54 protein-coding genes and 4 pseudogenes (1 of these 58 running past the window's edge) are annotated in these 54,023 nt (G+C 73.5%); 27 read left to right on the top strand and 31 right to left on the bottom strand.

Annotated elements, in window-relative coordinates; translation table 11 throughout:
- Window positions 1–641 carry the start of an FAD-binding dehydrogenase gene (locus ACFVYK_RS14655; RefSeq protein ID WP_389773276.1) on the bottom strand. Its footprint begins 1,033 nt before the window's first position, so 641 of the gene's 1,674 nt are visible here — the first part of the coding sequence; the start codon lies at window positions 639–641; its stop codon lies beyond the left edge, outside the window.
- 17 nt (window positions 642–658) lie between these two features.
- Window positions 659–1,300, bottom strand: a complete 642-nt coding sequence (locus ACFVYK_RS14650; protein WP_389773171.1) for a TetR/AcrR family transcriptional regulator — start codon at window positions 1,298–1,300, stop codon at window positions 659–661.
- 119 nt (window positions 1,301–1,419) lie between these two features.
- Between ACFVYK_RS14650 and ACFVYK_RS14645 the strand changes: the two genes are divergently transcribed.
- The 3 genes from ACFVYK_RS14645 to ACFVYK_RS14635 all read left to right on the top strand — a co-directional run bounded on the left by ACFVYK_RS14645 (window position 1,420) and on the right by ACFVYK_RS14635 (window position 4,159).
- Window positions 1,420–2,049, top strand: a complete 630-nt coding sequence (locus ACFVYK_RS14645) for an alpha-ketoglutarate-dependent dioxygenase AlkB (RefSeq protein WP_389773168.1) — start codon at window positions 1,420–1,422, stop codon at window positions 2,047–2,049.
- Between the two features lie 115 nt (window positions 2,050–2,164).
- Window positions 2,165–2,914: an MBL fold metallo-hydrolase gene (locus tag ACFVYK_RS14640; RefSeq protein WP_389773165.1), complete on the top strand. Its 750-nt coding sequence runs from the start codon at window positions 2,165–2,167 to the stop codon at window positions 2,912–2,914.
- 9 nt (window positions 2,915–2,923) lie between these two features.
- Window positions 2,924–4,159, top strand: coding sequence for a DUF4032 domain-containing protein (locus ACFVYK_RS14635; RefSeq protein WP_389773163.1), 1,236 nt, complete (start codon window positions 2,924–2,926; stop codon window positions 4,157–4,159).
- A gap of 46 nt (window positions 4,160–4,205) precedes the next feature.
- On the opposite strand, the gene ACFVYK_RS14630 is transcribed toward ACFVYK_RS14635, so the two are convergent.
- Window positions 4,206–5,078 (bottom strand): universal stress protein, encoded by an 873-nt coding sequence (locus ACFVYK_RS14630; RefSeq protein ID WP_389773160.1) that lies wholly within the window; start codon window positions 5,076–5,078, stop codon window positions 4,206–4,208.
- Between the two features lie 63 nt (window positions 5,079–5,141).
- Here ACFVYK_RS14630 and ACFVYK_RS14625 point away from each other — a divergent pair, with 63 nt between their 5' ends.
- From ACFVYK_RS14625 to ACFVYK_RS14600, 6 genes are all read left to right on the top strand, one after another.
- On the top strand, window positions 5,142–5,498 hold the full coding sequence (locus tag ACFVYK_RS14625; RefSeq protein ID WP_389773157.1) for a VOC family protein: 357 nt from the start codon (window positions 5,142–5,144) through the stop codon (window positions 5,496–5,498).
- A gap of 144 nt (window positions 5,499–5,642) precedes the next feature.
- Window positions 5,643–7,319 (top strand): FAD-dependent oxidoreductase, encoded by a 1,677-nt coding sequence (locus tag ACFVYK_RS14620; protein ID WP_389773155.1) that lies wholly within the window; start codon window positions 5,643–5,645, stop codon window positions 7,317–7,319.
- Window positions 7,316–8,794, top strand: coding sequence for an ATP-binding protein (locus ACFVYK_RS14615; RefSeq protein WP_389773153.1), 1,479 nt, complete (start codon window positions 7,316–7,318; stop codon window positions 8,792–8,794). The genes ACFVYK_RS14620 and ACFVYK_RS14615 overlap by 4 nt, the downstream gene beginning before the upstream one ends.
- Window positions 8,791–9,144, top strand: coding sequence for a UBP-type zinc finger domain-containing protein (locus ACFVYK_RS14610; protein ID WP_389773150.1), 354 nt, complete (start codon window positions 8,791–8,793; stop codon window positions 9,142–9,144). Before ACFVYK_RS14615 ends, ACFVYK_RS14610 begins: the two co-directional genes overlap by 4 nt.
- A 75-nt stretch (window positions 9,145–9,219) precedes the next feature.
- Window positions 9,220–12,213 carry an AAA family ATPase gene (locus ACFVYK_RS14605; protein WP_389773147.1) on the top strand — a complete coding sequence of 998 codons (2,994 nt, stop codon included), beginning with the start codon at window positions 9,220–9,222 and terminating at the stop codon, window positions 12,211–12,213.
- 374 nt (window positions 12,214–12,587) lie between these two features.
- Complete coding sequence (locus tag ACFVYK_RS14600; protein ID WP_389773145.1) at window positions 12,588–14,252, top strand: serine/threonine protein kinase; 1,665 nt, start codon at window positions 12,588–12,590, stop codon at window positions 14,250–14,252.
- Between the two features lie 36 nt (window positions 14,253–14,288).
- Here ACFVYK_RS14600 and ACFVYK_RS14595 read toward each other — a convergent pair whose 3' ends face one another.
- The gene (locus tag ACFVYK_RS14595; protein ID WP_389773142.1) at window positions 14,289–15,776 is read right to left on the bottom strand and encodes a serine hydrolase domain-containing protein; all 1,488 of its coding nucleotides are present in this window, start codon (window positions 15,774–15,776) and stop codon (window positions 14,289–14,291) included.
- Window positions 15,777–15,873: 97 nt separating this feature from the next.
- Here ACFVYK_RS14595 and ACFVYK_RS14590 point away from each other — a divergent pair, with 97 nt between their 5' ends.
- Window positions 15,874–16,845 (top strand): LLM class F420-dependent oxidoreductase, encoded by a 972-nt coding sequence (locus ACFVYK_RS14590; protein ID WP_389773141.1) that lies wholly within the window; start codon window positions 15,874–15,876, stop codon window positions 16,843–16,845.
- Between the two features lie 185 nt (window positions 16,846–17,030).
- Window positions 17,031–18,119, top strand: coding sequence for a hypothetical protein (locus ACFVYK_RS14585; protein WP_389773139.1), 1,089 nt, complete (start codon window positions 17,031–17,033; stop codon window positions 18,117–18,119).
- Window positions 18,120–18,176: 57 nt separating this feature from the next.
- On the opposite strand, the gene ACFVYK_RS14580 is transcribed toward ACFVYK_RS14585, so the two are convergent.
- The 4 genes and pseudogenes from ACFVYK_RS14580 to ACFVYK_RS14565 form a co-directional block, all read right to left on the bottom strand.
- A complete protein-coding gene (locus tag ACFVYK_RS14580) occupies window positions 18,177–18,602 on the bottom strand; it encodes a DUF6328 family protein (protein ID WP_389773273.1) in 426 nt (141 codons plus the stop codon).
- Window positions 18,603–18,768: 166 nt separating this feature from the next.
- On the bottom strand, window positions 18,769–19,752 hold the full coding sequence (locus ACFVYK_RS14575) for an aldo/keto reductase (RefSeq protein WP_389773136.1): 984 nt from the start codon (window positions 19,750–19,752) through the stop codon (window positions 18,769–18,771).
- Between the two features lie 71 nt (window positions 19,753–19,823).
- A pseudogene (locus tag ACFVYK_RS14570) lies at window positions 19,824–20,219 on the bottom strand (TetR/AcrR family transcriptional regulator); the annotation flags it as partial.
- 41 nt (window positions 20,220–20,260) lie between these two features.
- Complete coding sequence (locus tag ACFVYK_RS14565; protein ID WP_389773134.1) at window positions 20,261–21,478, bottom strand: FAD-dependent monooxygenase; 1,218 nt, start codon at window positions 21,476–21,478, stop codon at window positions 20,261–20,263.
- Between the two features lie 348 nt (window positions 21,479–21,826).
- Here ACFVYK_RS14565 and ACFVYK_RS14560 point away from each other — a divergent pair, with 348 nt between their 5' ends.
- From ACFVYK_RS14560 to ACFVYK_RS14550, 3 genes are all read left to right on the top strand, one after another.
- Window positions 21,827–22,207 carry a tyrosinase cofactor gene (locus ACFVYK_RS14560; protein WP_389773132.1) on the top strand — a complete coding sequence of 127 codons (381 nt, stop codon included), beginning with the start codon at window positions 21,827–21,829 and terminating at the stop codon, window positions 22,205–22,207.
- A 52-nt stretch (window positions 22,208–22,259) separates the two neighbouring features.
- Window positions 22,260–23,084 (top strand): tyrosinase family protein, encoded by an 825-nt coding sequence (locus ACFVYK_RS14555; RefSeq protein WP_389773130.1) that lies wholly within the window; start codon window positions 22,260–22,262, stop codon window positions 23,082–23,084.
- 113 nt (window positions 23,085–23,197) lie between these two features.
- Entirely contained in the window at window positions 23,198–23,650 is a 453-nt protein-coding gene (locus ACFVYK_RS14550; RefSeq protein ID WP_389773127.1) for an SRPBCC family protein, read from the top strand.
- Window positions 23,651–23,665: 15 nt separating this feature from the next.
- On the opposite strand, the gene ACFVYK_RS14545 is transcribed toward ACFVYK_RS14550, so the two are convergent.
- Window positions 23,666–24,376: a ribonuclease H gene (locus ACFVYK_RS14545; RefSeq protein ID WP_389773125.1), complete on the bottom strand. Its 711-nt coding sequence runs from the start codon at window positions 24,374–24,376 to the stop codon at window positions 23,666–23,668.
- A gap of 31 nt (window positions 24,377–24,407) precedes the next feature.
- On the bottom strand, window positions 24,408–25,208 hold the full coding sequence (locus ACFVYK_RS14540; RefSeq protein WP_389773122.1) for a VOC family protein: 801 nt from the start codon (window positions 25,206–25,208) through the stop codon (window positions 24,408–24,410).
- A gap of 169 nt (window positions 25,209–25,377) precedes the next feature.
- On the opposite strand from ACFVYK_RS14540, the gene ACFVYK_RS14535 reads away from it, so the two are divergent.
- Complete coding sequence (locus ACFVYK_RS14535) at window positions 25,378–26,301, top strand: aminoglycoside phosphotransferase family protein (RefSeq protein WP_389773119.1); 924 nt, start codon at window positions 25,378–25,380, stop codon at window positions 26,299–26,301.
- Here ACFVYK_RS14535 and ACFVYK_RS14530 read toward each other — a convergent pair.
- Complete coding sequence (locus tag ACFVYK_RS14530) at window positions 26,298–26,780, bottom strand: VOC family protein (protein ID WP_389773116.1); 483 nt, start codon at window positions 26,778–26,780, stop codon at window positions 26,298–26,300. The genes ACFVYK_RS14535 and ACFVYK_RS14530 overlap by 4 nt on opposite strands.
- 287 nt (window positions 26,781–27,067) lie before the next feature.
- On the opposite strand from ACFVYK_RS14530, the gene ACFVYK_RS14525 reads away from it, so the two are divergent.
- Together ACFVYK_RS14525 and ACFVYK_RS14520 are read left to right on the top strand one after the other, a co-directional pair.
- On the top strand, window positions 27,068–27,706 hold the full coding sequence (locus ACFVYK_RS14525; protein ID WP_329406602.1) for an ATP-dependent Clp protease proteolytic subunit: 639 nt from the start codon (window positions 27,068–27,070) through the stop codon (window positions 27,704–27,706).
- A gap of 1 nt (window position 27,707) precedes the next feature.
- Complete coding sequence (locus ACFVYK_RS14520) at window positions 27,708–28,310, top strand: ClpP family protease (RefSeq protein ID WP_389773113.1); 603 nt, start codon at window positions 27,708–27,710, stop codon at window positions 28,308–28,310.
- A 21-nt stretch (window positions 28,311–28,331) separates the two neighbouring features.
- On the opposite strand, the gene ACFVYK_RS14515 is transcribed toward ACFVYK_RS14520, so the two are convergent.
- Window positions 28,332–28,754, bottom strand: coding sequence for a helix-turn-helix domain-containing protein (locus ACFVYK_RS14515; protein ID WP_389773110.1), 423 nt, complete (start codon window positions 28,752–28,754; stop codon window positions 28,332–28,334).
- Between the two features lie 238 nt (window positions 28,755–28,992).
- Between ACFVYK_RS14515 and ACFVYK_RS14510 the strand changes: the two genes are divergently transcribed.
- Window positions 28,993–29,880 carry an RNA polymerase sigma factor SigF gene (locus ACFVYK_RS14510; protein WP_389773107.1) on the top strand — a complete coding sequence of 296 codons (888 nt, stop codon included), beginning with the start codon at window positions 28,993–28,995 and terminating at the stop codon, window positions 29,878–29,880.
- Between the two features lie 276 nt (window positions 29,881–30,156).
- Here ACFVYK_RS14510 and ACFVYK_RS14505 read toward each other — a convergent pair whose 3' ends face one another.
- Together ACFVYK_RS14505 and ACFVYK_RS14500 are read right to left on the bottom strand one after the other, a co-directional pair.
- The gene (locus ACFVYK_RS14505) at window positions 30,157–30,618 is read right to left on the bottom strand and encodes an ATP-binding protein (protein WP_389773105.1); all 462 of its coding nucleotides are present in this window, start codon (window positions 30,616–30,618) and stop codon (window positions 30,157–30,159) included.
- A gap of 373 nt (window positions 30,619–30,991) precedes the next feature.
- Window positions 30,992–31,402 (bottom strand): hypothetical protein, encoded by a 411-nt coding sequence (locus ACFVYK_RS14500; RefSeq protein ID WP_389773103.1) that lies wholly within the window; start codon window positions 31,400–31,402, stop codon window positions 30,992–30,994.
- 309 nt (window positions 31,403–31,711) lie between these two features.
- Here ACFVYK_RS14500 and ACFVYK_RS14495 point away from each other — a divergent pair, with 309 nt between their 5' ends.
- Window positions 31,712–32,095 (top strand): nuclear transport factor 2 family protein, encoded by a 384-nt coding sequence (locus tag ACFVYK_RS14495; RefSeq protein WP_389773100.1) that lies wholly within the window; start codon window positions 31,712–31,714, stop codon window positions 32,093–32,095.
- Between the two features lie 73 nt (window positions 32,096–32,168).
- Window positions 32,169–32,468 carry a DUF1905 domain-containing protein gene (locus ACFVYK_RS14490; protein WP_389773098.1) on the top strand — a complete coding sequence of 100 codons (300 nt, stop codon included), beginning with the start codon at window positions 32,169–32,171 and terminating at the stop codon, window positions 32,466–32,468.
- Here ACFVYK_RS14490 and mgrA read toward each other — a convergent pair.
- Entirely contained in the window at window positions 32,458–33,450 is a 993-nt protein-coding gene (mgrA, locus tag ACFVYK_RS14485) for an L-glyceraldehyde 3-phosphate reductase (protein ID WP_389773095.1), read from the bottom strand. The genes ACFVYK_RS14490 and mgrA overlap by 11 nt on opposite strands.
- Before the next feature lie 137 nt (window positions 33,451–33,587).
- Between mgrA and ACFVYK_RS14480 the strand changes: the two genes are divergently transcribed.
- The gene (locus tag ACFVYK_RS14480; RefSeq protein ID WP_389773092.1) at window positions 33,588–34,472 is read left to right on the top strand and encodes a LysR family transcriptional regulator; all 885 of its coding nucleotides are present in this window, start codon (window positions 33,588–33,590) and stop codon (window positions 34,470–34,472) included.
- A gap of 25 nt (window positions 34,473–34,497) precedes the next feature.
- A complete protein-coding gene (locus ACFVYK_RS14475; RefSeq protein WP_389773089.1) occupies window positions 34,498–35,013 on the top strand; it encodes a DinB family protein in 516 nt (171 codons plus the stop codon).
- Here ACFVYK_RS14475 and ACFVYK_RS14470 read toward each other — a convergent pair.
- From ACFVYK_RS14470 to ACFVYK_RS14445, 6 genes are all read right to left on the bottom strand, one after another.
- Window positions 34,995–36,065, bottom strand: coding sequence for an adenosine deaminase (locus ACFVYK_RS14470; RefSeq protein ID WP_389773087.1), 1,071 nt, complete (start codon window positions 36,063–36,065; stop codon window positions 34,995–34,997). The two genes, ACFVYK_RS14475 and ACFVYK_RS14470, sit on opposite strands and share 19 nt — an antisense overlap.
- Before the next feature lie 37 nt (window positions 36,066–36,102).
- Complete coding sequence (locus ACFVYK_RS14465; RefSeq protein ID WP_389773084.1) at window positions 36,103–36,498, bottom strand: VOC family protein; 396 nt, start codon at window positions 36,496–36,498, stop codon at window positions 36,103–36,105.
- Window positions 36,499–36,774: 276 nt separating this feature from the next.
- Complete coding sequence (locus tag ACFVYK_RS14460; protein WP_389773082.1) at window positions 36,775–37,695, bottom strand: aldo/keto reductase; 921 nt, start codon at window positions 37,693–37,695, stop codon at window positions 36,775–36,777.
- Window positions 37,696–37,869: 174 nt separating this feature from the next.
- The gene (locus ACFVYK_RS14455) at window positions 37,870–39,243 is read right to left on the bottom strand and encodes an aldehyde dehydrogenase family protein (protein ID WP_389773271.1); all 1,374 of its coding nucleotides are present in this window, start codon (window positions 39,241–39,243) and stop codon (window positions 37,870–37,872) included.
- Between the two features lie 112 nt (window positions 39,244–39,355).
- On the bottom strand, window positions 39,356–40,561 hold the full coding sequence (locus tag ACFVYK_RS14450; RefSeq protein WP_389773080.1) for an RNA polymerase sigma factor: 1,206 nt from the start codon (window positions 40,559–40,561) through the stop codon (window positions 39,356–39,358).
- A gap of 3 nt (window positions 40,562–40,564) precedes the next feature.
- Window positions 40,565–40,915 carry a YciI family protein gene (locus ACFVYK_RS14445; protein ID WP_389773077.1) on the bottom strand — a complete coding sequence of 117 codons (351 nt, stop codon included), beginning with the start codon at window positions 40,913–40,915 and terminating at the stop codon, window positions 40,565–40,567.
- A gap of 108 nt (window positions 40,916–41,023) precedes the next feature.
- On the opposite strand from ACFVYK_RS14445, the gene ACFVYK_RS14440 reads away from it, so the two are divergent.
- Window positions 41,024–42,052 (top strand): acyl-CoA dehydrogenase family protein, encoded by a 1,029-nt coding sequence (locus tag ACFVYK_RS14440; RefSeq protein ID WP_389773074.1) that lies wholly within the window; start codon window positions 41,024–41,026, stop codon window positions 42,050–42,052.
- A gap of 101 nt (window positions 42,053–42,153) precedes the next feature.
- Here the strand turns inward: ACFVYK_RS14440 and ACFVYK_RS14435 are convergent, their stop codons facing one another.
- The 7 genes and pseudogenes from ACFVYK_RS14435 to ACFVYK_RS14405 all read right to left on the bottom strand — a co-directional run.
- Window positions 42,154–43,302 (bottom strand): LLM class flavin-dependent oxidoreductase, encoded by a 1,149-nt coding sequence (locus tag ACFVYK_RS14435; RefSeq protein WP_389773071.1) that lies wholly within the window; start codon window positions 43,300–43,302, stop codon window positions 42,154–42,156.
- Window positions 43,303–43,484: 182 nt separating this feature from the next.
- Window positions 43,485–43,717, bottom strand: a pseudogene (locus ACFVYK_RS14430) (acyl-CoA dehydrogenase family protein); the annotation flags it as partial.
- Between the two features lie 7 nt (window positions 43,718–43,724).
- The gene (gene ssuE, locus ACFVYK_RS14425) at window positions 43,725–44,279 is read right to left on the bottom strand and encodes an NADPH-dependent FMN reductase (RefSeq protein ID WP_389773069.1); all 555 of its coding nucleotides are present in this window, start codon (window positions 44,277–44,279) and stop codon (window positions 43,725–43,727) included.
- Window positions 44,280–44,393: 114 nt separating this feature from the next.
- Window positions 44,394–44,666 (bottom strand): annotated as a pseudogene (locus tag ACFVYK_RS14420) (acyl-CoA dehydrogenase family protein); the annotation flags it as partial.
- 234 nt (window positions 44,667–44,900) lie between these two features.
- Window positions 44,901–44,978: a putative leader peptide gene (locus ACFVYK_RS14415; RefSeq protein WP_350786652.1), complete on the bottom strand. Its 78-nt coding sequence runs from the start codon at window positions 44,976–44,978 to the stop codon at window positions 44,901–44,903.
- Between the two features lie 289 nt (window positions 44,979–45,267).
- The gene (locus ACFVYK_RS14410; RefSeq protein WP_389773066.1) at window positions 45,268–45,435 is read right to left on the bottom strand and encodes a hypothetical protein; all 168 of its coding nucleotides are present in this window, start codon (window positions 45,433–45,435) and stop codon (window positions 45,268–45,270) included.
- Between the two features lie 221 nt (window positions 45,436–45,656).
- Window positions 45,657–46,127 (bottom strand): annotated as a pseudogene (locus ACFVYK_RS14405) (MarR family winged helix-turn-helix transcriptional regulator); the annotation flags it as partial.
- Window positions 46,128–46,380: 253 nt separating this feature from the next.
- Here ACFVYK_RS14405 and ACFVYK_RS14400 point away from each other — a divergent pair.
- Both ACFVYK_RS14400 and ACFVYK_RS14395 read left to right on the top strand, forming a co-directional pair.
- Window positions 46,381–47,904 carry an SDR family oxidoreductase gene (locus tag ACFVYK_RS14400; RefSeq protein WP_389773063.1) on the top strand — a complete coding sequence of 508 codons (1,524 nt, stop codon included), beginning with the start codon at window positions 46,381–46,383 and terminating at the stop codon, window positions 47,902–47,904.
- 138 nt (window positions 47,905–48,042) lie between these two features.
- On the top strand, window positions 48,043–49,416 hold the full coding sequence (locus tag ACFVYK_RS14395; RefSeq protein ID WP_389773061.1) for a cryptochrome/photolyase family protein: 1,374 nt from the start codon (window positions 48,043–48,045) through the stop codon (window positions 49,414–49,416).
- Window positions 49,417–49,423: 7 nt separating this feature from the next.
- On the opposite strand, the gene ACFVYK_RS14390 is transcribed toward ACFVYK_RS14395, so the two are convergent.
- Window positions 49,424–50,350: a LysR family transcriptional regulator gene (locus ACFVYK_RS14390; RefSeq protein WP_389773058.1), complete on the bottom strand. Its 927-nt coding sequence runs from the start codon at window positions 50,348–50,350 to the stop codon at window positions 49,424–49,426.
- A gap of 158 nt (window positions 50,351–50,508) precedes the next feature.
- Here ACFVYK_RS14390 and ACFVYK_RS14385 point away from each other — a divergent pair, with 158 nt between their 5' ends.
- Window positions 50,509–51,204, top strand: coding sequence for a type 1 glutamine amidotransferase domain-containing protein (locus ACFVYK_RS14385; protein WP_389773055.1), 696 nt, complete (start codon window positions 50,509–50,511; stop codon window positions 51,202–51,204).
- A 220-nt stretch (window positions 51,205–51,424) separates the two neighbouring features.
- Here ACFVYK_RS14385 and ACFVYK_RS14380 read toward each other — a convergent pair whose 3' ends face one another.
- Window positions 51,425–52,420 (bottom strand): MerR family transcriptional regulator, encoded by a 996-nt coding sequence (locus tag ACFVYK_RS14380; RefSeq protein ID WP_389773053.1) that lies wholly within the window; start codon window positions 52,418–52,420, stop codon window positions 51,425–51,427.
- Window positions 52,421–52,591: 171 nt separating this feature from the next.
- Here ACFVYK_RS14380 and ACFVYK_RS14375 point away from each other — a divergent pair, with 171 nt between their 5' ends.
- A complete protein-coding gene (locus ACFVYK_RS14375) occupies window positions 52,592–53,038 on the top strand; it encodes an SPW repeat protein (RefSeq protein ID WP_389773050.1) in 447 nt (148 codons plus the stop codon).
- A gap of 90 nt (window positions 53,039–53,128) precedes the next feature.
- On the opposite strand, the gene ACFVYK_RS14370 is transcribed toward ACFVYK_RS14375, so the two are convergent.
- Window positions 53,129–53,935 carry a GNAT family N-acetyltransferase gene (locus ACFVYK_RS14370; RefSeq protein WP_389773048.1) on the bottom strand — a complete coding sequence of 269 codons (807 nt, stop codon included), beginning with the start codon at window positions 53,933–53,935 and terminating at the stop codon, window positions 53,129–53,131.
- Window positions 53,936–54,023 lie beyond the last annotated feature (88 nt).

Here is a 54,023-nt window from a genome sequence, read left to right as displayed (position 1 = left end):
AGCTCGAACTCGCCGATCGGATCGCGGTTGGAGGCGACGCCGCGTGCCGAGTCGTCGGGTGCGAGGACGGTGCCGCGCACCCCGCGCGCGGCGCCGTCCGTCAGCACCAGCGCGTCGACGCGGTGCCGGTGGTAGAAGGTCAGCAGGCCGTCCTTCGCCGCCTGCCGGGCGTAGCGGACGAACGGTTCGACGACGCCCGTGCCCGTCCCCCAGGCGACGTGGAAGCGGGGCACCGAGTTCCCGTGGCCGTCGGCGCGCAGGTCGCCGCGCTCGGCCCAGCCGACCGTCGGCACGAAGGAGATCCCGTGCCCGGCGAGCCAGGTGCGCTTCTCCCCCGCCGCCCACTCCACGTAGGCGCGCGCCCAGCGCACCGCCCAGGAGTCCTCGTCCTCGGTCCGGTCGAAGCCGGCGCTGCCCTGCCAGTCGCTCCAGGCGAGGTCGAAGGAGTCCTTGACGCCGAGCCGGCGCTGCTCCGGGCTGTCGACGAGGAACAGTCCGCCGAAGGACCAGAACGCCTGGCCGCCGAGGTTGGCGGCGTTCTCCTGGTCGACGAGGGCGACCCGTCTGCCCCTGCTGGTGAGTTCGTGCGCCGCTACGAGGCCCGCGAGGCCCGCTCCGACGACGATGACATCCGCGTCCATGGCGAGGGTTGCCTTTCTCATTCGGCACATCCGGGAGGGGTGCTGCCGTCGGTCAGCAGCGCGGTGAGGAGTTGCTTCAGCCAGCTGCGGGCGCGGTCCACGTCCTTGTCCAGCAGCAGTTGGGTGGTGACCCCGTCGTAGGCGGCGACCACCGCGTGGGCGGCGGAGTCGGCGTCGCCGAGGACGGCGGGCAGCGGGGTGTGGCCGCGCGCCCGGGCCAGCCGGTCGGCGATCGCGCCGCGCAGCCTGGTCCGGTGCTCCAGCAGGGTCTGGGCGACGGCGGGGTCACGGGCGGCGTGCACCAGGAAGTCCGTCTTCACCAGAAGCCAGTCGAGATCGAGGAGGAGCACCTCGGTGACCCGGTCCACGGAGGCCGGCACCGCGAGGTCGGGCCCGTCGCCGGCGAGGGCGTCGGCGACCTGGTGGGCGATGACGTCGGCGCGCTCCTGGTAGAGCGCGAAGAACAGTTCGTCCAGGCTGGCGAAGTTGGAGTAGAAGGCGCCTCTGCTGTAGCCGGCGGCGTCGCAGACCTCCTCGATGGAGACCCGGCCGAAGCCCTTGGCGGCGAACACGGCGAAGGCGGCGTCGAGCAGGTTGGCGCGGGTGCGGGCCCGCCGCCGGGTGACGCGCACCGTCGGCTCCGTCTGCCTGACGACCATGGTCGGACCTCCGTTCGATACGCGAATGTATCCGATACATCGATGTATCGAAAGGGTCGGACCGCGGGTGCGCGTCAGGGGTCACGAACACATTTTCGAATAGGGCGTAGGCTGGACCCATGACCGCGCACCACCTCCAGGGCTCCCTCTTCGACCAGGCCGACGATCTGCGCCTCGGCCCGCTGGACGGACTCCGCCGCACCGCGCTCGGCGCGGACGCCTGGATCGACGTGCTGCCGGGCTGGCTCACCGGCTCGGACGCGCTGTTCGAACACCTGGCGGCGGAGGTTCCCTGGCACGCCGAGCGCCGCACGATGTACGACAGCGTCGTCGACGTGCCGCGCCTGCTGGCGTTCTACGGAGCGGACGAGCGTCTGCCCCACCCCGTGCTGGACGAGGCCCGCGGGACGCTGTCCGCGCACTACGCCGACGAGCTGGGCGAGCCGTTCGTCACCGCCGGCCTGTGCCACTACCGCGACGGCCGGGACAGCGTCGCCTGGCACGGCGACCGGATCGGCCGCGGCGCCCGGGTCGACACCATGGTCGCGATCCTCTCCGTGGGCTCCCCCCGCGACTTGCTGCTGCGCCCGATGGGCGGCGGCGGGACGGTGCGCCGCCCACTCGGGCACGGCGACCTGATCGTGATGGGCGGCTCCTGCCAGCGCACCTGGGAACACTGCGTCCCCAAGTCCACCCGCGCCGCCGGACCGCGCATCAGCGTGCAGTTCCGTCCGCGCGGAGTGCGCTGAGCCGCGCGCGGCGACCCGGTCCGCGGCCCCGCGCGCGGAGCCCCGCCCTCCGCCCCTCCGCGGCGGTCTGCTTTGCTGTCCCCGTCGAGCACCTCGCGAGGGACACGGGACGGTCATGCGGGCAGACGTACGGCAAGTGGCGGACGGCGCCTACCTGGTGCACGGCAGCGACACCAACTGGGTGATCCTCACGGACGGCGACGCGGTCACGCTCATCGACACCGGCTATCCGGGAGACCGTGACCTGGTCCTCGACTCCCTCGCCGCCGTGGGCGCTTCACCGGAGGCGGTCACCGCCGTACTCCTCACGCACGCCCACAACGACCACCTGGGCTCCGCCGAGCACCTGCGCTCGGCCTACGGCGTCCCGGTGTACCTGCACGAGGCCGAAGTGCCGCACGCCCGCCGCGAGTTCCTCCAGCAGGTGACCGTCGGCGAGGTGCTGCGCAACGCCTGGCGGCCCGGTGTGCTGCCGTGGATGGTGCACGCGCTGCGCTCGGGCGGCACCGAACAGCACCCGGTCACCGCACCCGAGGCGTTCCCGGCCACCGAGGGCCCGCTCGACCTGCCCGGCCGGCCGGTCCCCGTGCACACCCCGGGTCACACCGACGGACACACCGTCTACCACCTCCCGGACCGCGGGATCGTCGTCTCCGGCGACGCGCTGGTCAGCGGCCACCCGACGTCGCGCGTCCGCGGCCCGCAGCTGCTGCCGGACATGTTCCACCACGAGCGCGCCCGCGCGGTCGCGTCCCTGGACGTGATCGCGGGGCTGACGGGCGAACTGCTGCTGCCCGGGCACGGCCCGCTCCACCAGGGGCCCGTGCGGGCGGCGGCCCAGCAGGCCCGCGAACGCGCCGTCTAAGGTCAGGCCATGGCTTTGCAGATCAGCGCCACCAATCCGGAGCACCCGGCACTTCTGCTGGAACTGCCCTGGCACCTGCCCCTGGAGGAGTGGCCCGAGGAGGTCCTGGTCCCGCTGCCGCGCGGCATCTCCCGTCACGTGGTGCGCTACGCCCAGGCCGGCGACGAGGTGATCGCCGTCAAGGAGCTCGCCGAGCGGCCCGCGCTGCGCGAGTACGAGCTGCTGCGCGATCTCGACCGGATCGGCATCCCCGCCGTCGACCCGCTGGCCGTGGTCACCGGCCGCACCGACGGCGACGGCGCACCGCTGGAATCAGTGCTGGTCACCCGACACCTGGGCGGTTCGATGCCGTACCGCTCGATGTTCGAGACGACGATGCGGCCGGCGACCATGCACCGGCTGATGGACGCCCTCGCCGTGCTGCTGGTGCGACTGCACCTGGCCGGGTTCGCCTGGGGCGACTGCTCGCTGTCCAACACGCTGTTCCGCCGGGACGCGGGGGCCTACGCCGCCTATCTCGTGGACGCCGAGACCGGCGACCTGCACCCGCAGCTGAGCACCGGCCAGCGCGAGTACGATCTCGACCTGGCCCGCGTCAACATCAGCGGCGAACTGCTCGACCTGGAGGCCTCCGGGGCGCTGCACCCCTCCGTGGACCCGATCGACTTCGGCATGGAGATCTGCGCCCGTTACGGGGCGCTGTGGCAGGAGCTGACCCGCACCTCGGTCTACCCGGCGGGCAAGTACCACTACATCGAGCGCCGGATCCGCCGGCTCAACGAGCTCGGCTTCGACGTCGCCGAGATGCAGATCGAGCACTCCGCCAACGGCGACACGGTCACCTTCGTGCCGAAGGTCGTCGACGCGGGCCACCACCAGCGGCAGCTACTGCGCCTGACGGGCCTGGACACCGAGGAGAACCAGGCCCGACGGCTGCTGAGCGACCTGGAGAGCTGGATGGCCACCCAGGACGACTATGCCCCGGGCGACCCGCTCGCGGCCCGCCCGGAAGTGCTGGCGCACCGCTGGGTGCGGGACGTCTTCCGGCCCACCGTGCGGGCGGTGCCGCTCGAACTGCGCGGCTCCATGGACTCCGCGGAGATCTACCACGAGCTCCTGGAGCACCGCTGGTACCTGTCGGAGCGGGCGCAGCACGACATCGCGCTCGCCACCGTGGTCGAGGACTACATCGAGAACATCCTGCCCAGGGCGCGCGAGACCCTGGAGCCGACCCTTCCGCAGTGACCCCGCCGCGGGCCGAAAGCGCGCGGGGGGCCGGCCGCGGGACAGGTCAGTCGTGGGGCACGACGGCGACCGGGCAGTCCGCGTGATGCAGGACGCCGTGCGCCACGGAGCCGATCCGGGCGCCCACCGCCGTGCGGTGGGCGCGGCGGCCGACCACCAGCAGCTGCGCCCGTCCGGCGACCGACAGCAGCACCTCGCCCGCGCTGCCCATCTCCACGTGTTCCACCACCGGCACGTCCGGGAACCGCTCCCGCCACGGCTGCAGCGCCTCGGCCAGCGCCTTCTGCTCGTACGGCTCCAGACCGCCCGCCTCGTCGAGGAGCTTGAGCGAGCCGGGGCTGTAGGCGAACACCGGGGGCAGCGTCCAGGCCCGCACCGCCCGCACGCCCGCGCCCCGCGCGGCCGCGGTCTCGAACGCGAAGCGCAGGGCCGGCGCGCTGTCCTCGGGTTCGCCCTGCTGACCGACGACGATCTCGTGCCCGGCCACCTCGGACGACGGGCGGTCGCTCGCCCGCACCAGCACGACCGGGCGCGCGGCCTCGGCGATCACCTGCCGGCCGACCGAGCCCAGCAGGAACCCGACGATCGCTCCGTGCCCGCGCGAGCCGAGCACCAGCAGTTCCGCCCCGGCCGCGGCCGCGACCAGCGACTCCACCGGGCCGCCCTCCTCGACGTCGGCGGTGACGCTCAGCGCGGGGTGCCGCTCGGCCACCGTCGCCACGGCCCGCTCGACCGCGTCGCGCACCCATCGCTCCTGCGCGTCGCGGTCCGCCACGTCGGCCACCGCGTTCGGCTGGAACCGCCAGGCGTGCACCACCCGCAGCGCCAGGTCGCGCCGGACGGCCTCGCGGGCCGCCCAGGCGAGCGCCGCGAGGCTCTCGTCCGTCCCGTCGACCCCTGCCGTGATCGGGCCCGTCATCCCCGCCGCCTCCTCGTGTCGCCGTCACATCCGTCGGGGGCCAGTCTTCACTACGCTGCCGACATGACTCTGGAGTGGGAGCAGACGGTCGTCGACGCGGCCGACCCGGTGGCGCTGGGACGCTGGTGGGCCGCGGCCCTCGGCTGGACGGTGGTGGGCGACTCGGCCGACGAGTACGAGATCCGACCACGACCGGACCGGCTGCCCGGCCTGCTCTTCGTGCGCGTGCCGGAGGCGAAGACCGTGAAGAACCGGCTCCACCTGGACTTCCGCCCCGACGACCAGCGGGCCGAGGTGACCCGCCTGCTGTCCCTGGGCGCCCGTCGCACGGACGTCGGGCAGGGCGAGGCGCCGTGGGTGGTGCTGGCCGATCCCGAGGGCAACGAGTTCTGCGTGCTGGGAGCGCGGCAGCCGTCTTAACGGGCTGCGCCCGGGCCTGTGCCGAGAGCGCACGGTCCGCCGGCATGCCGGAGCGGACGGAGGCGATCGAACATACGATGGGCGGAGCCGGCGCGGGGTTCGCCGCGCCGCCACGAGCAATGACCCTCTCGGGGTGGGAGACGTATGGCACAGGCCGCCGACACCGCGCGGACCGTCATCCTGACCGTGGACGACGATCCGGGGGTATCCCGCGCCGTCGCCCGTGACCTCAGACGCCGCTACGGCGCCTCGTACCGGATCGTGCGGGCCGAGTCCGGGGAGTCCGCGCTGGACGCCCTGCGCGAACTGAAACTCCGCGGCGACCTGGTGGCCGTCATCCTGGCCGACTACCGGATGCCGCAGATGAACGGCATCGAGTTCCTCGAACAGGCCCTGGACGTGTACCCCGGCGCCCGGCGCGTGCTGCTGACCGCCTACGCGGACACCAGCGCGGCGATCGACGCGATCAACGTCGTCGACCTCGACCACTATCTGCTCAAGCCCTGGGACCCGCCGGAGGAGAAGCTCTACCCGGTCCTGGACGACCTGCTGGAGGCCTGGCGCTCCAGCGACCACCGGCCCGTGCCGGCCACGAAGGTCGTCGGACACCGCTGGTCGGCGCGCTCCTCCGAGGTGCGGGAGTTCCTGGCCCGCAACCAGGTGCCCTACCGCTGGTACTCCGCCGACGAGCCGGAGGGACAGCGTCTGCTCGCGGCGGCCGGCGTGGACGGGCAGCGGCTGCCGCTGGTCGTCACCGCCGACGGAACGGCCCTGGTCGAGCCGGACGCGCCCGAACTGGCCGCCCGCGTGGGGCTGGCGACCACACCCACCGCCGACTTCTACGACCTCGTGGTGATCGGCGGCGGACCGGCCGGACTCGGCGCGGCCGTGTACGGGGCCTCCGAGGGGCTGCGCACGGTGCTCGTGGAGCGGTCGGCGACCGGCGGACAGGCCGGGCAGAGCTCGCGCATCGAGAACTACCTGGGCTTCCCCGACGGCGTGTCCGGGGCCCAGCTCACCGACCGGGCGCGGCGCCAGGCGACGAAGTTCGGCGCCGAGATCCTCACCGCGCGCGAGGTGACGGGACTGGAGGTCAACGGATCCGCGCGGGTCGTGCGGTTCTCCGACGGCTCGGCGGTCGCCGCGCACAGCGTGATCCTCGCGACCGGGGTGTCCTACCGGCAGTTGGCCGCCCCGGGCTGCGACGACCTGACGGGCTGCGGGGTGTACTACGGGTCCGCGCTGACCGAGGCGACCTCCTGCCAGGGGCACGACGTGTACATCGTCGGCGGCGCCAACTCGGCCGGTCAGGCCGCGATGTACCTGGCCAGAGGCGCCAAGTCGGTGACGCTGCTGGTGCGCGGGGAGTCGCTGACGGCGTCGATGTCGTACTACCTGATCCAGCAGATCGAGGAGGCGCCCAACATCTCGGTGCGCCCCGGCACCGTCGTCGAGGCCGCGCACGGGGACGGCCGACTGGAGCAGCTGACCCTGCGCGACGTGGCGAGCGGGCAGACCGAACTCGTCGACGCGCAGTGGATGTTCGTGTTCATCGGCGCGGCCCCGCTGACCGACTGGCTGGACGGCACGGTGCTGCGCGACGAGCGCGGCTTCATCCTCGCCGGCCCCGACCTCACGCCGGACGGGCGACCCCCGGCGGCCTGGGAGCTCGACCGGCCGCCGTACCACCTGGAGACCAACATCCCGGGCGTGTTCGTGGCGGGCGACGCGCGCGCGGAGTCCGCCAAGCGCGTCGCGTCCGCCGTCGGAGAGGGAGCCATGGCCGTGATGCTCGTCCACCGCTACCTGGAGCAGTCATGAGCGGGCAGCCGATGCCGTGCAGCCCGGGTGAGATCAGCTCGCTGTTCCTGTTCGAGAAGCTCTCCCCCGAACAGCTGGGACGGCTGTGCAGCGAAGGCCGGGTGGAGCGGTTCGAGCCGGGCCCGGTCTACACCGAGGGCGATCCGGCGACCTGCTTCTACGTGATGCTCGAAGGCACGGTCGTGCTGTACCGCCGGGTCGGCGCGGACGACGTCGAGGTCAGCCGCACCTCCCAGCGCGGGGTGTACGCCGGGGCCATGCAGGCCTACCTGGGCGACCGGGTGCCGCAGGTCTACAACAACTCGATGCGGGTCACCGAGCCGACGCGGTTCTTCGTGCTGCCCGCCGAGTCGTTCTCGTCCGTCATGCGGGAGTGGTTCCCGATGGCGGCCCACCTGCTGGAGGGGCTGTTCTTCGGCTCGAAGAACACCCAGCGGGCGATCGGCCAGCGCGAACGCCTGCTGGCCCTGGGCTCGTTGTCGGCCGGTCTCACCCACGAGCTGAACAACCCGGCCGCGGCGGCGGTGCGGGCCACCGCCACGCTGCGCGAGCGGGTGGGGAAGATGCGGCACAAGCTGGGCGTCATCGCGTCCGGCGCGTACGACCCGGAAGCCCTCGCCCGGCTGATCGAGATCCAGGAACGCACGGCCGAACTGGTCGCCAAGGCTCCGGTGCTGAGCCCCCTGGAGGCCTCCGACCGGGAGGACGCCCTCGCCGACTGGCTCGACGACCACGACATCCCGGAGGGCTGGCGGATCGCCCCGACGTTCGTCCAGGCCGGGCTCGACGTGGACTGGCTCGAACAGGTGGCGGCCGCCGTCGAGCCGGACATCCTGCCCAGCGCGGTCGGCTGGCTCAACTACACGGTCGAGACCGAGCTGCTGATGGACGAGATCGACGACTCCACCAACCGCATCTCCCATCTCGTCGACGCCGCCAAGCAGTACTCGCAGCTCGACCGTGCCCCCTACCGGGTCGTCGACGTGCACGAACTGCTCGACTCCACCCTGCTGATGCTCTCCGGCAAGATCGGCCCGCGCATCGAGGTCGTCAAGGACTACGACCGCACCCTCCCGGCGATCCCGGCCTACCCGGCCGAGCTGAACCAGGTGTGGACGAACCTGGTCGACAACGCCGTCTTCGCCGTCGACAGCACCGGCGGGGAGGGCACGCTGACCGTGCGGACGGCCCGCGAGGACGACCGGCTGCTGGTGGAGTTCCGCGACACCGGGCCCGGCATCCCGCCGGACATCCGCGAGCGGATCTTCGACCCGTTCTTCACCACCAAGCCGGTCGGCGAGGGCACCGGCCTCGGCCTGGACATCTCCTGGCGGATCATCGTCAACAAGCACCACGGCAGCCTGCACGTGGAGTCCGCGCCGGGCGACACCCGCTTCCAGGTGCTGCTGCCGCTGACCGCCCCCGACCCCGAGAACGCCCACGACGACCCCGCGAACGCCGAGGAGCCCGTATGACCGACGCCGACCCCATCGACCCGAGCGTCCCGCCCAGCGGCGCGGGCTGCGCAGACTGCGACGCGAGCGGCGGCTGGTGGTTCCATCTGCGGCGCTGCGCGAGCTGCGGGCACGTGGGCTGCTGCGACTCCTCCCCCTCCCAGCACGCCACCGCCCACTACAAGGCGACCGGGCATCCCCTGGTGCGCAGCTACGAGCCGGGCGAGGGGTGGTTCTGGGACTACTCCGCCGACGAGCTCTACGAGTCCGGGCCGGAGCTCGCCCCTCCGGTCAGCCACCCCGCCGAGCAGCCGACGCCGGGACCGGCCGGCCGGGTGCCCGCGGACTGGGCGCGCTCACTGCGCCGTTGACGACGCGGGCGGCCTCCGGAGGCTCCGTTCCTGGTCGCGGGCCGCGTCGTCGGCGGCGCGTGCCAGGATGGGGCCGTGCCGCAGACCGTGTCCGCCACTCCGTTCATCGCCCGGGAAGAGGAGCTCGCCCGGCTCTCCGGCGTGCTGGAGCGCGCCCGGGGCGGTGAGGCGCGCGCGGTGCTGATCGCCGGGGACGCCGGCGTGGGCAAGACCCGGGTGCTCAACGAGATGGCGGGGCGCGCCGCGCGCGCCGGCATGACCGTGCTCACCGGGCACTGCGTGGACCTGGGCGACGTGGGCCTGCCGTATCTGCCGTTCACGGAGATCCTGGGCCTGCTCGCCGCGGACGGGCGGTTCGCCGCCGTCCTCGCCGCTCACCCGGTGGTCGACCGGCTGCTCGGCACGGGCACGCACGCCGCGCCGGACGACGCGGGCGCGCCGGCCCGCCCGGACAGCGGCGGGGGGCGGCTGCGGCTGCTGGAGGGCATGGCGTCGCTGTTCGCCGACCTCTCCGAGGTCACCCCGCTGCTCCTCGTCCTGGAGGACCTGCACTGGGCCGACCCGTCCTCGCGCGACCTGTTGCGGTTCCTTCTGAGCCGGGGGTTCCTGCAACGCCCCACGGGCGACGGGTCGGGGCACCGGCTGGCGGTCCTGGCCTCCTACCGCGCGGACGACCTGCACCGCCGCCACCCGTTCCGCCCGCTGCTGGCCGAGCTGGTGCGGCTGCCGGCCGTGGACCGGCTGGAGCTGCGCCCGCTGGCGGACGCCGACGTGGCCCGTCTGGTGCGCGCCCTGCAGGACCGTCCGCTGCCGGAGGCGGCGGTGCGCCGGATCGTGGACCGAGCGGAGGGCAACGCCTTCTACGCGGAGGAGCTGCTGGCGGCCCGGGACACCGAGGCCGGCGGCATGCCCAGCGGGCTGGCGGACCTGTTGCTCATCCGGGTCGAGCAACTCCCCGAAACCGCCCAGCAGGTGCTGCGCACCGCCGCCGTCGCCGGCCGCCGTGTCGACCACGACCTGCTGCGGGAGGCGGTGGGACTGCCCGAGGAGGAGCTGGAGTCGGCTCTGCGGGAGGCGATCGGCCGGCAGTTGCTCGTCGCGGGGGACGACGGCGCGTACGCGTTCCGGCACGCCCTCGCGCGCGAGGCGGTCTACGCCGATCTGCTTCCGGGGGAGAGATCGCGTCTGCACGGCGCGTTCGCCCGGCTGCTGGCCGGCCGGGGGCGCCGCGCCGAGACCGCCGCGGAGCGCGCCCACCACTACCGTGAGAGCCACGACCTGGGCGAGGCGCTCGCCGCCTCCCTGGAGGCCGCCGACCACGCCCGGCGCGTCGGGGCGCCCGCCGAGGAACTCCACCATCTGGAAGCCGTTCTCGACCTGTGGGACTCGGCGCCCGCCGCCGCCCTGCCGTCCGGCGAGGGAGGCGACCGGGTCACGCTGACGCTGCGCGCCTCGGCGGCGGCCGCGCACGCCGGCGAGGCCCACCGGGCGGTCTCCCTGACCCGGGCCGCGCTCGCGGGCGTCGGCCAGGACGCCGACTCCGAGCTCGCCGCGCGCGTGCGTTACACGCTGGCCGGCACCCTCATGGGTGTCGACCGTCTGCAGGCCGCGTTCGCCTACAGCAGCGAGGCGCTGGCGATGATCCCGGCCGAACCGCCGTCGCCGACGTGGGTGTGGGCCGCCGCCACCCACGTCCTGGCGGCACGTCAGGTGGGCGACGTGGCCACCGCCCTGCGGGTCGCCCGGCAGGCCCTGGACGTCGCCGAGCGGCTCGAACTGACCGATGCCCGCGCCGATCTGCTGGTGTCGCTGGCCAACCTGGAGGGCGGCGGCCGTCGCTCCCCCGAGGGCCGGGCCCGGCTGAAGGCGGCACGGGAACTGGCCCGGCGCGGCGGCAACGCCCCGGTGGAGATGCGGGCCCTGTTCTCCCTGGCCATCGGCGCCTACGAGGCCGGGGAGCCGGCGCAGTGCCTGCCCTGGCTGGCCGAGGGCCTGGACCGGGCCCGGCGGGCGGGTCTGCTGTCCTCGCCGTATCCGCTGGAGATGCGCTATCTGCAGCTGCTGGTGCTCTACACCCTGGGCCGGTGGGACGAGTGCCTGCGCACGGCCGCCGACGACCTGGCGGTGCTCCCGGCGTCGGGCGGGTTCGCCATCGGCCCCACCCTGTACGTCGGGCTCGCGCGCGGCGAGCGCGGCGCCGTCGACCGGGCCCATGCCCTCGTCGAGGGACGCCACGACTGGATGGCGGCGCTCGTCGCGGGCATCGTCCTGACCGACGCGGCGGCGCTGAGCGGCGACGCGGAGGCGGCGGTGGCCCGGCTGCGGTCCTCGATCGAGTCCTTGACGGACGAAGCGGGCAGCCGCCCGGACGCGACCGTCCGGCTCACCGCGCTGGCCCTCAGCGCCGTGGCCGACACCGCCGAAGCGGCCCGGCGCGGCGGTGACCACGAAGCGGCCCGCCACTGGTCCGCCGTCGCGGCCGAACTCCTGGAATCCGCGCGGGAGGTGACCGTGCACGGCCAGACAGGGGTGCCGCAGGGCCCCGAGGGGCGCGCCTGGCTGGCCCGGGCCGAGGCCGAGTCCGCCTGGGCCGCCACCGGACCGGACGCGGACGCCTGGGCGAGGACGGTGGAGGCGTTCGGCTACGGCGACGCATACGAACTCGCCCGCTGCCGACTGCGCTACGCGCAGGCCCTGCTCGCGGCGGACCGGCACGAGGAGGCGGCCGCCGAGGCCCGGGCCGCCCGGGAGACGGCCGCACGGCTGGGCGCCGGGCCCCTGGTGGAGCGGGCGGACGCCGTGATCGGGCGCGCTCGCCGGGCCGACGGCCGGCCCACCGCCCGGGACCGTTCGACCGCCCTGACGGCCCGCGAGCGGGAGGTCCTGCGCCTGCTCGCCCTCGGCCGCAGCAACCGGCAGATCGGCGAGGAGCTCTTCATCACCGGCAAGACGGCGAGCGTCCACGTCTCCAACATCCTCGCCAAGGTGGGCGCGGCAAGCCGCACGGAGGCGGTGGCGATCGCCTACCGGGAGCGCCTGATCGCACCGGAGGCCGGCCCGACGGGCTGAACCGCAGCGGCGGGGGGACTCTGACACGGGGACTCCGGCGCGGGGACTCCGACGCGGGGACTCCGACGCGGGGACTCCGACGGGATTGCAAAAAACCCCTCCGAAGAGCCGCGGACGGTAATGGGCCGGGGCCGAGAAGGCCGTTCGCGGGACCCTCAATGGTCCCGGACGGGTCTGTTTACCGCTGGTCACACCGCAGGACACACCCACGACGGGCTCCGCCCTTTCCTTTTTTCTCGCACACGCATACGGTCGAACGCCCGGATTTCTTGAATGAAAGACAGCAATCGCGCCGGAGTTGCGGATCAATTGAACGAACCCCCTCGCGCCGGTCGTACCACTGGGAAAGGTGAATACCAGCGGCTCAGCGAGGGATGACCATGGTCAAGACGCACGTCTCCACGCACGAGTTGGTCGCCGGGAGGTACCGGCTGCTCGACGTCGTCCACCGGGAGACGAACCGCGTCAGCTGGTACGGCGAGTACGTCGAGGACACCGGGGCGGCCCGCCCGTGCCTGGTCACCAGGATCGGGCTGCCCGCCGAACAGGGCGAGGAGAAGGCGCGCCAGGCCGCCGACCGGGTGCTGGGCATGTCGGAGACGATGGCGCGGCTGTGCCCGGGCCGGATCGCCGCGGTCGTCGACGCCGTGGAGGAGGCGGGGTCCCTGTGGACCGTCACCGAGTGGATCGACGGCCTGCCGCTCGGCCAGCTCATGGCGCAGAAGGGCTCGTTCGCCCCCGCGCGGGCCGCGGCGATCGGGCTGCAACTGCTGGACGTCCTGGAGGTCGCGCACGGCGAGGGGATCACCCACGGCGAGCTGAGCCCCGGCCAGGTGTTCCTGCGCAGCCAGGGCCCCCTCGTCCTCACCGGTTTCGGGCTGGCGGGCGCGACGCTCGCCCCGCGCGTGGCCGCGCCGTCGTACGCCTCTCCCGAGCAGGCGCGCGACGAGCGCATCGGCCCGGCGGCCGACCTGTGGGCGCTGGGGGCGATCCTGTACACGATGGTCGAGGGGCGGCCGCCCTACCGGGACCGGGACCGGCCCGAGACCACGCTGAAGGGCGTGGACCGGCTGCCGCTGCGCACCCCCCTGCGGGCGGGTCCCCTCACCCCGACGGTACTGGGGCTGCTGCGCAAGGACTCCCGGGAACGGCTGACCCGCACGGTCGTACGCCAGTCACTCACCCGGGTGCTGGACGACGACCCGCACTCCCTCCTGCCCGCCCCCCGGCTGCGGCGCGTCTGCGCCGCCGCCCGGCACGTGGGTCCGCGGTGGAGCGGCCGCGCCGTGGCGGCCGGGACCGCGCTGGCCGTCGTCACCGTGGCGGTCGCCGCCCTCGTCGTGACCCACCAGTCGCCCGACGGCGACGACACGTCGGCGGGAGGGCCGCAGGCCCGGCCGTCGGCCTCCGCCTCGGCGCCCGGCGAGGACCCGGGCGACAGAGGCTCCGCGACGCCCGCCCCGACGCCCACTCCCACCCCGCCGCCGACGGCCGCGAGCCCGGCCGCGCCGGCCCGCCCGTCCGCGAGCGCGTCGGCGGGCGCTCCGCCCTCCCCCACCGCGACCGCCCTCCCCGAGGGGTTCGGCGTCTACCGGGCGCCCGAGGGCTTCTCGGTCGCCCTGCCCGCGGGATGGAAACGGCTGGAGACGGCGCGGGGCGCCGACCACGCGTACCGCGTCACCTTCGGCGCGCCCGGCGATCCGCGCACCCTCGCGGTGACCTACAGCGAGAGCGCCGGACCCGACCCGGTCGCCGTCTGGCGCGACGACGTCGAGCCGAACCTGAAGAAGGACGACGGTTTCCGCAGGATCGGCGCGATCAGGGCGACGACGTACCTGGGTTACAAGGCCGCCGACATGGAGTGGGTCGCCGACGCCGACGGCGGACAGGAACGGACCTTCGGCCGCGGTTTCCTGCTCGGCGGGGGCCGCAGCTTCTCGCTGCGCTGGACGACGCCCGCGGCGGACTGGGACACGAAGGCCGACCGGCAGGCCCTCGACACGTTCCTGAAGACCTTCCGGCCGAGCCCGGCCGCCTAGCTGGTCTCAGCGACCGGGGCCGGTCGCCGGCTGGTCTCAGCCGTCCGACCGGGACGAGCGGTCCGGCGCCCGCAGCGAGCGCAGTGAGCCGCCGTGCAGGGGCGCCGTGTCCCAGCGGGCGGTGAACGTCCGCTCCGCCAGGGAGCAGGTCACCCGCAGGCGGTGCGGGGTCTCCAGGAAGGCGACGTGCACGGTGAGCGTGCCGGCGTCGGTCCAGCCGCCGCCGACCGCGGTGGGCACCGGTTCCTCGCTCACCCGCCAGCCGCCCGTGGCGGGCAGCGCGAGCCGGAGGTCGCCCTGCTCCTCCGTCAGGCTCAGCGTCCAGCCGTCGGCTCCCTCGGCGACCGTGACGCCGGTCAGTCCCGGCTGGTCGGCGCAGACCCCTGCGACGGGGGCGAACACGGCGCCCGACCAGGCTCCGGCCCCCTGCGGCGGAGCGGGCTCGCCGGGGGCCGGGGGCAGCGCGAGCCGCGCCAGACGCTCGGCCAGGGCCGCGTCGGCCTCCTCGCGGCCGGTCAGCGGCCGCGGCCCGAACGCGGGCAGCAGATGCTCCCAGACGAGGGTGAGCAGGGCCTGCATGTCGCCCGCGGCCGCGGTCGTCGCGATCACGGCGTCCTGCTCTGGCAGGACCAGGCAGAACTGTCCATAGGCCCCGTCGCCGCGGTAGCCGTGCCGGGAGCGCCAGAACTGGAAGCCGTAGCCGCGGTCCCAGTCCCCGCGCTGCGCGCCGTCCGGCGCTCCCGGGTTCGTCGGCACGTGCTCGCGCGTGGCCTCGGCGATCCACTCCCGGGACAGCAGCCGCTGGCCCTGCCACGTCCCCTCGTCCAGAGAGAACTGCCCCAGCCGGGCGATCGCGTCGGTCGTCCCGTGCAGGCCGCTGAAGCCGAGTTCGCGGCCGGACCGGTCGGTCCGCCAGGCGACCTCGCCGAAGCCGAGCGGGTCCAGCAGACGCGGCCGCAGATAGGCGGTGAGCGACTGGCCGGTCACGCGCTGCACGATGGCGGCGAGCGTGTAGGTGGCGGGCTGGTTGTACGCGAACACGCTCCCCGGCTCACGGTCCGGCGGCAGCAGCAGGAAGCCCCGGACGAGGTCGTCGGGGTCGAGGGCGTGCGCCCGGTCGTAGGTCTCCTGCGCGTGCCCGCTCGCCATCGACGCCACATGGCGCACCAGCATCGCCCGGCTGCGCGGGTCGGTGACGTCCGCCTCGAACTCCGGGAAGTACGACACGACCGGGTCGTCGAGGCCGATCAGCCCCTCCGCGACGGCGAAGCCGACGGCCGTGGACGTGAAGCTCTTGCTGAGCGAGTACAGCAGGTGGAGCCGGTCGGGCGCGTACGGCTCCCACCAGCCGGAGGCGACGAGCCGTCCGTGGCGCAGGATCATCAGGCTGTGCGGCTCGACGAGCTCGGCCGACTCGACGGCGTCGAGGAAGGCGAGGACGCCCAGGGCGTCGACGCCCTGGGCGGACGGGGTGCTCGACGGCAGGGCGTGGGCGCTGCTCGAAGGCAGGGGGCGGGCGCTCATGGTCGCATCCTGCCCCGCGCGCACCCCGGCGGTCGACGGGTTTCCGGTCGCGGGGGCCGGCCTGTTTCCCTTCCCGGCTGCCGGGGACTCGGGACCCATGGTGCGAATCGGATACACGATGATGACCGAGCAGGCCGGCCCTCGTGACCTGGTCGACCACGTGGTGCGGGCCGAGGAGGCGGGTTTCGACTTCTCGGTGACGTCGGACCACTACTTCCCGTGGCTGCGCTCCCAGGCGCACGCCCCCTACGCGTGGAGTGTGCTCGGGGCCGCCGCCCAGGCCACGTCGCGCATTCCGCTGATGACGTACGTGACCTGTCCGACGTTCCGCTACCACCCGGCGGTGGTGGCACAGAAGGCCGCGACGATGCAGCTGCTCTCCGAGGGGCGCTTCCGGCTGGGGCTCGGCTCCGGGGAGAACCTCAACGAGCACGTGGTGGGCGGCGGTTGGCCCTCGGTGGACGTGCGACACGAGATGCTGGAAGAGGCCGTGGAGATCATCCGCGCCCTGTTCGAGGGCGGCCACGTCACACGGCACGGCACCCACTTCGACGTGGACTCGGCGCGGCTGTGGGACCTCCCCGACGAGCCGCCGCCCATCGGGATCGCCGTCTCGGGCGAACGCTCGTGCGCCCTCGCCGGCCGACTGGCCGATCTGGTGATCGCCACGGAGCCGAAGCCCGGGCTGCTGGAGTCCTTCGACCGGCACGGCGGCGAGGGCAAACCGCGCGTGGGACAGCTGCCGGTCTGCCACGACGTGGACCGGGACGCGGCGGTGAAGCGGGCGCACGCCCAGTTCCGCTGGTTCGGCAACGGCTGGAAGGTGAACTCCGAACTGCCCCACCCCGACTCGTTCGAGGGGGCGACCCAGTTCGTCACCCCCGACGACGTCGCCGCCTCGATCCCCTGCGGGGACGACCCCGACGACTTCGTCGAGGCCGTACGCCCGTACGCCGAGGCCGGGTTCACGGAGGTCGCCCTGGTGCAGATCGGCGGCGACTCGCAGCCGGCGTACCTGGAGTGGTCGGAGAAGACCCTGCTGCCCGCCCTGCGCGAGGCCTTCGGCTGAGGCGGCGACGCCGCCCGCGCCCCCGCCGCCGCAGAGCGGCCGGGGGTGGCCGGCAGGGGCCGGGGAACAGGGACCGGTGGGCCGCGGGCGGGTCCGGCAAGCATCGCCCACGGTCCCTATAGGCTGCCGGTCGGCGCTTGCTCCGCGCCGATCCCATGTCCAGCAGCCTGCAAGGAGAGTCATCCGTGACCCTGGCGACCGACCTGTCCGAGACGTCCGCCACCGCGTCCGTCGAGGCGCCCGCCGCGCCCCCCGCGCCGCTGTCGGACCTGGTGGCGCGCGACGCACGCGAGTTCGGCGTCTACGCGCGGACCGGCGGGTGGGCCTTCGGCCTGATGGTGGCCCGCAGCGTCCGGCCGGGCGGGCAGAGCGCGGACGGGACGCCGAAGGTGTCGGCCAAGGAGTTCGCGGAGCTGGCCGGCTGCTCCCCCGAGCGCGTCATGCGGTACTACAAGGCGTGGGACCGGGCCGCCGACGACGGCCTGGTCCCGCACTTCGAGGAGCTGTCGCCGGGCCAGGAGGTGGAGCTGCCGGACGCCGAGGTGTGGCTGACCTACTACGTCTCGCGTTCCAGCGCCGCCTCCGAACGCGGGACCGCGATCGCCGAGGCCGCCGAGGCCGCCGGCATCCGCCCGACGAAGGCGCTGGAGGTCGCGGAGAACCCGACCGCCCTGCGGGCCGCGATCCTCGCCGACCCCTCGACCGCCCGCGCGGCCCGCGCCGCCCTCCTGGACCGCATCAAGGAGGACCCGGAGCTGCAGACCGAGTTCGCCCGCGACGTCGTGCGCACCGACGACCTCAAGAAGGCCGTGGCCTCCGAGAGCCGCTCCGCCGACCGCATCGGGTACGTGCGCCAGATCGCCGAGTCCGGCCAGATCAAGACGCCCGCGGGCCAGACGGTGGACGCGCCCGTCGAGCTGCGGCAGGAGGCCGTGCGCCACCTGTCGCTGCTCGACGAGCTCGACGACGACGAGGGCTCCGCGGAGTGGGCGAGCGAGGCCTACGACACCATGAAGAGCCTGGTCGTGGAGACGGTCGAAGCCGACCCCGAACTGCGCGTGCGGGAACGGCGCACGAAGTTCTACAGCAGCCTGCAGCGGGCGACCAGGGTCTTCGAGGAGCTGACCTTCGACGACGTCGAGGCGCAGGAGTTCTACGAGGACGACATGGTGCAGCAGCTGGAGGAGCTCCAGCAGGCCATCGGCAGCTGCATCGCCGCGCTGCGCGGAGCGCAGGGCACCGGCGCACGGGACGCCGCGCCCGCGGCCGGTTAGTCCGGCCGCGGGCGCGGGCGAGCAGGACGGTCCCGGGGCCGGGCGTCGCCGTCCGGGTCAGTTCGTCGTGTAGCGGCGCCTGGTCCACAGGGGCAGCACGAACCAGCACAGCCCGTACCACGAGACCACGCCCGCGACGAGCCAGGGCACGAAGGCGTCGTGGGTGGCCACCCGCAGGATCAGCAGCAGGGAGGCGGTCATGGTGGCGAGCAGCAGGATCAGGCCGACGAGGGTCAGCCTGGACGCCACCTTCACCGCCTGCGGCTTCACCCGCCGCCCGGAGACCAGGCGGTGCAAGGACACGGGGCCTATGAGGGCGCCGGTGGCGCAGGCGCCCAGCACCACGGTCACGATGTAGATGACCTGGTCGATGGCCTGCAGATCGGCATAACGCGGGGTGAACACGACGGTCAGCAGGAAGCCGAAGAGGATCTGCACGCCCGTCTGGGCCACGCGGATCTCCTGGATGAGCTCCCCCCACATCCGGTCGGCTCTCTCCTCCTCGGTCTCGTTGCGCCCCGTGCGCCGCTCAGCGCTCGTCGCCGTGTCCGTCACCTTTACCGTCCTCCCGGTTGCGAGTGGTCCCTCGACCCCCTCCTCACCGCGGGTACCCCGTGAGCGGCGGTTTTCGCAGGTCGCCGCGCATTGTCTACCAGCGTCCCTCGACCTGCTCCTTGATGCGCCGGTCGTACAGGTCGCGGACGGCCGCCAGCGTCTGCCCGGAGAGCTCGGGGAGCCTCGCGGCGGCCGCGTTGGCGCGGGCCTGCTCGGGTGAGCGGGCGCCCGGGATCACCGTGGTCACGCCGGGCTGCTGGATGATCCAGCGCAGCGCGAGCTGGGCCGGGGTGTACCCCTCGGGGGCCAGGGCCGCGAACTCGACGGCGGCCTCGACGCCGGTGGTGTAGTCGACGCCGGAGAAGGTCTCGCCCTGGTCGAAGGCCTCGCCGTGCCGGTTGTAGGTGCGGTGGTCGTTCTCCGGGAAGACGGTGTCCTTGGTGTACTTGCCGGAGAGCAGGCCCGAGGCGAGCGGGACCCGGGCGATGATGCCGACGCCGGCCTCACGGGCCGCCGGGAGCACCTCGTACAGGGGCTTCATGCGGAACGGGTTCAGGATGATCTGCACGCTCGCCACGCCCGGCCGGGCGATCGCGGTGAGGGCCTCGGCGGAGGTCTCCACGCTGACGCCGTAGGCCGCGATGCGCTCCTCCTCGACGAGGGTGTCGAGGGCGTCGAAGACCTCGTCACTGGAGTAGACCGGGGTGGGCGGGCAGTGCAGCTGCACGAGGTCGATCCGGTCGACGCCGAGGTTGCGGCGGGAACGGTCGTTCCAGGCGCGGAAGTTGTCCAGGACGTAGTTCTCGGGGACCTGGTCCGCGCGGCGGCCCATCTTGGTGGCGACCAGCACGTGCAGGTCCGGCCGGCCGCTGAGGAACGCGGCGATGGTCTGCTCGCTGCGCCCGTCGCCGTAGACGTCGGCGGTGTCGAAGAAGGTCACTCCCGACTCGGCCGCCGCCTCCAGCACGGTCAACGCCTCCTTGTGGTCGACGTCCCCCCAGTCGGCGCCCAGCTGCCAGGTGCCGAGACCGACGACGGACGCATGCTGACCGGACCTACCGAATTCGCGCTCTTCCATGGTGTCAGTCTGTCATCCGGGGCCACCCGGCGCGGCTGCGGACGGCCCCGGGAGAGCGCCTCGCGCCCGGATCACTTCCCGGCCGCCGGTCCGCTCGGAAACCCCGGGACCCGGCCGTCGAGGTGCGCCTGCACGGTGGGGCCGTACCGGTCGACGACGTCCTCGACCGGCATCGCCCGCAGTGCGGGGCCTCGCGCGATGCCGAACCTCACGCCGAGGCCGAGCAGGGCGGCGACGGCGAGCTCCGCGCGCACCCCTGCGTCGGGGCCGGTCAGGCGGGCGGCCGGCTTCTCGGTGACCTGGGCGCGGAAGTCGGCGCGCAGGACGTCGCCGTGCTCGCCGTGCAGGGGCGCTAAGGCGATGCGCACCACGGGGTCGGCGCCGCGCTCGCGCCGGCTGACCAGCACGTGCCGGACCATGTGCCGGCCCAGTTCGCCCCGCGGGGCGTCCAGCAGGGCGTCGGCGTCCACCCTGGGTCGGTCTGCGCGGGTGCGGGCGGTCCGGCCGGTCAGTCGCGCGAGGACAGCGACCGTGCGTGCGCGCCGCGGGCCAGCTTCGGCCCCAGCCAGCGCTTGAACCGGCGCAGGGCCTCCAGCCGCCCGGCGGCCCGGTCGAGCCGGTAGTACATCTGGGGCGGCACGTAGGGCAACAGGGGCGAGTGGCGCTGGCCGAGCAGCGCGAACATCTGCTCCGGGGGGAGGTGGATGTAGCGGGTCAGGTTCTCGTACCACTGGGCGCTGTGGCGGGCGGCGCTCTGCGGGGGCAGCAGGGCGGCCTGGCGAACCCGTTCGTAGCGGGCGAGCGCCCCGGGCAGGTCCGGGCCCTGGCGCAGCGCCTCGGCCAGGGCGATGGCGTCCTCGAGGGCCAGGGTGGTGCCGGCGCCGATCGAGTAGTGCGTGGTGTGGGCGGCGTCGCCGAGGAGGACGAGGCGGTCGTGGCGCCAGGTGCGGTTGGTGAGGGTGCGGAAGGTCAGCCAGGGCGAGCTGACGTCGGCGACGGATCGGCCGACGAGGGGATGGCCGTCGAGGATGTGCGCGAAGCGCTTCTCCAGGGCGGCGAGGGTGTCGGCCTCGCTCGCCCGGTCGAGGCCGAGGCCGGCCAGGGTCTCGGGCGCGCACTCGATCACGCAGGTGCTCTGCGCGTCGCTGAAGGGGTAGCCGTAGCACCAGATCCAGCCGTGCTCGGTCTCCACGAAGGCGAAGGTGAAGGAGTCGAAGACCTTGGTGGTGCCGAGCCAGACATAGCGGTTGCGGCCCGGCGTGAGCGTGGCGCCGAAGTCCTTCGCGTAGTGGGTGCGCAGGGCGCTGTGGACTCCGTCGCCGGCCACCACCAGGTCGGCGTCCGGCAGGTCCTCGGCCGTGATCTCGCTCTCGAACTCCAGGCGCACGCCGAGGGCGCGGGCGCGGGCGGCGAGCAGTTCCAGCAGCTTGTGCCGGCCGATGCCGTGCCCCTCGTCCCCGGGCTGACGGGTGGCCAGGTCGCGGACGTGGGCGACGCCCTCGCTCCAGCGCACGGAGTGTTCCTCGATCGCCCGGGCCGACTCCGGGTCGCAGGCGCGGAGCTTGTCGAGCAGTCCCTGCCAGTAGGTGACGCCCCAGCCGTAGGTCGAACCCTCCGGGTTGCGTTCGTGGACGGTGACGTCGTGGGACGGGTCCTGCCGCTTGAGCAGGATGGAGAGATACAGGCCGGCGGGCCCGCCGCCGACACAGACGACCTTCACGCGCACCCCTAGGAGTTACCGCTGGTGGTTGATTGACGACGCAGGGTAGCAGGACCGAGGTCGGCCGCCGGTCGTCCCGAGTGTCCCTTCACGCCACTTTCCGCACGTGAGCCACACCACCGGCGGAACGCGGGTGCGCGAAAGTCCACCGAAAGCGGGGCCCCGGCGCAAAGGAATTGCCCGTTCCGCCTCGGCCGGGGCCATCGCGCGACAAGATCATCTTCGTTCAACACTGCACTACTTGTCATTGATTGTCCGGATCGCGGCCAACCGGTCGGAGGCGATTTCCCCCTCTCTCCCGGCCGCCGATAGGCATGCGGAGTCGTCAACCCAACGCACTCCAGGAGGTCCCGCATGCCGGAACTCACCCGTCGTCGCGCACTCACCGCGGTGGCCGTCGCCGCCGGCGCCCCGTTCGTCGCCGTCCCCGCCGCCCGGGCCGCCGGGTCGCACCACGACCCTCACGGCGGCTCCCACGACTCGCCCGAGCCCTTCGACGAGGTCTACCGGGGCCGCCGCATACAGGGCCGGCCCGCCACCGGGGGCGGCCACCACCACGGCGGCGGTTACGCCGTGTACGTCGACGGGGCGGAGCTGCACGTGATGCGCAACGCCGACGGCTCCTGGATCAGCGTGGTCAGCCACTACGACCCGGTGCCCACCCCGAGGGCCGTCGCGCGCGCCGCGGTCGACGAGCTGCAGGGCGCCCGGCTCGAACCCTTCCCCGCCGGCTGACCGGCCCTGCGCTCTCTTCCCCCCCGCAGCTTTCGTCCTTGGAGCCCGCACCATGACCGTCCGCAAGAACCAGGCGTCCCTGACCTCCGACGAGAAGCGGCGGTTCGTCGCCGCCGTCCTCGAACTCAAGCGCAGCGGCCGCTACGACGCCTTCGTCACCACGCACAACGCGTTCATCGTCGGCGACACCGACAACGGCGAGCGCACCGGCCACCGTTCACCGTCGTTCCTGCCCTGGCACCGCAGATTCCTCCTGGAGTTCGAGCGGGCGCTGCAGTCCGTCGACGCGTCGGTGACGTTGCCCTACTGGGACTGGTCCGCCGACCGCTCGCCCCGCTCGTCGCTGTGGGCGCCCGACTTCCTCGGCGGCAGCGGACGCAGCCGCGACGGCCAGGTGATGGACGGGCCGTTCGCCGCGTCGGCGGGCGCCTGGCCGATCAACGTGCGGGTGGACGGGCGCACTTATCTGCGGCGCGCGCTCGGCGCGGGCGTGCGCGAGTTGCCGACCCGGTCCGAGGTCGACTCGGTGCTCGCGATGGCGACGTACGACATGGCGCCCTGGAACAGCGCCTCCGACGGTTTCCGCAATCACCTGGAGGGCTGGCGCGGCGTCAACCTGCACAACCGCGTCCATGTGTGGGTCGGCGGGCAGATGGCGACCGGGGTCTCCCCCAACGACCCGGTGTTCTGGCTGCACCACGCCTACATCGACAAGCTGTGGGCCCGGTGGCAGCGCCGGCATCCGGGATCCGCCTACCTCCCCGGCGGCGGGACGCCGGACGTCGTCGATCTGCACGAGACGATGAAGCCCTGGAACGACACCGCCCCGGCGGACCTTCTCGATCACACGGCTCACTACACCTTCGACAGCGACTGATTCCTCCCGCCGTTCGCCGGCTGATCGTCTCCGTCCGGTTTGCGGTCCGGGTCACGGGTACCCGCACCGACGTCACCGACGGAAGAACCACGACAGCGCAGGAGGAGACGACCGTGTCGCAGGTCGAGGAATCCATCGAGGTCGGCGTGCCCGTGCACACCGCCTACAACCAGTGGACGCAGTTCGAGACGTTCCCCAAGTTCATGAGCGGGGTGGAACGCATCGAACAGCGGTCCGACACGCTCACGCACTGGGTGACCAGCGTCAACGGCGTGCACCGGGAGTTCGATGCGGAGATCACCGAGCAGATCCCGGACGAACGGGTCGCCTGGACCACCGTGTCCGGCGAGGCCCGGCAGGCGGGGGTGGTGACCTTCCACCGGCTCGACGACGACCACACCAAGGTGATGCTCCAGATGGAGTTCCAGCCGGAGGGCGTCGCCGAGAGCGTCGGCGACAAGCTGGGCTTCGTCAAGCGTCAGACCAAGGGCGATCTGGAACGCTTCAAGGAGTTCATCGAGGAGCGCGGACTGGAGACGGGGGGCTGGCGCGGCGCGGTCCTGTGACGGTCTCGCTCCGGCTCAACCCGCGTCCGCCGTACGGCACTCCGGGTGCCCCCAGCCCTGCGTGTTCTTGGCGATGTCCTCGCCCGCCGCGTAGGAGCGGCCGCACAGACAGCGGCCGGGGAACTTGGCCTTGATCGTGCGGGAGGACGAACCGCCGCTCCGCCGGGACGACTTGTTCCCGGCGGGGCGGCCGTTCTTCTTTCCGGCCGCCTTCGGGGTGTCCGGCGAGGCAGGCGGCTCGGGGGAGCCCCGGTCGCTGCCCGCCGGCTGCTGGACGACGGCCGCCTGGCTGGCGGCGCGGTCGGCGAAGTCGTTGAGCGGGTCGCCGTCCACCTGGTGGGCGGGCACATAGCGGAAGTCGACGGAGCGGCCGTCGAGCAGCTCGTCGATGCGCACGACCAGTTCCTGGTTGGCCACCGGCTTCCCGGCGGAGGTCTTCCAGCCGTTGCGCTTCCAGCCGGGCAGCCAGGTGGTCACGGCTTTCATGGCGTACTGCGAGTCCATCCGGACCTCGAGCGGCACGGTCGGATCGGTCGCCGCCAACAGGCGTTCGAGCGCGGTGAGTTCGGCGACGTTGTTGGTGGCCTTGCCGAGCGGCCCGGCCTCCCAGCGGGTCGGCGCCTCCGCGTCGTCCGCGACCACCCACGCCCAGGCCGCCGGCCCGGGGTTCCCCTTCGAGGCCCCGTCGCACGCGGCCACCACTCGTTCACGCATGCGCACGATCATGCCACGGCCGCCGGCGTCGCCGGCCGCCCGGCTAGGAGACCTCGTCGCTCTGGGGCAGCTCGCCCGCGGTGGTGGTCACGTCGATCACCGAGAAGTTCGCGCCCTGCGGGTCGCTCAGCGCGGCGAAGCGTCCGAACGGGGTGTCCATCGGGCCGAAGCGCAGGATCCCGCCCTGCCCGGTGGCCCTGGCCACGGCCTCGTCGCAGTCGTCGACGGTGAAGTAGACGTTGACGTACGAGGGGACCTCGGGCGGGAAGTCCTCGGTCATCCTCATGCGGCCGAGCACGGTCTCGCCGCCGATGTCGAACATCCGGAAGTCGACCGCGTCGTCCCGCATCTGCTTGGCCGTGTAGGGGAAGACGGCCGGGAGGAACGCGTCCGTCTTCTCGGGATCGCGGGTGAAGACCTCGGCCCAGCAGAACGCGCCGGGCTGCCCGGGCGGGGCCTCGAAGCCCTCGTGGACTCCCGCCTGCCACACCCCGAACACGGCGCCGGCGGGTTCACGGGCGAGGCACATGGTGCCGAACTCGCCGACCTGCATCGGCTCCATCAGCACCTCGCCGCCGTGCTCGCGGATCCTGCCCGCGGTCGCGGCGGCGTCCGGGGAGGCGAAGTACAGGCACCACTGGGACTGTCCCTCCTGGCCGGGCATCGGCGGGACGACGGCGGCCGCCGCCCTGCCGTCGGCGTAGGCCTGGGTGTAGTTCCCGTACTCCGACGTCGACTCGCCGAAGGTCCAGCCGAGGACGTGGCCGTAGAACCGCTTGGCGCCCTCCAGGTCGCTGAACATCGCGTCGGCCCAGCAAGGGGTTCCCTCTGGTCGTACGGCCATCACTACGGCCCTCCTGATGAGATGGGTTCGTCCGGTTCCTCACGCTAGCCACCCGGCCTCCGGCCCGCGCGCCGAACGTCCGGCCGTCGGGCGTGGGCCGCCCGGCCGCGGCGGCGCCTCTCCGAATACCGGTGGACAGCCGGGCGGTCGGCCCCGTCCAATGGCCTGCATGTGCGCTGCTGTGAAGATGCGTCCGGACGAGGTCGACCTCGACGCCCCGCTGGTGGGCCGGCTGGTCGCCGCCCAGTTCCCGCGGTGGGCGGGGCTGCCCGTCCGGCGGCTGCCCTCCTCCGGGACGGAGAACGCGATGTTCCGGCTGGGCGACGACAAGGTGGTGCGGCTGCCCCGCCACCCCGGCGCCGTGGGGAGCGTGGCGCACGAGCAGCGCTGGCTGGCCCGGCTGGGACCCGCGCTGCCGGTGGCGGCGCCGGTGCCGCTGGAGCGGGGCGGGCCCGGTGAGGGGTTCGCCTGGCCCTGGTCGGTCTACCGCTGGCTGGAGGGCCGCAACCCGGTCGCGGGCGCCGTGGACAGGCCGCTGTCGCTGGCGGCGGAGCTGGCGGCGTTCGTCACCGCCCTGCGCGGGATCGATCCGCGCGGCGGACCGCCCAACGACCGGGGTGTTCCGCTGGCCGACCGCGACGGTCCCACCCGCGACGCCCTCGCGCGGCTCGCGGGCCGGATCGACACCGACGCGGTCACCGCACTGTGGGAGCAGGCGTTGCGGGCCCCGGCGCGCACGGCGCCGCCCGTGTGGGCCCACGGGGATCTCTCCCCCGGGAACGTCCTGGTCGAGGACGGACGCCTCGCGGCGGTGATCGACTTCGGCGGGGCCGGGGTGGGCGATCCGGCCGTCGATCTGATCGTCGCGTGGAACCTGCTGCCCGCGTCCGCGCGCGGCGCCTTCCGCGAGGCGGTGGGCGCGGACGACGCCGAGTGGGCGCGCGGCCGGGGCTGGGCGCTGTCGATCTCGCTGATCCAGCTGCCGTACTACTGGGAGACCAATCCGCCGCTGGCGGAGAACTCCCGGCATGTGATCAGGGAGATCCTGGCCGAGTCCCGGGCGCTCGGGGCGCTCCCGCCGTCCGGCGTCTAGGCGCCCTCGTAGGCCTTCCGCAGGGCGGCGAGGTCGAGCTTGCCCATGGCGTACATGGCCCGGGTGGTGCGGACGGCCTTCTCGGGGTCGGGGTCGCTGATCATCTCGATCACCCCGTCCGGGATGACCTGCCAGGACACTCCGTACCTGTCCTTCAGCCAGCCGCACGGGCCGGGCTCGCCGCCGTTCTCGGTGAGCCTGGCCCAGTAGTGGTCGACCTCCTCCTGGTCCGCGCAGTGGATCTGGAAGGAGATCGCCTCGCTGAACGTGAACTGCGGGCCGCCGTTGATGCCGACGAACCGCTGTCCGTTGGCCGTGAACTCCACGGCCAGCACGGAGCCCGCCGGGCCGGGGCCGGCCTCGTTGTAGCGGCCGACGGCCCCGATGGAGGAGTTCTTGAAGATCGAGACGTAGTAGTGGGCGGCTTCCTCGGCCTGGCCGTCGAACCAGAGACACGTGGTGAATCCGTCGGTGGTCATCGGTACCTCCTGGGCGTGGGACGCGGTCTTCAGTGTCGACTGCCGCGAGCCCCGGAACTCATCGGCCGCGCCGCCCGCTCTTTCGACGGGCCGGGCGGCGGCCGTTTTGAAGGACGGGCTCCGGCAGGTCGAGCGTTCCGGCAGGTCGGGCGTTCCGGCAGGTCGGACGGGAAGCCCCGGAGCGCTCTGCCCGTGGCGAATCTGCCGCGGGCAGAGAAACGGCGTCCGGACGTCGTGCGCGGTCGACAGTGGAGTCGACGGCATCCACGCCACGACGAGGAGAACCGATGACCCCACTGACCACCTTCGCCCCCCGGGCCGAGGAGGGCGACACGGCGCCCACCCGGTTCGACGACCAGCTCGCCGCCCAGCTGCTCGGCCGCCGCATCGTGCTGCTGGGCACCCAGGTCGACGAGGTCTCCGCCAACCGGGTCTGCTCCCAGCTGCTGATCCTTTCGGCGGAGGACCCGCGGACCGACATCAGCCTGTACATCAACAGCCCGGGCGGATCGGTGCACGCGGGACTGGCGATCTACGACACGATGCAGCTGATCCCCAACGACGTCTCGACGCTCGCCATGGGCTTCGCGGCCAGCATGGGCCAGTTCCTGCTCAGCGTCGGCGCGCCCGGCAAGCGGTACGCGCTGCCGAACGCGCGGGTCATGATGCACCAGCCGTCGGCCGGGATCGGCGGCACCACCGCGGACATCGAGATCCAGGCCGAGAACCTGGAGTTCACCAAGCGGACGATCGAGCGGATCACCGCCGAGCACACCGGCCAGTCCCCCGAGACGATCTCCAGGGACGGGGACCGGGACCGCTGGTTCACGGCCGAGCAGGCCAGGGAGTACGGCATGGTGGACCGGGTCGTGGAGTCCCTCGCGGACGTCCAGCCCACCGCCTCCAAGCGACGGATGGGGCTGTGACATGGGGACCTACACGATTCCGAACGTGGTCGAGCGGACCCCGCAGGGGGAGCGGTCCTACGACGTGTTCAGCCGGCTGCTGTCCGAGCGGATCATCTTCATCGGCACGGAGATCGACGACGGCGTCGCCAACGTCGTCATCGCGCAACTCCTCCATCTGGAGTCGTCGGCCCCGGAGAGCGAGATCGCGATCTACCTCAACTCGCCCGGCGGCTCGTTCACCTCGCTGATGGCGATCTACGACACGATGACGTACGTCCAGGCCCCGATCTCGACGTTCTGCGTCGGACAGGCCGCCTCGACCGCCGCCGTGCTGCTGGCGGGCGGGGATCCCGGCAGGCGGTTCGTGCTGGAGCACGCGCGGGTGCTGCTCGGACAGCCCGCGAGCGGCGGCCGGCAGGGCACCGTGTCGGACCTGACGCTGCAGGCGAAGGAAATGGTCCGCATCCGCTCGCAGGTGGAGGAGGTGCTGGCCCGGCACACCCGGCACGACATCGCGACGCTGCGCGCCGACATGGACCGCGACAAGGTGTTCACGGCCCAGGAAGCGGTGGCCTATGGGCTGGCCGACGAGGTGGTGAGCCGGCGTCTCGTCACGGTGTGAGACGCCGGCCCGCGGGGCGCGTCAGGCGGCCAGGCAGAGCCCGTCGTAGGACGAGGTGGTCGTGGTCGTCGTACGGCTTCGCACGGAATGCCGGCCGGCGAGCCTGATCAGCTCTCCCTGGGCCTGGGCCAGCAGATCGCCCAGGCTCAGGCCGAGGGCCTGGGCGGCGGCCGCGAGGACCTCCGAGGAGGCCTCCTTGCGGCCGCGCTCCACCTCCGAGAGGTAGGGCATGGAGATGCGGGCGGAGTCGGCGACGTCCTTGAGGGTGCGCTCCTGCGCCTGACGTTCGCGGCGCAGGACGTCTCCGACCAGGTCGCGCCACAGGGGCTCCCGCGCGACGGGCCGGGAGGCGGCGGGGGCGGGGACGGAAGCGGGGACGCCCGGGCGCGCGGCAGGCGGGCGCAGCGGGATCACGCGGGCTCGGTTCGGCGCTTGGTTGCTCACCTCTCAAGCCTAGGAGCGCCGGTCGGCCCCGCAAGAGCGCGGTATTGCGCCCTCGGTGGAATCGGCGGGTGCGATCGAGGACACTTCTCGGGGAGCGGCCCTCCGGGAATTCGTTCGTGATTCGTACGCATGGGTCGGCGAGGAGCGGGTACCCGCCCCCCGAAGGGGCGTGTACCCGTGTGCTCGCTCACAGACCGAGAGCACCAGACGCCGAACCGTGACTGTCGAGGGAGAGACCATGCAGACCGCCGTGAACCGGTCGGAGGCAGAGGTCGTCGAGGGCGGCGTCGCAGCCGGCAACGACAGCACACCGCTGCCGGGCATCGAGGCGCCCCGCAGCATCGCTCCGCGCGACGCCCGCGAGCTGTCACGACAGTTCTTCCGGCGACTGGCCGTGCTGGAAGAGGGCACGCACGAATACCAGTACGCGCGCAACACGCTCATCGAGATGAACATCTCCCTGGTGCGCTTCGCGGCCGGCCGGTTCCGTGGCCGCGGGGACGACATGGAGGACATCGTCCAGACCGGGATGATCGGCCTGATCAAGGCCATCGACCGGTTCGAGGTGGCCCGCGAGGTGGAGTTCACCTCGTTCGCGCTGCCGTACATCGTCGGCGAGATCAAGCGCTTCTTCCGGGACACGACCTGGGCGGTGCACGTGCCGCGGCGGCTGCAGGAGCTGCGCGTCGAACTCGCCAAGGCGCGGGACGAGCTCGCCAGCCGTCTCGACCGGGAGCCGACGGTCGCCGAGCTGGCCACCCTGATGAACGTCACCGAGAGCCAGGTGGTCGAGGCGCAGATCGCCGCCAACGGCTACAACTCCTCCTCCCTCGACGCCGCGCTCACCGGCGACGGCCCGGAGAACGGCGAGGCGGTCCTCGCCGACTTCATCGGCGTGGAGGAAGAGGGACTGCGCCTCGTCGAGGACTACCACTCGCTCGCCCCGCTCATGGCGGAGCTCAGCGAGCGGGACCGGCAGATCATCCACATGCGGTTCGTCGAGGAAGCCACTCAGGCGGAGATCGGCGAGCGCCTCGGCTGCTCCCAGATGCACGTCTCCCGCCTGATCAAGCGGATCATCGCCCGACTGCGCCAGGGCATGCTGGGCGAGCTCGGCTGCGCCTGACGAAGCGGCGGGACGGACGGTCGGCCCGGCCGAGAGCGCGCCGGCCGACGAAGGCGCGCGGCCGGCCGCAAGGCGGCCGCAGCGGCGTGCCGCGCGACGCGGCGCCGAGGCTGGTGAAGGCATGGCCGCGTCCGTACCGAGCGCATAACGCGTCCGTACCGCGAGCACATGGTGCGGGGCGGTCGACGGCACGGCACGGCCTGCGCGGTCGCTGAGGCGCCGCCGGGGACGTCACGGAGGCGCCGCGAAGGTGTGGGGCATGAGCGCCCCACCGACCTAGGCTTCGAACGTGAGCACGGCGCGGACGCGCTTGCCGACCGGTACGCGCTCGGCGGTGACCTCCGCCGCCACCGCGTGCACGATCTCCAGACCGTGCCGGCCGACCCGATGGGGGTCCTTGGGGAACCGCATGGGGAGCGCGTCGCTGCTGTCGTAGACGCACACCGTGACGGAGGCGTCCGTGCCCTCCAGCTCCAGGATGTACGGGCCGTTGCTGTGCCGGTCGGCGTTGGTCACCAGTTCGCTGACCACGAGCATCACCTCGCCGCTGACCCGGTCGCCGACCGTGGCGCACCACTCGGTCCTGAGCTGGTCGACGAAGTGGGCGGCGAACGCACGGGCCTCGGCGATGCAGCCGGGCTCACCGGTGTAGTGCGCAGCCCGCCTCAGCGGTTCCACGGGTACATCGAAACCAATCGGTATCACTGCCCCGTCCAGGTGCTCGATGTGCTCGATCATGCGTTTCTCTCTAGGAGGCCGGACTGGCCGGACGCTGCTGTGCACCAATGCTCGTACCCCGTGTCGCGCCGTGCAGTCCCCCTCATTTATCACCTTCCGCACACGACGACCATGGGATGCCTCACACTGCGGCGTGATCGCGGCCGGCCGCCGACCGGTCGCGAACGGCCTTCCCGGCAGGCGCGTCCCGCCGGCCCTGCCCAGCGTGACGGAGTGCGTCCGCGCAGCCCCCATGACCAGGCAGTCTCCCGCCACGGGTGGGACGGGCGATCTTCGGCCTTCCGGGCACCCGGGGGTCGGCGGGAAGGGGGAGGGGTCGGAGCGGGGGCGCGGGCGCGGCCGAGGCGCCGGGCGTCAGCCGAGGCGCCGGGCGTCAGCCGACGGGGAGGACGAGGGCCGGCACGGTGCGCTGCATGCGGAGGGCGTCGACGGACTCGGCGAGCAGTTCGTATTCGGTGGTGTCGTCGCTGACCGCGATGCGGACCAGCCGGCCGCCCGCCAGCTCGTCGGCCACCAGCTCCTGCCGGTCCAGGTCGGCGCACCAGGCCCGCAGCAGCGCGGGCACGTCGCGCACGGTGTCGGCGACCGGCACCAGCGCGCCCGCCGGGAAGTGTTCGCTCTCGGGCTGCGGATCCAGCCGTTCGGCCATCCAGGAGGCCCTGTCCCGCAGCCACCACAGGGCGAGGGCCAGCGTCGGGGCCCGGTAGGTCCCGAGCGGTACGCCGATGCGTCGGCCGTCGCAGACGCCGTACGCGGTGACATGGCACAGGAATTCGTCGTGCACGTCCCTCTCCCCCGGTGCTCGTTTGCCGGTGGTGCCTCGCTTTCCGTGCGGCTCCTGTGGGTGAACTCGTCCCTGACGTTCGAGTATGTTCACTACTCAAACACTGTCACCATGTCTTTTTGGCCAGTCTCTTGGCATATTCCCTGCCGTTCATGGCCGGAATGCGGCGGGCCCCCGGGGAAGCCGCCCTTACCCGTCAGGTAATCGACCTCGGCGGCCGACGCGGGCACGCTGGTCACACCGGATCGCGGAAACCGCCGAACCGGGTTCTGACCAGTAAGAACGACCTCGACGGAGGCTGATTTCCCCATGTCCGCGAACACCGACCGTTACGAGAACGCCGTCGCCCGCTACTTCGAGGCCTGGAACGCCCACGAGGCCAAGGCTTTGGCCAAGGCTGTCGACGCAGCGTGGGCGGAGGACGGCCGCTACACCGACCCGCTCGCCGACGTCGTCGGCCACGAGCAGATCGCGGCCGTGGTCGACGCGGCGCACGCGCAGTTCCCGGGCTTCTCCTTCCGTCTCGCCGGCGCGGTCGACGGACATCACGACACCGCCCGCTTCTCCTGGGAGCTGGTGAGCGACACGGACGGTTCGGCGCCGGTGGCCGGATCCGACGTCATCACGCTGGACGCACAGGACCGGATCACGTCCGTCCTCGGATTCCTCGACCGCGTGCCCGCCGCAGTCTGACGGTCCGGCAGCGATGAATTCCTCCGGTCGCGGCGGTCCACAGGAACAGGGATCACCGCGACCGGAGGACGTCATGAGCGCGAACGGAACCACAAGCGGAACTCCGAACGCCGAATTCACGGCCGTCCTGCGCAAGAGCCCGGCGCGCGGCGGCTGGACCTATGTCGTATGGCCGCAATCCGTCGCGTTCTTCGGCACCCGGGGACTGGTCAAGATCCGCGGAACGGTGGACGGGCATCCGTTCCGCGAATCCTTCATGGCCCTCGGCGACGGCACCCACGAACTCCCCGTCAACGCGCCGGTGCGCAAAGCCGTCGGAAAGCAGGAGGGCGACTCGGTGACCGTCCGGCTGACGGAGCGGCTCAGCCGTTGATCACCGCGTCGATCCGGGCCAGCTCCGCGTCCTCGAAGTCCAGCCGGTCCAGGGCGCCGACGCTGTCCTCGATCTGCCGGGCGCTGCTCGCGCCCACCAGCGCCGAGGTCACCCGGCCGCCGCGCAGGACCCAGGCCAGGGCGAGCTGGGCGAGGGACTGGCCGCGGGACTTGGCGATGTCGTCCAGGGCGCGCAGCTTGCCGACGAGCTCCTCGGTGAGCGCCTCGGAGTTCAGGAAAGGGCTGTCGCTCGCGGCCCGCGAGTCCTCCGGGATGCCGTTCAGGTAGCGGCCGGTCAGCAGGCCCTGCTCCAGCGGGGAGAACACGATCGAACCGACCTGGAGCTCGTCCAGGGCGTCGAGCAGGCCCTCGGTCTCCGGCCGGCGGTCCAGCATCGAGTACCGGGGCTGGTGGATGAGCAGCGGGGTGCCCAGTTCGCCGAGGATGCGGGCCGCCTCCCGGGTCTGCTCCGCCGAGTAGTTGGAGACGCCGACGTAGAGCGCCTTGCCCTGCTGGACCGCGGAGTGCAGGGCGCCCATCGTCTCCTCCAGAGGAGTCTCCGGGTCGGGGCGGTGGGAGTAGAAGACGTCCACGTAGTCCAGCCCCATGCGGCGCAGGCTCTGGTCCAGCGAGGACAGCACGTACTTGCGCGAGCCCCACTCGCCGTACGGGCCGGGCCACATCAGGTAGCCGGCCTTGGTGGAGATGACCAGCTCGTCGCGGTACGCGCCGAAGTCGGACTTCAAGAACCCGCCGAGCGCGGACTCGGCGGCGCCGGGCGGCGGGCCGTAGTTGTTGGCCAGGTCGAAGTGGGTGATGCCGAGGTCGAAGGCGCGGCGCAGGATGGCCCGCTGGGTCTCGACCGGGCGGTCCGGGCCGAAGTTGTGCCACAGGCCGAGCGACAGCGCGGGGAGCTTCAGGCCGCTGCGTCCGGTGCGCCGGTAGGGCATGTCCGCGTAACGGTCGGGGTGTGCGGTGTACAACGCGACTCCAGGAGGGGTTGGCACGGGGTTCGGGTCCGGGAAGATCTTTCTCGCGAACCGTCTCCCACTCTCGTCCGCCTGCGGACAGTGGTCCAACAGAAGAATGCGATGGGATTCAGCGGCTACGCTTCTCAATCATGGAACTGCGCCACCTCCAGCACTTCGTCGCCGTCGCCGAGGACCAGCATTTCACCCGGGCCGCCGAACGCCTGATGGTCTCCCAGTCGGGGCTGTCGGCGTCGATCCGGGCGCTGGAGCGGGAGCTGCGCGCGCCCCTGTTCGTGCGGACCACCCGCAGGGTGACGCTGACCGAGGCGGGGCGGGCGCTGCTGGCCGAGGCGGAACGGGTCCTGGCGCAGGTGCGGGCGGCCCATGAGGCGGTGGCCGCCGTGCAGGGCGTGGTCCGCGGCACCCTCTCGGTGGGCGCCGAGCAGTGCATCGCCGGGGTGCACGTGGCCGGGCTGCTGGCGGAGTTCCGGCGGCGCCATCCCGACGTGGAGATCCGGCTGCGCCAGACCGGCTCGGGAGCGCTCGGCGAGGAGGTGACGGCCGGCCGGCTCGACCTGGCCTTCGCCTACCGCACCCAGACGGACACCGATCAGCTGCGCTGCGTGCCGCTGGCCGCCGAGCCGATGTACGTGCTGTGCCATCCCGACCACCGCCTCGCCGGAGCGGCGGCGGCGCTGACGCCCCAGGACCTGTCCGGCGAGGTGTTCGTCGACTTCCACCCCGACTGGGGCCCGCGCCGCGCCACGGACGCCGCGTTCGCCGAGGCGGGGGTGCGGCGCACGGTCGCGCTGGAGGTCAACGACGTGCACGATCTCCTGGACCTGGTGCACGAGAACCTCGGCGTCGCGGTCGTGCCGCGACACTTCCGGCACAAGCGCGAGGCCCTCACCGCCCTGCCCCTCGAGGGCACGGGCGAGGCGGCCTACGAGACGGTCGCCCTGCTGCCCCCCGCGCGGGCGACCAGCCCGGCGGCCAGGGCGCTGATGGGGCTGCTGGAAACGGGGGGCGCGTGAGCGCGGGGTGGGCCATGGTGGACGTATGCATGCCAAGGACATCCTCATCGACGGGTTCAACCGCATCCAGGAAGAGGTCCGCGCCGCCGTCGAGGGTCTGGACCCCGACGGCCTCGACGCCCGGCCGGCCGCCGGGGCCAACTCGATCGCCTGGCTGGTGTGGCATCTCACCCGGGTCCAGGACGACCACGTCGCCGACGCCTTCGGCCTCGACCAGGTGTGGCTGACCCAGGACTGGGAGAAGCGGTTCGGCCTGGACCTGCCGGGCCGGGACACCGGCTACGGCCACAGCGTCGCGCAGGTCGCGAAGGTCCGGGTGCGCGAGGGCGCGCTGCTGACCGGATACCACGACGCCGTGCACACGCAGACCCTGACCGCGCTCGGCGCGCTCAAGGCGGCGGATCTGGAGCGCGTCGTGGACGAACGCTGGGATCCGCCGGTCACGCTGGGCGTGCGGCTGGTCAGCGTCCTGTCCGACGATCTGCAGCACGTCGGACAGGCCGCCTACGTCCGCGGGCTCCTTCAGAGAGCGGCCGCGTAACCCGGCAGGACGACGTCCTCGATGAGGGCCCTGCGCTCGTCGAACGGGATGAACGCGCTCTTGAGGGCGTTCACCGTGACCGTGCGCAGGTCCTCGACGCCCCAGCCCGCCTCCTCGACCAGCAGCGCCATCTCGCGGGTCATGGTGGTGCCGGAGACCAGGCGGTTGTCCGTGTTGAGGGTGACGCGGAAGCCGAGGTCCTTCAGCGCGGTGATCGGGTGCTCGGCGATCGATGCGGCGGCGCCGGTCTGGAGGTTGGAGGTGGGGCACATCTCCAGCGCGATCCGGCGGTCGCGCACCCAGCCGGCGAGCCGACCGAGCTTGCCGTCCACGATGTCGTCGGTGAGGCGCACGCCGTGGCCGATGCGCTGGGCGCCGCACACCTGGAGGGCCTGGTGGATGCTGGGCAGGCCGTGGGCCTCGCCGGCGTGGATCGTGAACGGGACGCTCTCGCGGCGCAGGTACTGGAAGGCGTCGAGGTGGTCGGCGGGCGGGAAGCCGTCCTCGGCGCCGGCGATGTCGAAGCCGACGACGCCCGCGTCCCGGAAGGCGACCGCGAGGTCGGCGGCCTCGCTCACCCGGTCGAACATGCGCATGCCGCAGAGCAGGGTGCCGACCCGGACCGGGGTCCCGGCCGCCGCCGCCTTCGCCATGCCGGCCGCGAGGCCCTCCTGCACGGTCTCCACGACCTCGGCGAGGCTCAGCCCGCCGTTGACGTTCAGCTCGGGGGCGTAGCGGACCTCGCCGTAGACGACGCCGTCCGCGGCCAGGTCGAGGACGTACTCCTCGGCGGCCCGCAGCAGGCCCTCACGGGTCTGCAGGACGGCGAGGGTGTGCTCGAAGGTGGCTATGTACCGCACCAGGTCGCCCGAGTTGGCGGCCTCGAAGAACCAGGCGGCCAGCTCGTCGGGGTCGGTGGTGGGCAGGGGGTGACCGACCGCTTCGGCGAGCTCGACGACGGTGGCGGGGCGCAGGCCGCCGTCGAGGTGGTCGTGCAGGACGGCCTTGGGGAGCCGGCGGAGGGTTTCGGTGTCGATGCGGGGCGCGGTCATGTGCGTGTTCCTCGGCGAGTGGTTCGGCGGGCGGTGCTCAGGCGGTGGCCGGCTGGAGCAGGTCCCAGCGGTTTCCGTACAGGTCCTGGAAGACGGCGACGGAGCCGTACGGCTCGTGCCGGGGCTCCTCCAGGAAGGTGACGCCGGCGGCGAGCATGCGGGCGTGGTCGCCGGCGAAGTCGTCGGTGTGCAGGAAGAACCCGACCCGGCCGCCGGTCTGGTCCCCCACCCGGGTGCGCTGGGCCTCGCCCTTGGCGCGGGCCAGCAGCAGCCCGGCGCCGTCCTGGCGGTCCCCCGGCCGCACGACGACCCAGCGGGCGCCGTCGGGGCGGGGCTCGTCCTCGACGAGTCGGAAGCCGAGCGCCTCGGTGTAGAAGCGGATCGCCTCGTCGTAGTCGTCGACGACGAGGGTGACCAGGGCGATGCGACTCATCGGGACCTTTCGCAGGCGGTGCGCGGAGCGATCCGGAGAACTTTCCGGAGGGTGGATCGACGGGTGAGGTTATACGTAAAACCTACCTGATGCCAGTCTCCTCCGAAGGGAGCGCCGCAGATGCCGCGGCGTGGCGGGATCGACGGCGGGGTGGGCGACCGCGGGGTGGCGGCATCGACCGCGGAGTCGCGGGATCGACCGCGGGGTGGCGGGATCGACCGCGGGGTGGGGGGATCGACGGAACGCGGTCGCCGGCCTCGGGCCGGCCCGTGACGGTCAGTCCCGTCGGTCCCGGCCGGCCGCGAGGTGGACCGCGTCCAGGCGCTCCCGCTCCTCCTCGGTGAGGCGCAGGGCCCCCGCGGCCACGTTCTCGGCCAGATGAGCGGGGTTCCCGGCGCCCGGCACGGCCAGAACGTGCGGACCCCGGCCGAGGCTCCAGGCGAGCCGGACCTGGGCGGGCGACGCCCCGTGGGCGCGGGCGACGGCGAGGACCGCTTCGTCGTGGGCGGTGGTCGCCCCGTGGGCGCCCGCGCCGCCGGCGATGGCGAAGAAGGGGACGAAGGCGATGCCCTGCTCACCGCAGAGGCGCAGGACCTCCTCGGTCGCCGGGCGGTGATCGCCGAGGCCGTAGCGGTTCTGCACGCTCGCGACCGGGGCGACGGCCTGCGCCTCGGCCAGATGGCGGGGCTCGACCGAGGAGAGGCCGAGATGGCGGATCAGGCCCGCCTCGCGCAGCTCGGCGAGCGCGCCGAAGTGCTCGGCGACCGACTCCTGCCCCATCCGCCGCAGATAGACGAGGTCGAGGTGGTCCCGGCCGAGCTGGCGCAGGTTCTCCTCGACGTGGCCGCGCAGGTCCTCGGGGCGGGCGGGGTCGCCCCACTCCCCCCGGTAGTCGCGGAACGGGCCCACCTTGGCCGCGATCAGCAGGTCGTCCGGGTACGGGGCCAGCGCGCGGGCGATGAGCTCGTTGGCCGAGCGCAGGGCGGAGAAGTAGAAGGCGGCGGTGTCGATGTGGTCGACGCCGAACTCGACCGCCTTGCGCAGCACGGCGAGGGAGCGGTCGCGGTCGGCGGGGGCGCCGAGGTGGAAGGCGGCGCTGCCCGTCAGCCGCATCGCGCCCAAGCCGATGCGGTTGACGGTCAGGTCGCCGATGTTCCAGGCGCCCGCGGCGTCCGCGGTGATCGTCGCGGTGCTCATCCCGCGAGTCTGGCACGCACCGCGCGCCCCGTCGGGGCGCACCCGTAAGCCGCGCCCCGTCGGGGCCCCGGCCGCGCTCACCGGCGGCGGTGTGCGCGACGGGATCGCCCACCATCCCTCTCGGCGACTTCGGGGACGCCCGTCGTCCAGCCCCGGCGGCCCGGTTCGCGCGGTTCAGCTCAGCGGCTTCTCCAGCACCGCCTTGCGGTGGCTGAACGTCTCGATGGAGTAGCGCCCGTGGTAGCTGCCCATGCCGCTCTCGCCCACACCGCCGAACGGCAGGTCGGAGACGGTGAGATGGGCGAGCGGCAGACCGAGGCCGAGGCCGCCGGAGGAGGTCTCGGCGGCGACCCGGTCGCGGGTTTCGTCGGAGTCGGTGAAGACATAGAGGGCGAGGGGCTTGTCGCGGTCGTTGATGAAGCCGATCGCCTCGTCCAGATCCTCGACGGTGACGATCGGGAGGATCGGACCGAAGATCTCCTCCCGCATGACGGGCGACTTCGGGTCGACGTCGGCGAGCACGGTCGGCGCCAGGTACTTGTCGGCGCGGTCGGCGCCGCCGCCGACCACGACGCGGCCGGAGTCGAGCAGAGCGCTGAGCCGGTCGAAGTGGCGTTCGTTGACGATGCGGCCGTAGGCGTCGGAGGTCTGCGGGTCGGCGCCGTACAACGTCTCGACCGCGCTCTTCAGCAGGGGTTCGAGGGCGGCGGCCGTCCGCGGGTCGGTCAGGACGTAGTCGGGGGCGACGCAGGTCTGGCCGGCGTTGAGGAACTTGCCGCGGGCCAACCGCTCGGCGACCACGGTGAGATCGGCGTCGCGGTCGATGAACGCCGGTGACTTTCCGCCGAGTTCTAGGGTGACCGGGGTGAGGTGTTCGGCGGCGGCCCGCAGGACCACCCGGCCGACTGTCCCGTTGCCGGTGTAGAAGATGTGGTCGAAACGCTCGGCGAGCAGGGCGGTGGTCTCCGGGATCCCGCCTTCGACGACGGCGACCGCCTCGGTGTCGAGGTGGGCCGGCAGCAGGCGGGCCAGGGCGGCCGAGGTGGCGGGCGCGAGCTCGCTGGGCTTGACGACCACCGCGTTGCCGGCGGCGAGGGCGCCGACCAGCGGGGCGAGCAGGAGCTGCGCGGGGTAGTTCCAGGGCGCGATGACCAGGACAACGCCGAGCGGCTCGACCAGGGTCCACGCGCGGGCGTCGGCGCCGAGGTGGGCCGGGACCGGGGCGGCCTCCGGGGCCAGCCAACCGTCCAGGTGCTCCAGGGTGTGGTCGATCTCGCGGACCGTGAAGTCGATCTCGGTGCGGTAGGCCTCGGCGGAGCTCTTGCCGAGATCGGCGTGGAGGGCGTCGGCGAGCTCGGCGCCCTGCTCCGTGAGCAGAGCGCGCAGCCGGCGCAGTTGGTCCGTGCGCCAGGCGACGGGCTTGGTGCGGCCGGTGCGGAAGGCGGCGCGCAGTCGGGCGACGACGTCGGCGGGCTGCTCGGAGGTGGCTGCTGCGGCTGCGGTGGTCACGGTGCCTCGCTGGGGTGCACGGGCCTTTCGGCCCTGGATGTATGGGCTTCGCGGCCCTGGGTGTGCGGGCGTTTCGGCCCTGTTCGTCGGACGAGCGGTCAGCTCGATGTATATGCCAACCTTTCCGCGCCGCCGGGCATTCCCGGAGCGGCTACCTGTCCGGATCGGCGAGCAGCGCGCGCCGGCGCGACCGCAGGAAGGCGCGTTCCGCCGGGTTCTCGCTGAGCGCGAGGGCCGCCTCGTAGGCCGCCGCGGCCTCGGTGGCGCGGTCGAGGCGGCGCAGCAGGTCGGCGCGGACGGCGTGCCACACGCGGTAGCCGTGGAGGGCCAGGGCGTCGACCAGGTCCAGGGCCCGGCGCGGGCCCTCCGTCTCGGCCACGGCGACCGCCCGGTTCAGGGCCACGACCGGGCTCGGCGCGACGGCCATGAGCTGGTCGTACAGGCGCAGGACCTGACGCCAGTCGGTGTCCTCGGCGCTCGGCGCGTCGCTGTGGACGGCCTGCACCGCCGCCTGGATCTGGTACGGCCCGGGCCGGTTGCGGCGCAGACAGCGCCGGACGAGCGCCTGTCCCTCGGCGATCAGGTCGCGGTCCCAGCGGTCGCGGTCCTGGGCGGGCAGCGGCACGAGCGCGCCGTCGGCGTCCTCGCGCGCCGCACGGCGCGCTTCGACGAGCAGCATCAGCGCCAGCAGCCCGGCGGCCTCGGGCTCGTCCGGCATCAGCTCGGTCAGCAGCCGGCCCAGGCGGACGGCCTCCGCGCACAGGCCGACGTCGCCCTCGTAGCCCTGGTTGAAGATCAGGTAGACGACGGCGAGCACGCCGGCCAGCCGGTCGGGCAGGTCGGCGTCGCGGGGCACCCGGTAGGGGATGCGGGCGTCGCGGATCTTGGCCTTGGCGCGGACCAGTCGCTGCGCCATGGTCGGCTCGGGGACGAGGAAGGCGCGGGCGATCTGCGCGGTGGTGAGGCCGCCGAGGAGGCGCAGGGTCAGGGCGACCTGCGCCTGCGGGGCGAGCGCGGGGTGGCAGCAGGTGAAGACCAGGCGGAGCCGGTCGTCGCGCGCGGGACCCTCCTCCACGGGACGGTCGGCGGCGTACAGCAGGGCGGCCTCGGCGTGGCGGGCGGCCCGGGTGGACTCCCGGCGGAGCCGGTCCACGGCCCGGTTGCGGGCGGTGGTGATGATCCACCCCGCCGGGCTGGGCGGCACCCCGGTCCGCGGCCAGCGCCGCACGGCCGTCGCGAAGGCGTCCTGGACCGCTTCCTCGGCGAGGTCGATGTCGCCGAGGAAGCGGACCAGGACGGCGACCGCACGGCCGTACTCCGCACGGAAGACGGCCTCGACGTCGGTGGTGTCCGGCATCGCTCAGTGGGCGTCGGCGAAGGGGCGCACCTCGATGGGCAGGGTGGTGGCCAGAGCCGCCTTGCGGCCCCACTCCAGGGCCTCGTCCAGATCCGCGGCCGTGATCAGGCACAGACCGCCGAGGTACTCCTTGCCCTCGGCGTACGGCCCGTCGGTGACGACCACGTCGCCGTCGCTGGGCCGCAGCACCGTGGCCGTCTCCGGTCCGTGCAGCCCGCCGGCGAAGACCCAGGCGCCGGCGGCGCGCAGTTCGTCGTTGTAGGCCTGCACGCGGCGCATGATCCCGGCCAGCTCCTCGGCGGCGGGCGGCTCGCCGCCGACGGGCTGGACCACGCTGAGCAGGTAGTGCGTCATGGCGTCCTCCTGGGGTTCGTGCCGTTCTCGCCGTTCTCTCACCTCCTACACGAACGGCGTCGGCTCCGATCGACACCCCGCGCAAGGAATCGGGAAACAATCTCGCCCATGACCGCACCGCACCCTCTCGTCGCCCGCGCCCGCCGCCTCGCCGACGACCTTCTCGCCCCGCAGGCCGAACAGGTCGACCAGGGGGAGGTGCCCGTGGGTCATCTGGCCGAGATCAGGCGCTCGGGCCTGCTCGGCCTGAACGCCCCGGAGGAGTACGGCGGCGCGGCGGCGTCCGCGGCGGTGGTGCGCGAGACGGCGGAGATCCTGGCCGGGGCGTGCTGCTCGACCTGGTTCGTGCAGACCCAGCACCACACCCCGGTGCTGACCCTCGCCGGGTGCGACGCACCGGTGCGCGATCGGCTGCTGGGGCGGCTGGCGACCGGCGAGCTGCTGGCCGGGGTGGCCTACGCGCAGCTGCGGGCGCACCCGCGCAGGCCGGTGCGGGCCGCTCGGGAGCGGGGCGGCTGGCGCTTCGACGGGACGGTGCCCTGGTACACGGGGTGGGGCCTGAACGACGTCATGCTGCTGGCCGGCGTCACCGACGCGGACGAGGCCCTGTTCGCGTTCGCCGAGGCACGGCCGCAGCCCGGTCTGCGCGCGTCGGCGCCGATGCGACTGGCCGCCCTCACCGCGGCCCGCACGGTCTCCCTGGAGCTGGACGGCCTGTGGCTGCCGGAGGAGGCGGTGGCTCTGCGCATCCCGTACGAGCGGTGGGCGGCGACGGACCGGACGAAGACGGCGGGAACCAACCCCGCGGTGTTCGGGGTCACGCGGACCGCCCTCACCCTGCTGGACGAAGAGACGGCGGCCCCCTTCCGCGCCCGGCTGACCGAGCTGCGCGGCGAGGCCTACGCCCTGGCCGACCACCCGGCCCCGCACGAGCACCACGCCCGTCGCACGGCCCTCAGGGCGCAGGCGTCGGAGCTGATGCGGGCCGCGACCACGGCGGCGGTGGTGGCCGGCGGCGGGCGTTCGATGCTGCTGACGAACAGGGCCCAGCGCCTGGCGAGGGAGGCCCTGTTCCTGATGGTCCAGGGCCAGACGCACGCGTCGCGCACGGCGCATCTCACCGCGCTGGCGGAGTGAGCCACCGCCCGCGGACCGGTCCGGCGGGGGCGGGCCTCGCCGGCGGCGGCCGTTCGACGCTGCTGACGAAGCAGCGCCGGGCCAGCGCGGCGGCCGCGGGCTCAGCCGGCGAACGGCACCTGCGTCGAGGCGGCGGCCGCCCCGGTGAGGAACGGGTGCCGCCACAGTCCCTCCGTGGCGAGGCGCGGCAGCACTCCCTCGCCGAACCAGTACGCCTCTTCGAGGTGCGGATAGCCGGAGAGCACGAACTCCTCGATCCCCAGCGCCGCGTACTGCTTGATCAGCGCGGCGACCTCGTCGTGGCTGCCCACCAGCGCGGTGCCCGCTCCCCCGCGCACCAGGCCGATCCCGGCCCACAGGCCGGGGTGGATCTCCAGCCCGTCCCGGCTGCCGCCGCCGTGCAGGGCCAGCATCCGCTGCTGTCCCTCGGACTCGCTGCGCGCCAGCCCGGCCTGGACGGAGCGGACGGTCTCCGCGTCGAACCCGGCGAGCAGCCGGTCCGCCTCCGCCCACGCCTCCTGCGAGGTGTCCCGGGTGATGACGTGCAGCCGGATGCCGAACCGCAGGGTGCGCCCCTCCTTCGCCGCGAGCCCTGCGACCCAGGCGATCTTCTGCGCGACCTGGGCCGGCGGCTCACCCCAGGTGAGGTAGGAGTCGACGTACTTCGCGGCGACCTCGCCGGCGATCGGCGACGACCCGCCGAAGTACACCTCGGGCACCGGATCGGGCACCCGGGCCAGCTTCGCGTCCTCGACCCGCAGGTGCTCGCCCTGGAGGTCGACGGTCTTGCCGTCCCACAACTCCCGCACGATCCGCAGGAACTCACCCGTGCGGCGATAGCGGTCGTCCTTGTCCAGGAAGTCGCCGTAGGCGCGCTGCTCGTGGCTCTCACCGCCGGTGACGACATTGAGCAGGAGCCGACCGCCGGTCTGCCGCTGGAAGGTGGCCGCCATCTGCGCGGCGAGCGTCGGCGAGACGAAGCCGGGACGGAAGGCGACCAGGAACTTGAGCCGCTCGGTGTGCTGGCTGACCATCGCTGTGGTCAGCCAGGCGTCCTCGCACCAGGCCCCGGTCGGGGTGAGCGCGCCCACGAAGCCGAGGTCCTCCGCTGCGCGGGCTATCTGGCTCAGATAGGCGACCGTCGGCGGCCGGTCCCTTCCGGAGACGGTGGCGGGAGTGCCGTGGCCGCCGCCGACGACGTGACGGCTGTCGCCGTTGGTGGGCAGGAACCAGTGGAAGGTGAGGGACACAGGGGTCTCCGATCAGGAAGGTCCGTCGGTCGTGCTTCCGCGTTACCGAGCTCGCGCGTCGCCGGGCTCACGCGTTACCGGGCTCACGCGTTACCGGGCTCGCGCGTCGCCGGGCTCACGCGTTACCGGGCTTCCGCGTTACCGGGCTCACGCGTCGCCGGGCTTCCGCGTTACCGGGCTCACGCGTCGCCGAGCAGGCGGAAGATCTCGGCGAGGGTGACCGCGTCGACGTCCGCCCCGCCGTGGTCGGCGGGGACGGTGACGGCGAGCAGCCCCCAGGCGGACACCCGGTCCAGCTCGGCGCGCGGAAGCCGCCGTTCGCGGTCGCGGGCGGAGGCTCCGCTGCGGAATTCCGCGGCCAGCGAGGCGGCCACGGCGAGGGCCTCGGCTCGTCGGCGATGACATGGGCGGACATCGTGCGCTCAGCTCGCCGCGGCCAGGTACGGGGTACGTCCGAGCGCGGCCGAGAACTGGTCGACGACCTGGGCGAGGGCCGCGACGGCGGTCGGGGCGACGGTGACGGAGCCGTCCTCGTGGGCGGTGATGTCCTTGTCGAGGGTGAACCAGCCCTGCACGATGTGGGCCGCGCCCATGGAGTTGAGCACCGGGCGCAGGGCGTAGTCGATGGCCAGGACGTGGGCGGTGGAGCCGCCCGTGGCCAGGGGCAGGACGGTCTTGCCGGTGAGCGCGTACTGCGGGAGCAGGTCCAGCAGCGCCTTGAGGACGCCGGAGTAGGACGCCTTGTAGACCGGGGTGCCCACGACGACGCCGTCGGCGCGCGCGAACAGCTCGGTCGCCTCGACGATCGCCGGGTGGCGGAAGTCCGCGCCGAGCAGGGCGTCGGCGGGGATCGTGCGGACGTCGAGCGGGATCACCTGGTGCCCCTGGGCGGCGAGCCGCTGGTCGAGGTGGCGCAGCAGACGGCCGGTGCGGGAGGAGGCGGAAGGGCTGCCGGAGACGGACAGGACGGTGGCCATGGGTCCTCTTTCGAAGGAGCCCGGGGCGCCCGGCGTGGCGGGGCGCCCCGGTGGGAGCGGTCAGGAGTACCAGGTGGGTTCGGGCAGTTCGCCTTCGAGGACCCAGCGGCCGACCTAGCGGCGCTTGTAGGCGACGGGGACGTGGAGGGTGTGGGTGCGGACGTTGCGCCAGAAGCGGTCCAGGCCTTCGACGGTGGCCGTGGCGCGGGCCCCGGTGACTTCGAGGATCCGGTTGCCGATCTCCAGGGAGACGTCGGTGGCGCGGGCCTTGACCGCGGCCACCCGCACCTCGAAGTCGCCGCGGCTCTGCGCGGTCACGGCGTCCGGCTGGTCGTGCAGCTGCTGCCTCTCGGCGGGGGCGACGGCGTCGGCGAGCGCCTCGACGGCCTCGCTGTCGGCCTGGGCGACGATCTCCTGGAGGGCTCGGCGGGCATGCGGAACTCCTGGTGCGGATCTTTCGGGCACGCCGAATTCACGGGGCGCGCAGGCGTGGCGGCGCAAAGGCACTCACGTGCTGAGGCGCGAAGACGCCGAGGCGCCGGAGTGACGCGAGTGCCGAGGGGGCGGCGGGCGCGGTGAATTCAGGCGGAAGGGAAAAGCGCGGCGGATCGCGAGGAGGGATCAGGCCGCGGCGCAACAGGAGGCGCTGGAGACGCGCGCGAGGTCGACATGGCGTCGCCGCGTGAGGTCCAGTCGCATCTTCATGTCGTCGATCGTGGCAGTGGTCCGCGACGGCAGTCAAGGCAAACCCGACCGGTCTCGTATCGCGGACTATTGAATTTCACGAGGGTGTGACAGGGAAGCCCTTGAACGCGTGTCGAACGGGACCGCATTCTCGAGGTGTTCGTCCGGACGGCGCGGACGCTGAGCGCGGGGCCCGAGGCGCCGCGGACGCCCTGAGCGAGGCCGGGCGCCGGCCGGCGGGACCGGCGCGGGCGCGCCCGCCGTCACCGAGGCCCCGCCGGGCGCCGCCCGGCCTCGTACGGGGTCAGTCCTCGTCGCCGGGGGGGACCACGACGAGGAAAGCGTCCGACTTCAGGTCCATGACCACGGTCGCGGGCTCCCCCTCGGCTCGCCGCCGTGCCGCGTACTCCTCCGCCGGCCACGACCCTCGCGGGGATCCTGCGGGGAAACGCTCCAAGACCTTCGCGCTCATAGCGGCAGACACCTCCCGATGCGAAACGGACAACTTCTCCGTACTCCGGCTTCCCTGGATCGGCGCGAACATGTTCACCTCCCGGCCGACGGGGCGTCAGCCGCACTGTCCCGGTCGCGGCCGAGCCGTCCGGGCCACCAGGCGCGGGCGCCGACATCGCGCACCAGCGCGGGCACCAGCGGCGAGCGCACCACGAGCGTGTCCAGCAGGACGCCGAAGGCGTCCTCGCCCATCGCGCCGACGAAGCGCAGCACCACCGACAGCTCGTCCTCGGTGAACCGGGCGCGTGCGGCCCGGGTCGCCTCGGCCAGCGGCCGGAAGTAGGCGCGGGCGGCCGAGCGGGCGTCCGAGCGGTCGTCCTCGGCGTAGTGCAGGTGGACCACCCGGCGGTCGGCGCTCTCGCGGACCCGGCGGATGTGCCCGGCGCGCTCCGGCGCGGTCCACGCACGCGGTGACCGCCGGGTGGTGAGGCCGAGATGCTCGCGCAGCCGCGTGGGGGTCATCGGCCCGTCCGCGTCCAGGATCGCGGCGAGCGCCTGGACGTCCGTCGCGTGCAGTCCCTGGTCGCCCGCGAACCCGTGCACCAGCCGGTTGATCTCGCCGTTCATCCGCCGCAGCCGAACGGCGAAGGCGTGCAGCAGGTCGGCGGGTGAGCCGGACGCCCCGGACGCCTCGGACCGCTGTTCCGGCACCCGCTCCGCACGCTCGCCGGCCGTGGCCAGGCGGCCAGGGTAGTCGCCATCCGCGATCACTCGTTCGTGCGCACAACCCCCGGGTGCATCCGCGCGCCGCCTCCGTGTGGAAGCGATGTGCAAGGGCCCGGCCGCCGGACGCGGCCGTCGGCGGAGCTCCTCGGACGGCCCTTCGGCAGCCGACCGGAGGAAGGCCGCAGCGAAAGCCGCGGCGCAGGACCGAGCGACGGACCGAGGGAAGGACCGAGAACTCATGACCGCAGACGGCCGTGACGACAGGGCGCTCTGCCTGGTGACCGGCGCCACGGGATACATCGGCGGCCGGCTCGTCCCCGAGCTGCTGGCCGCCGGCCACCGGGTGCGCTGTCTGGCCCGCGACCCCGACCGGCTGCGCGACCACCCGTGGGCCGGCGACGTCGAGACGGTGCGCGGCGACGTCACGGACGCCGCGTCGATCGCGGCGGCCCTGGACGGCGTCGAGGTCGCCTACTACCTCGTGCACGCGCTCGCCACCGGTGACGACTTCGAGGAGACGGACCGCCGGGCCGCCCTGATCTTCGGGGAACAGTGCCGGGCGGCGGGCGTGCGCCGCATCGTCTACCTCGGGGGTCTCACCCCGGCCGACGTGCCCGAGCGGGAACTGTCGCCGCATCTGCGCTCACGTGCCGAGGTGGGGCGGATCCTGCTGGAATCGGGCGTCCCCACCGCCGTGCTGCGGGCCGCGGTGGTGATCGGCTCCGGGTCGGTCTCCTTCGAGATGCTGCGCTATCTGACCGAGCGGCTGCCGGTGATGGTCGCCCCGAGCTGGGTGCGCACACGGATCCAGCCCGTGGCCGTGCGCGACGTGCTGCGCGCCCTGGTCGGCTCCGCCCGGCTCCCGGACGACGTCAGCCGCACCTTCGACATCGGCGGGCCGGACGTCCTGACATACCGCGAGATGATGATCCGCTACGCGGCGATCGCCGAGCTCCCGCGCCGGCTGATCCTGTCGCTGCCGATGCTCACCCCCGGCCTGTCGAGCCACTGGGTAGGGCTGGTCACCCCCGTGCCGGCCTCGATCGCGCGGCCGCTCACCGAGTCGCTGCGGCACGAGGTGGTCTGCCACGAGCACGACATCGCCCGCTATGTGCCGGACCCGCCGGGCCACCCCCTCGGGTTCGACGAGGCGGTCCGGCTCGCCCTGCGCAAGGTGCGCGAGGCGCAGGTCGTCACCCGCTGGTCCTCAGCCTCCGTCCCGGGCGCTCCCAGCGACCCGCTGCCCACCGACCCCGGCTGGGCAGGCGGCAGCCTCTACACCGACGTCCGTGACCTGGTCGTCGACGCCCCGCCCGCGTCGCTGTGGCGGGTCATCGAGGGCATCGGCGGCGACAACGGCTGGTACTCCTTCCCGCTCGCCTGGGCCGTCCGGGGCCGGCTCGACCGGCTGGCCGGCGGGGTGGGGCTGCGCCGCGGCCGCCGGGACGCCGCCCGGCTGCGGGTGGGCGACTCGCTGGACTTCTGGCGGGTCGAGGAGATCGAACCCGGTCGTCTGCTGCGGCTGCGGGCCGAGATGCGGCTGCCGGGCCTGGCCTGGCTGGAGCTGCGCGTCGACGCGGACGCCGACGGCCGCACCCGTTTCCGCCAGCGCGCGGTGTTCCATCCCCACGGACTGCTCGGCCACGCCTACTGGTGGAGCGTGGCGCCGTTCCACGCGCTCGTCTTCGGCGGCATGGCCCGCAACATCGCCCAGGCGGCCGTGGCGGACGCGACGGCGCGGGCCCGGGAACCGGCCCGCTGACCGGCCGGGGCGGCCCGGGACGTCCCGGCCGGACCGGGACGGGCCCGCCGGAGCCGACGGCCCGTCCGCCTGCATCCGCCGGGCGTCGCCGACCGGAAGCGGTGCACAGACCGAACCCCTCCCCCCGGAGCTCTCCTCATGAACGTCTCGCTGGTCCTGTTCACCGCGGACCTCCGCCTGCACGACCACCCGCCGCTGCGCGCCGCCCTCGACGGGGCCCGGCAGGTGGTCCCGCTGTTCGTGCGCGACCGGGCCGTCGACCGCGCCGGGTTCGCCGCCCCGAACCGGCTGGCGTTCCTCGCCGACTGTCTGCGCGACCTCGACACGGGACTGCGTGAGCGGGGCGGCCGGCTCGTCGTGCGCTCGGGCGAGCTGGTGGAGCAGGTGTGCCGGGTGGCGGCCGAGGCGGAGGCGGACGAGGTCCATCTGGCCGCCGACGTGAGCGCGCACGCGCGGCGGCGCGAGGAACGCCTGCGGCGCGCCCTGGAGTCCGAAGGCGTGCGCCTGCACGTGCACGACGAGGTGACGACGGCCGTCGGCCCGGGCACGCTCGCGCCGGCCTCCTCGGACCACTTCGCCGTCTTCACCCCGTACTTCGGGCACTGGTCGCGGGCCCGGCTGCGCGAGCCGCTCGGCGCGCCGGGGACCGTGCGGGTCCCCGACGGCGTCGGCTCCGAGGAACTGCCCGACCGCAAGGGCCTGCCGGGACTGTCCCCGGGGCTGGCGACGGGCGGCGAGCGGGAGGGCCGACGGAGGTTCGCCTCCTTTCTGGCTTCGGACGTCGGCGCCTACGAGGACGGCCACGACGACCTGGCGGGCGACGCGACCTCCCGGCTCTCGCCCCATCTGCACTTCGGGACCCTGTCCGCGGCGGAGCTCGTGCACCGGACGCGCCAGGTCGGCGGCCCGGGGGCCGAGGCGTTCGTGCGGCAGCTGGCCTGGCGGGACTTCCACCGTCAGGTGCTGGCGGCGCGCCCCGAGGCGGCGTCCGCCGACTACCGCCCCAAGCACGACCGCTGGCGTTCGGAGCGCACGGCTCGCGCCGACGTCGAGGCCTGGCGCGAGGGCCGCACCGGCTACCCGCTGGTGGACGCGGCGATGCGGCAGCTGCGCCACGAGGGGTGGATGCACAACCGGGGCCGCCTGCTGACCGCGAGCTTCCTCGCCAAGACGCTGTACGTCGACTGGCGCATCGGCGCCCGGCACTTCCTGGACCTGCTCGTCGACGGGGACGTGGCCAACAACCAGCTCAACTGGCAGTGGGTGGCGGGCACCGGCACCGACTCACGGCCCAACCGGGTCCTCAACCCGGTCACCCAGGCGAAGCGGTTCGACGCCCAGGGGGCGTACGTGCGGCGCTGGCTGCCCGAGCTGGCGGACCTGACGGCGCCCGCGGTGCACGAGCCGTGGAAGCTGACCGGCGCGGACCGCGCCGCGCTCGACTACCCCGACCCGGTCGTCACGCTCTCCGAGGGGCTGGCCCGGTTCAAGCGGGCGCGGGAACGCCGCTGAGCGCCCCTCACCACTGCGGGGCCGCGCTCAGCAGGACTTCGCGCACCCGGGTGACGTCCCGGTGCGCCGCCGCACCCGGCCGCTGGACCAGGTACGCGGTGTTGATGGGCGGATCCGGCGGCTCGTGGAGCGGGACGAGGGCGCCGCGGGCCAGTTCGTCGAGGCAGAGGTAGCGGGGCAGCACCGTGATCCCCGCGCCCGCGACGGCCGCGGCCAGCACCCCGCGCAGATCGGGCACGGTCACCGCGGCGAAGCCCGACAGACGCCTGCCGAAGACGTGCCGCCAGTAGCGGCGCGCGATGGGCAGGTCCTCGGCGTACGTGATCATCGGCGCGCTGTGCAGGGCCGTCGGGCCCTCGGCGGCCAGCGGACCCCGCAGCCGCTCGGCCCACGCCGGAGCCGCGACCAGCACGAACTCCTCGTCGGTCAGCGGGACCGCGTGCAGGGTGCGGCCGCGCGGCCGGGTGGTGGCGACGACCAGGTCGTGCCGTCCCGCGCGCAGCTCCTCCAGCAGCGCGTCGGTCAGGCCGGTGGCGACCCGCAGCCGGACGCCCTCGGCCACCAGCGGCGCGAGGACGGGCAGCGCGCGGGTGCACAGCAGTTCGGCGGGTCCGGCGAGGTGCACCGGGTCGGCCGGACCGGCCCGGCCGGCCGGATCCGGGCCGGCCACGACGGCCAGCTCGTCGAGCGGCGCGGACACGCGGGCCGCCAGCTCGTCGGCGACCGGGGTCGGCGAGACGCCGCGCGGGAGCCGTTCGAAGAGCTCGCGCCCGGTCTGCCGCTCCAGCGCCCGCATCTGCGTCGTCACGGTCGGCTGGGACAGCCTCAGCAGCTGCGCCGCGCCGGTGAACGAGCCCGAGCGGTACACGGCCAGGAAGGTGCGCAGCAGGTTCAGGTCCAGGTGGCCGGAGGGCCGGCCGTCGCTGTGTTCCACCGCACCAGTATTCCCGGACCTCCCATAGGATCCCCAATGCCGGGCATCGGGATCCTCATTGGATCCCTATGCCTGGACCGCCTAGGTTCGTTCGGGCACCCCCGCGTCGGCGGTCCGCCAGGACGGAGCGCCGGCGCCGAAACTCTCGGAGATCACTCATGGCCAAGATTCTTTTCGTGCTCACCGGCGCCGACCACTGGACGCTCGCCGACGGCACGCAGCACCCCACCGGCTTCTGGGCGGAGGAGGTCGTCGCGCCGTACGAGGCGTTCCGGGCGGCCGGCCACGAGGTCGTCGTCGCCACGCCCGGCGGCGTCGTGCCCACCGTGGACAAGGGCAGCCTGGCCGCGGAGGTCAACGGCGGGCAGGAGGGCGCCGACCGCGTCTCGGCCGCGCTCGCCTCCGTGACGGAGCTGCAGCGGCCGGTACGGCTGCAGGACGTGGACCTCGACGACTACGCGGCCGTCTTCTACCCGGGCGGACACGGCCCGATGGAGGACCTGGCCGTGGACGCCGTGTCCGGCCGCCTCCTGGCCGACGCACTGGCCTCGGGCAGGCCCCTGGGCGTCGTCTGCCACGGCCCCGCGGCCCTGCTCGCCGCGGTCGCCGAGGACGGCTCCAACGCCTTCGCCGGCTACCGGATCGCCGCGTTCACCAACGCCGAGGAGCACCAGGCCGGTCTGGGCGACAAGGCGAAGTGGCTGCTCCAGGACCGGCTCACCGAGGCGGGCGTCGACGTGCAGGTCGGCGAGCCCTGGGCGCCGCACGTGGTGGTCGACCGCAACCTCGTCACGGGCCAGAACCCCGCCTCTTCGGCCCCGCTCGCCACGGAACTGCTGAAGAAGCTGAACTGACCCCGGACGGCCGCACCGGACGCCCGCGCCCTTGCAGCCGGCGACCGTCGCAGCCCGGCGGCTTCCTGCCCGGCCGTCAGACAGGAGGGCCCGGGGTCGTGAGGCGTCGGGGTCGCGAAGCCCCCGGGTCGCGAGGCGTCGGGGTCGCGAGGCGTCGGGGTCGCGAGGCGTCGTGGTCGGTCCCCAGGCGTGGGACGGCCCCGGAGTCCGCGGCGGCCGGTCAGGCGCCCGTGTCGCCGGCCGTGCCGGCCGCGTGCGCGCCGGCCAGCATCGCCAGGGCGTCGCTCAGGCCCGTCGGCCGGGGCAGGTCCGCAGCCGGCCGGCCGACCCAGCCGGGTCCGCCCAGCACCACGGTCGGGGCTCGCCGGGCTCCGGTGACGCCCCAGCGAGCGTCCGCGACATGCCGGGCCAGGGGCAGACTGGCGGTGGAACGGGTCTGCGCCCACAGCACCACCGCGACCGGGCCCAGCCGCCGCACGGCCGCGGTCAGCGCCTCCACGGGTACGGCGGCTCCGAACATCCGCGTGGGGACGCCGAGTTCGAGCAGACCCGCGTGGAGCGCCTCCAGCGGCAGACTGTGCTGTTCACCCGGCGCACAGGCCAGCAGCACCGGCCCGGGCCGCCCCTCCCGGCCCCCCGCCACGACGGCGTGCGGCGCACGGCGCAGCGCGGTGGAGACCTGCCAGGACAGCAGATGCTCCACCTCGACGTAGCGGTCGCCGGACGAGGCCCACTTACGGCCCACGGCGTGCAGGGTCGGGACCATCACCTCCTGCCAGGCGACGACGAGTCCGTGCCGTTCCACGGCCTCGGCCAGCCGCTCCTCCACGGCCGGCGCGTCGAGGCGCACGGCCGCGCGAGCCAGGCCCCGGCACTCCTGCCGGGCGTCCCCGCCCCCGACCAGCGGGAGGACGCCGGGCGCGCCCGTCCGCTCCGCGGCCCCGCCCACCGGTGGCGCGGGCGGCCGCAGCAGCGCCTCCTTCGCCGCGCGGGCCGCGTCCGCGGGGGGCACGCCGGACGAGGTGAGCCGGCACATCGCCTCCAGCACGGCCACGTCGCCCGGCCGCCAGCGCCGGTGCCGGCCGTCCGTGCGCACGGCAGGCCCGATGCCGTACCGCCGGTCCCAGGAACGCAGCGTGGTGGGCGCCACCCCGAGCCGGCGGGCCAGCGCCCCGGTGGCCAGGCCGGCGCCGTCGGGGCTCGGGAGTTCGTTCATGCGACGACGATACGACGCAGAAGCGACGCGTGGTGAGGCCGCGCGGACGGCACCCGATCAATTGATGCGAGCACTACACATAAGGGAAAAATAAAGGCAGAATGAACATACGCGGCACTTACCGCACACCGCAACGAAGCGGTCGGCCCTGACAGTCAAAGGAGACGGATCATGGCCAACGTCTCGCCCACCAGAGGCGACATGTCGACGCACCCCGACGTTCCCGAGATGCGGGCGCGCTACGCCCGTATGCTCGACGGCCGTGATGTGGCGCTCGTGGACGGACCGGTGTTCCTGCTCGGTCTGTACTGCGCCGTGTCCCCGTGGATCCTCCACTACACCGCGAGCCAGCCCGCCCTCGCCACCCACAACCTGATCGTGGGCATCGCGATCGCCCTGCTGGGCCTCGGCTTCACCGCGGCTCCCGCGCGTATGTACGGCCTGAGCTGGGCCATGTGCGCCGCGGGCGTCTGGATGATCGTCGCACCGTGGATCGTCGGCGACAGCCCGGACGCCGGTGTCGTGGTCAACAACATCGTCATCGGCGCCCTGGCCCTGCTGCTGGGCCTGATGTGCACCGCCACGGCGGCGCGCAGCACCCGCGCCCCGACCCCGTGACCCCTCCCGCACCCGGAACACGGCCGGGCCGACCCGCGGACACGGGTCGCCCCGGCCGTCACTCGAACGACGTCCGCGGAACGGCCGTCGTCACCCCCGGGACGCCCGGACGATGGACGGCTTGCGCGTGTGGACGTACGGGGTCGTCGTGCTCAGCGCGGCGAAACCGAGGCGTTCGAGGATGGGCCGGCTCTGGTCGGAGGCGTCGACCTGCAGGTACCGGTAGCCGCGTTCGGCGGCGATACGGGCGCGGTGGGCGATCAGCGCGCGGTAGAGACCCCGGCCGCGCCAGCCTTCGACCGTGCCGCCGCCCCACAGCCCGGCGAACCCGGTGCCCGCGACGAGTTCCATCCGCGCCGAGCTCACCGGCACGTCCCCGGCCAGCGCGACCAGGGCGACCAGCTCGTCCGGGTCGGAGGCGAGGCGGGCGAGCAGGAGGTCGCGCAGCCAGGAGCCGTCACGGCCGAAGGCCTTCTCGTTGGCCTCGACCATGAGCTCGACGCCCGCCCGGTCGGTGACCGCGACGATGCGGACGCCCTCGGGCGGCGCCACGTCGACGAGCTGGTCGCCCGTCTCGCCGATCATCAGGGTCTCTTGCGGATCGGGGGCGAACCCGGCCGCCGTGAGCCGCTGCCCGAGATCGGCCGGACGGTCATGCCCGTACAGCTTCCACTCGAACTCGTGGCCCAGGCCGCCGAAGTAGGCGATCTGCTCGGCGATGGCCGCGTCGGCGCCGGCCGCGTCCAGGTCGGACCACAGGACGCCGCTCCAGCCGCCGTCGCCGCCCACGTGCCGGACCACGCCCCCGGCCTTCTCGATCCGGGCGTCGGAGCTCTCCGGGCGCGCGCCTTCGCGCATCTCCCGGTCGTACAGGGCGAGTACCGCGGCATGATCCATGCGCCCACTCCAGCACCCGTGCACGGCCCCCACAAGGCATTTGGCGCGGCGGAGCCCTGACGGCCGCCGACGGGCCCGCGGGCCCGTC

The organism is Streptomyces sp. NPDC058291, from assembly GCF_042880855.1.
Classification (GTDB): domain Bacteria; phylum Actinomycetota; class Actinomycetes; order Streptomycetales; family Streptomycetaceae; genus Streptomyces.
Note: the sequence above shows the minus strand (reverse complement) of the source record. Positions and strands in the feature narration are given on the sequence as shown.

What these genes read in the sequence shown, in the direction of transcription:
- ACFVYK_RS14650 (WP_389773171.1), bottom strand. Translation starts at nt 1,300, where the DNA reads ATGGTCGTCAGGCAGACGGAGCCGACGGTGCGCGTCACCCGGCGGCGG.
- ACFVYK_RS14645 (WP_389773168.1), top strand. Translation starts at nt 1,420, where the DNA reads ATGACCGCGCACCACCTCCAGGGCTCCCTCTTCGACCAGGCCGACGAT.
- ACFVYK_RS14640 (WP_389773165.1), top strand. Translation starts at nt 2,165, where the DNA reads ATGCGGGCAGACGTACGGCAAGTGGCGGACGGCGCCTACCTGGTGCAC.
- ACFVYK_RS14635 (WP_389773163.1), top strand. Translation starts at nt 2,924, where the DNA reads ATGGCTTTGCAGATCAGCGCCACCAATCCGGAGCACCCGGCACTTCTG.
- ACFVYK_RS14630 (WP_389773160.1), bottom strand. Translation starts at nt 5,078, where the DNA reads ATGACGGGCCCGATCACGGCAGGGGTCGACGGGACGGACGAGAGCCTC.
- ACFVYK_RS14625 (WP_389773157.1), top strand. Translation starts at nt 5,142, where the DNA reads ATGACTCTGGAGTGGGAGCAGACGGTCGTCGACGCGGCCGACCCGGTG.
- ACFVYK_RS14620 (WP_389773155.1), top strand. Translation starts at nt 5,643, where the DNA reads ATGGCACAGGCCGCCGACACCGCGCGGACCGTCATCCTGACCGTGGAC.
- ACFVYK_RS14615 (WP_389773153.1), top strand. Translation starts at nt 7,316, where the DNA reads ATGAGCGGGCAGCCGATGCCGTGCAGCCCGGGTGAGATCAGCTCGCTG.
- ACFVYK_RS14610 (WP_389773150.1), top strand. Translation starts at nt 8,791, where the DNA reads ATGACCGACGCCGACCCCATCGACCCGAGCGTCCCGCCCAGCGGCGCG.
- ACFVYK_RS14600 (WP_389773145.1), top strand. Translation starts at nt 12,588, where the DNA reads ATGACCATGGTCAAGACGCACGTCTCCACGCACGAGTTGGTCGCCGGG.
- ACFVYK_RS14595 (WP_389773142.1), bottom strand. Translation starts at nt 15,776, where the DNA reads ATGAGCGCCCGCCCCCTGCCTTCGAGCAGCGCCCACGCCCTGCCGTCG.
- ACFVYK_RS14590 (WP_389773141.1), top strand. Translation starts at nt 15,874, where the DNA reads ATGGTGCGAATCGGATACACGATGATGACCGAGCAGGCCGGCCCTCGT.
- ACFVYK_RS14580 (WP_389773273.1), bottom strand. Translation starts at nt 18,602, where the DNA reads ATGTGGGGGGAGCTCATCCAGGAGATCCGCGTGGCCCAGACGGGCGTG.
- ACFVYK_RS14575 (WP_389773136.1), bottom strand. Translation starts at nt 19,752, where the DNA reads ATGGAAGAGCGCGAATTCGGTAGGTCCGGTCAGCATGCGTCCGTCGTC.
- ACFVYK_RS14560 (WP_389773132.1), top strand. Translation starts at nt 21,827, where the DNA reads ATGCCGGAACTCACCCGTCGTCGCGCACTCACCGCGGTGGCCGTCGCC.
- ACFVYK_RS14555 (WP_389773130.1), top strand. Translation starts at nt 22,260, where the DNA reads ATGACCGTCCGCAAGAACCAGGCGTCCCTGACCTCCGACGAGAAGCGG.
- ACFVYK_RS14545 (WP_389773125.1), bottom strand. Translation starts at nt 24,376, where the DNA reads ATGATCGTGCGCATGCGTGAACGAGTGGTGGCCGCGTGCGACGGGGCC.
- ACFVYK_RS14540 (WP_389773122.1), bottom strand. Translation starts at nt 25,208, where the DNA reads ATGGCCGTACGACCAGAGGGAACCCCTTGCTGGGCCGACGCGATGTTC.
- ACFVYK_RS14535 (WP_389773119.1), top strand. Translation starts at nt 25,378, where the DNA reads ATGTGCGCTGCTGTGAAGATGCGTCCGGACGAGGTCGACCTCGACGCC.
- ACFVYK_RS14530 (WP_389773116.1), bottom strand. Translation starts at nt 26,780, where the DNA reads ATGACCACCGACGGATTCACCACGTGTCTCTGGTTCGACGGCCAGGCC.
- ACFVYK_RS14525 (WP_329406602.1), top strand. Translation starts at nt 27,068, where the DNA reads ATGACCCCACTGACCACCTTCGCCCCCCGGGCCGAGGAGGGCGACACG.
- ACFVYK_RS14520 (WP_389773113.1), top strand. Translation starts at nt 27,708, where the DNA reads ATGGGGACCTACACGATTCCGAACGTGGTCGAGCGGACCCCGCAGGGG.
- ACFVYK_RS14510 (WP_389773107.1), top strand. Translation starts at nt 28,993, where the DNA reads ATGCAGACCGCCGTGAACCGGTCGGAGGCAGAGGTCGTCGAGGGCGGC.
- ACFVYK_RS14505 (WP_389773105.1), bottom strand. Translation starts at nt 30,618, where the DNA reads ATGATCGAGCACATCGAGCACCTGGACGGGGCAGTGATACCGATTGGT.
- ACFVYK_RS14495 (WP_389773100.1), top strand. Translation starts at nt 31,712, where the DNA reads ATGTCCGCGAACACCGACCGTTACGAGAACGCCGTCGCCCGCTACTTC.
- ACFVYK_RS14490 (WP_389773098.1), top strand. Translation starts at nt 32,169, where the DNA reads ATGAGCGCGAACGGAACCACAAGCGGAACTCCGAACGCCGAATTCACG.
- ACFVYK_RS14480 (WP_389773092.1), top strand. Translation starts at nt 33,588, where the DNA reads ATGGAACTGCGCCACCTCCAGCACTTCGTCGCCGTCGCCGAGGACCAG.
- ACFVYK_RS14475 (WP_389773089.1), top strand. Translation starts at nt 34,498, where the DNA reads ATGCATGCCAAGGACATCCTCATCGACGGGTTCAACCGCATCCAGGAA.
- ACFVYK_RS14470 (WP_389773087.1), bottom strand. Translation starts at nt 36,065, where the DNA reads ATGACCGCGCCCCGCATCGACACCGAAACCCTCCGCCGGCTCCCCAAG.
- ACFVYK_RS14465 (WP_389773084.1), bottom strand. Translation starts at nt 36,498, where the DNA reads ATGAGTCGCATCGCCCTGGTCACCCTCGTCGTCGACGACTACGACGAG.
- ACFVYK_RS14460 (WP_389773082.1), bottom strand. Translation starts at nt 37,695, where the DNA reads ATGAGCACCGCGACGATCACCGCGGACGCCGCGGGCGCCTGGAACATC.
- ACFVYK_RS14450 (WP_389773080.1), bottom strand. Translation starts at nt 40,561, where the DNA reads ATGCCGGACACCACCGACGTCGAGGCCGTCTTCCGTGCGGAGTACGGC.
- ACFVYK_RS14445 (WP_389773077.1), bottom strand. Translation starts at nt 40,915, where the DNA reads ATGACGCACTACCTGCTCAGCGTGGTCCAGCCCGTCGGCGGCGAGCCG.
- ACFVYK_RS14440 (WP_389773074.1), top strand. Translation starts at nt 41,024, where the DNA reads ATGACCGCACCGCACCCTCTCGTCGCCCGCGCCCGCCGCCTCGCCGAC.
- ssuE (WP_389773069.1), bottom strand. Translation starts at nt 44,279, where the DNA reads ATGGCCACCGTCCTGTCCGTCTCCGGCAGCCCTTCCGCCTCCTCCCGC.
- ACFVYK_RS14415 (WP_350786652.1), bottom strand. Translation starts at nt 44,978, where the DNA reads ATGCGACTGGACCTCACGCGGCGACGCCATGTCGACCTCGCGCGCGTC.
- ACFVYK_RS14410 (WP_389773066.1), bottom strand. Translation starts at nt 45,435, where the DNA reads ATGAGCGCGAAGGTCTTGGAGCGTTTCCCCGCAGGATCCCCGCGAGGG.
- ACFVYK_RS14400 (WP_389773063.1), top strand. Translation starts at nt 46,381, where the DNA reads ATGACCGCAGACGGCCGTGACGACAGGGCGCTCTGCCTGGTGACCGGC.
- ACFVYK_RS14395 (WP_389773061.1), top strand. Translation starts at nt 48,043, where the DNA reads ATGAACGTCTCGCTGGTCCTGTTCACCGCGGACCTCCGCCTGCACGAC.
- ACFVYK_RS14385 (WP_389773055.1), top strand. Translation starts at nt 50,509, where the DNA reads ATGGCCAAGATTCTTTTCGTGCTCACCGGCGCCGACCACTGGACGCTC.
- ACFVYK_RS14380 (WP_389773053.1), bottom strand. Translation starts at nt 52,420, where the DNA reads ATGAACGAACTCCCGAGCCCCGACGGCGCCGGCCTGGCCACCGGGGCG.
- ACFVYK_RS14375 (WP_389773050.1), top strand. Translation starts at nt 52,592, where the DNA reads ATGGCCAACGTCTCGCCCACCAGAGGCGACATGTCGACGCACCCCGAC.
- ACFVYK_RS14370 (WP_389773048.1), bottom strand. Translation starts at nt 53,935, where the DNA reads ATGGATCATGCCGCGGTACTCGCCCTGTACGACCGGGAGATGCGCGAA.